General features: G+C 41.4%; 53 protein-coding genes, 1 tRNA gene and 1 pseudogene. 25 read left to right on the top strand and 30 right to left on the bottom strand.

Features of this window, described 5'->3' with window-relative positions:
* Positions 1-24 precede the first annotated feature (24 nt).
* Together V7K31_RS08585 and V7K31_RS08580 are read right to left on the bottom strand one after the other, a co-directional pair.
* On the bottom strand, positions 25-462 hold the full coding sequence (locus tag V7K31_RS08585; protein WP_335093788.1) for a hypothetical protein: 438 nt from the start codon (positions 460-462) through the stop codon (positions 25-27).
* A 181-nt stretch (positions 463-643) separates the two neighbouring features.
* Positions 644-985 carry a hypothetical protein gene (locus V7K31_RS08580; protein ID WP_335093787.1) on the bottom strand — a complete coding sequence of 114 codons (342 nt, stop codon included), beginning with the start codon at positions 983-985 and terminating at the stop codon, positions 644-646.
* Positions 986-1,222: 237 nt separating this feature from the next.
* Between V7K31_RS08580 and V7K31_RS08575 the strand changes: the two genes are divergently transcribed.
* Both V7K31_RS08575 and V7K31_RS08570 read left to right on the top strand, forming a co-directional pair.
* Positions 1,223-1,420 (top strand): BRO-N domain-containing protein, encoded by a 198-nt coding sequence (locus V7K31_RS08575; RefSeq protein ID WP_335093786.1) that lies wholly within the window; start codon positions 1,223-1,225, stop codon positions 1,418-1,420.
* 78 nt (positions 1,421-1,498) lie between these two features.
* A complete protein-coding gene (locus tag V7K31_RS08570; RefSeq protein WP_335093785.1) occupies positions 1,499-1,846 on the top strand; it encodes a hypothetical protein in 348 nt (115 codons plus the stop codon).
* Positions 1,847-2,248: 402 nt separating this feature from the next.
* Here V7K31_RS08570 and V7K31_RS08565 read toward each other — a convergent pair.
* The 4 genes from V7K31_RS08565 to V7K31_RS08550 all read right to left on the bottom strand — a co-directional run bounded on the left by V7K31_RS08565 (position 2,249) and on the right by V7K31_RS08550 (position 5,036).
* Positions 2,249-2,321 (bottom strand) — tRNA-Phe (locus tag V7K31_RS08565).
* A 74-nt stretch (positions 2,322-2,395) separates the two neighbouring features.
* Positions 2,396-3,265 (bottom strand): metal ABC transporter permease, encoded by an 870-nt coding sequence (locus V7K31_RS08560; protein WP_335093783.1) that lies wholly within the window; start codon positions 3,263-3,265, stop codon positions 2,396-2,398.
* An 11-nt stretch (positions 3,266-3,276) separates the two neighbouring features.
* Positions 3,277-4,053 (bottom strand): metal ABC transporter ATP-binding protein, encoded by a 777-nt coding sequence (locus V7K31_RS08555; protein WP_335093782.1) that lies wholly within the window; start codon positions 4,051-4,053, stop codon positions 3,277-3,279.
* Between the two features lie 50 nt (positions 4,054-4,103).
* Positions 4,104-5,036 carry a metal ABC transporter substrate-binding protein gene (locus V7K31_RS08550; protein ID WP_335093798.1) on the bottom strand — a complete coding sequence of 311 codons (933 nt, stop codon included), beginning with the start codon at positions 5,034-5,036 and terminating at the stop codon, positions 4,104-4,106.
* 397 nt (positions 5,037-5,433) lie between these two features.
* Between V7K31_RS08550 and V7K31_RS08545 the strand changes: the two genes are divergently transcribed.
* Complete coding sequence (locus tag V7K31_RS08545; RefSeq protein WP_335093780.1) at positions 5,434-7,059, top strand: iron uptake porin; 1,626 nt, start codon at positions 5,434-5,436, stop codon at positions 7,057-7,059.
* A gap of 151 nt (positions 7,060-7,210) precedes the next feature.
* On the opposite strand, the gene V7K31_RS08540 is transcribed toward V7K31_RS08545, so the two are convergent.
* The 4 genes from V7K31_RS08540 to V7K31_RS08525 all read right to left on the bottom strand — a co-directional run bounded on the left by V7K31_RS08540 (position 7,211) and on the right by V7K31_RS08525 (position 9,655).
* Positions 7,211-7,891 carry an Npun_F0296 family exosortase-dependent surface protein gene (locus V7K31_RS08540; protein WP_335093779.1) on the bottom strand — a complete coding sequence of 227 codons (681 nt, stop codon included), beginning with the start codon at positions 7,889-7,891 and terminating at the stop codon, positions 7,211-7,213.
* A gap of 335 nt (positions 7,892-8,226) precedes the next feature.
* Positions 8,227-9,303, bottom strand: coding sequence for a DUF6745 domain-containing protein (locus tag V7K31_RS08535; protein ID WP_335093778.1), 1,077 nt, complete (start codon positions 9,301-9,303; stop codon positions 8,227-8,229).
* Positions 9,269-9,484: a hypothetical protein gene (locus tag V7K31_RS08530; RefSeq protein ID WP_335093777.1), complete on the bottom strand. Its 216-nt coding sequence runs from the start codon at positions 9,482-9,484 to the stop codon at positions 9,269-9,271. Before V7K31_RS08530 ends, V7K31_RS08535 begins: the two co-directional genes overlap by 35 nt.
* A 24-nt stretch (positions 9,485-9,508) precedes the next feature.
* The gene (locus V7K31_RS08525; protein WP_335004876.1) at positions 9,509-9,655 is read right to left on the bottom strand and encodes a hypothetical protein; all 147 of its coding nucleotides are present in this window, start codon (positions 9,653-9,655) and stop codon (positions 9,509-9,511) included.
* A gap of 335 nt (positions 9,656-9,990) precedes the next feature.
* On the opposite strand from V7K31_RS08525, the gene topA reads away from it, so the two are divergent.
* The 9 genes from topA to V7K31_RS08480 all read left to right on the top strand — a co-directional run bounded on the left by topA (position 9,991) and on the right by V7K31_RS08480 (position 20,275).
* Positions 9,991-12,642 carry a type I DNA topoisomerase gene (topA, locus tag V7K31_RS08520; RefSeq protein WP_335093775.1) on the top strand — a complete coding sequence of 884 codons (2,652 nt, stop codon included), beginning with the start codon at positions 9,991-9,993 and terminating at the stop codon, positions 12,640-12,642.
* Positions 12,643-13,065: 423 nt separating this feature from the next.
* Entirely contained in the window at positions 13,066-13,206 is a 141-nt protein-coding gene (locus V7K31_RS08515) for a hypothetical protein (protein WP_300411872.1), read from the top strand.
* 21 nt (positions 13,207-13,227) lie between these two features.
* Positions 13,228-13,674, top strand: a complete 447-nt coding sequence (gene aroQ / locus V7K31_RS08510) for a type II 3-dehydroquinate dehydratase (RefSeq protein ID WP_335093797.1) — start codon at positions 13,228-13,230, stop codon at positions 13,672-13,674.
* A gap of 111 nt (positions 13,675-13,785) precedes the next feature.
* On the top strand, positions 13,786-14,730 hold the full coding sequence (locus tag V7K31_RS08505; RefSeq protein WP_335093774.1) for an ADP-ribosylglycohydrolase family protein: 945 nt from the start codon (positions 13,786-13,788) through the stop codon (positions 14,728-14,730).
* A gap of 121 nt (positions 14,731-14,851) precedes the next feature.
* The gene (locus tag V7K31_RS08500) at positions 14,852-17,581 is read left to right on the top strand and encodes an HD family phosphohydrolase (RefSeq protein WP_335093773.1); all 2,730 of its coding nucleotides are present in this window, start codon (positions 14,852-14,854) and stop codon (positions 17,579-17,581) included.
* Positions 17,582-17,665: 84 nt separating this feature from the next.
* A complete protein-coding gene (locus V7K31_RS08495; protein WP_335093772.1) occupies positions 17,666-17,884 on the top strand; it encodes a toxin-antitoxin system HicB family antitoxin in 219 nt (72 codons plus the stop codon).
* A gap of 31 nt (positions 17,885-17,915) precedes the next feature.
* Entirely contained in the window at positions 17,916-18,116 is a 201-nt protein-coding gene (locus tag V7K31_RS08490; protein WP_335093770.1) for a hypothetical protein, read from the top strand.
* A gap of 653 nt (positions 18,117-18,769) precedes the next feature.
* Positions 18,770-19,837 (top strand): lipase family protein, encoded by a 1,068-nt coding sequence (locus V7K31_RS08485; protein WP_335093768.1) that lies wholly within the window; start codon positions 18,770-18,772, stop codon positions 19,835-19,837.
* A 66-nt stretch (positions 19,838-19,903) separates the two neighbouring features.
* Entirely contained in the window at positions 19,904-20,275 is a 372-nt protein-coding gene (locus V7K31_RS08480) for a DUF1304 domain-containing protein (RefSeq protein WP_335093767.1), read from the top strand.
* A gap of 108 nt (positions 20,276-20,383) precedes the next feature.
* On the opposite strand, the gene V7K31_RS08475 is transcribed toward V7K31_RS08480, so the two are convergent.
* Both V7K31_RS08475 and V7K31_RS08470 read right to left on the bottom strand, forming a co-directional pair.
* The gene (locus V7K31_RS08475) at positions 20,384-20,833 is read right to left on the bottom strand and encodes a DUF2442 domain-containing protein (protein WP_335093766.1); all 450 of its coding nucleotides are present in this window, start codon (positions 20,831-20,833) and stop codon (positions 20,384-20,386) included.
* Positions 20,826-21,071 carry a DUF4160 domain-containing protein gene (locus tag V7K31_RS08470; RefSeq protein WP_335093764.1) on the bottom strand — a complete coding sequence of 82 codons (246 nt, stop codon included), beginning with the start codon at positions 21,069-21,071 and terminating at the stop codon, positions 20,826-20,828. Before V7K31_RS08470 ends, V7K31_RS08475 begins: the two co-directional genes overlap by 8 nt.
* Positions 21,072-21,129: 58 nt before the next feature.
* Between V7K31_RS08470 and V7K31_RS08465 the strand changes: the two genes are divergently transcribed.
* Positions 21,130-21,282 carry a hypothetical protein gene (locus V7K31_RS08465; protein ID WP_335093762.1) on the top strand — a complete coding sequence of 51 codons (153 nt, stop codon included), beginning with the start codon at positions 21,130-21,132 and terminating at the stop codon, positions 21,280-21,282.
* Here the strand turns inward: V7K31_RS08465 and V7K31_RS08460 are convergent.
* The gene (locus tag V7K31_RS08460) at positions 21,248-21,904 is read right to left on the bottom strand and encodes a TetR/AcrR family transcriptional regulator (protein ID WP_335093761.1); all 657 of its coding nucleotides are present in this window, start codon (positions 21,902-21,904) and stop codon (positions 21,248-21,250) included. The genes V7K31_RS08465 and V7K31_RS08460 overlap by 35 nt on opposite strands.
* Positions 21,905-22,237: 333 nt before the next feature.
* On the opposite strand from V7K31_RS08460, the gene V7K31_RS08455 reads away from it, so the two are divergent.
* Positions 22,238-23,191 (top strand): Rieske (2Fe-2S) protein, encoded by a 954-nt coding sequence (locus V7K31_RS08455; RefSeq protein ID WP_335093760.1) that lies wholly within the window; start codon positions 22,238-22,240, stop codon positions 23,189-23,191.
* Positions 23,192-23,267: 76 nt separating this feature from the next.
* Positions 23,268-24,632, top strand: coding sequence for a cytochrome P450 (locus tag V7K31_RS08450; protein WP_335093758.1), 1,365 nt, complete (start codon positions 23,268-23,270; stop codon positions 24,630-24,632).
* On the opposite strand, the gene V7K31_RS08445 is transcribed toward V7K31_RS08450, so the two are convergent.
* Complete coding sequence (locus tag V7K31_RS08445; protein ID WP_335093757.1) at positions 24,623-29,296, bottom strand: DEAD/DEAH box helicase; 4,674 nt, start codon at positions 29,294-29,296, stop codon at positions 24,623-24,625. The genes V7K31_RS08450 and V7K31_RS08445 overlap by 10 nt on opposite strands.
* A gap of 419 nt (positions 29,297-29,715) precedes the next feature.
* Between V7K31_RS08445 and V7K31_RS08440 the strand changes: the two genes are divergently transcribed.
* On the top strand, positions 29,716-30,291 hold the full coding sequence (locus V7K31_RS08440; RefSeq protein WP_335093756.1) for a Uma2 family endonuclease: 576 nt from the start codon (positions 29,716-29,718) through the stop codon (positions 30,289-30,291).
* Positions 30,292-30,364: 73 nt separating this feature from the next.
* Here the strand turns inward: V7K31_RS08440 and V7K31_RS08435 are convergent, their stop codons facing one another.
* From V7K31_RS08435 to V7K31_RS08425, 3 genes are all read right to left on the bottom strand, one after another.
* Positions 30,365-31,600 carry a DUF445 domain-containing protein gene (locus V7K31_RS08435; protein ID WP_335093755.1) on the bottom strand — a complete coding sequence of 412 codons (1,236 nt, stop codon included), beginning with the start codon at positions 31,598-31,600 and terminating at the stop codon, positions 30,365-30,367.
* Positions 31,601-31,725: 125 nt separating this feature from the next.
* On the bottom strand, positions 31,726-32,451 hold the full coding sequence (ubiE, locus tag V7K31_RS08430) for a bifunctional demethylmenaquinone methyltransferase/2-methoxy-6-polyprenyl-1,4-benzoquinol methylase UbiE (protein WP_335093754.1): 726 nt from the start codon (positions 32,449-32,451) through the stop codon (positions 31,726-31,728).
* A 96-nt stretch (positions 32,452-32,547) separates the two neighbouring features.
* Positions 32,548-33,492, bottom strand: coding sequence for a response regulator (locus V7K31_RS08425; protein ID WP_335093753.1), 945 nt, complete (start codon positions 33,490-33,492; stop codon positions 32,548-32,550).
* Positions 33,493-33,916: 424 nt separating this feature from the next.
* On the opposite strand from V7K31_RS08425, the gene V7K31_RS08420 reads away from it, so the two are divergent.
* The 4 genes from V7K31_RS08420 (at position 33,917) to V7K31_RS08405 (ending at position 40,347) form a co-directional block, all read left to right on the top strand.
* On the top strand, positions 33,917-35,005 hold the full coding sequence (locus V7K31_RS08420; protein WP_335093752.1) for a RuBisCO accumulation factor 1: 1,089 nt from the start codon (positions 33,917-33,919) through the stop codon (positions 35,003-35,005).
* A gap of 438 nt (positions 35,006-35,443) precedes the next feature.
* Entirely contained in the window at positions 35,444-36,481 is a 1,038-nt protein-coding gene (locus tag V7K31_RS08415; protein WP_335093751.1) for a calcium-binding protein, read from the top strand.
* A 618-nt stretch (positions 36,482-37,099) separates the two neighbouring features.
* Entirely contained in the window at positions 37,100-39,556 is a 2,457-nt protein-coding gene (locus tag V7K31_RS08410; protein ID WP_335093749.1) for an ATP-dependent helicase, read from the top strand.
* Positions 39,557-40,179: 623 nt separating this feature from the next.
* A complete protein-coding gene (locus tag V7K31_RS08405) occupies positions 40,180-40,347 on the top strand; it encodes a hypothetical protein (RefSeq protein ID WP_335093748.1) in 168 nt (55 codons plus the stop codon).
* Between the two features lie 143 nt (positions 40,348-40,490).
* On the opposite strand, the gene V7K31_RS08400 is transcribed toward V7K31_RS08405, so the two are convergent.
* Together V7K31_RS08400 and V7K31_RS08395 are read right to left on the bottom strand one after the other, a co-directional pair.
* Positions 40,491-41,159, bottom strand: a complete 669-nt coding sequence (locus V7K31_RS08400) for a DUF1345 domain-containing protein (RefSeq protein ID WP_335093746.1) — start codon at positions 41,157-41,159, stop codon at positions 40,491-40,493.
* 199 nt (positions 41,160-41,358) lie between these two features.
* On the bottom strand, positions 41,359-41,748 hold the full coding sequence (locus V7K31_RS08395; RefSeq protein ID WP_335093795.1) for a DUF1499 domain-containing protein: 390 nt from the start codon (positions 41,746-41,748) through the stop codon (positions 41,359-41,361).
* A gap of 60 nt (positions 41,749-41,808) precedes the next feature.
* On the opposite strand from V7K31_RS08395, the gene V7K31_RS08390 reads away from it, so the two are divergent.
* Together V7K31_RS08390 and V7K31_RS08385 are read left to right on the top strand one after the other, a co-directional pair.
* The gene (locus tag V7K31_RS08390; RefSeq protein WP_335093745.1) at positions 41,809-42,006 is read left to right on the top strand and encodes a hypothetical protein; all 198 of its coding nucleotides are present in this window, start codon (positions 41,809-41,811) and stop codon (positions 42,004-42,006) included.
* A gap of 13 nt (positions 42,007-42,019) precedes the next feature.
* A complete protein-coding gene (locus V7K31_RS08385; RefSeq protein WP_335093744.1) occupies positions 42,020-43,168 on the top strand; it encodes an alanine--glyoxylate aminotransferase family protein in 1,149 nt (382 codons plus the stop codon).
* 194 nt (positions 43,169-43,362) lie between these two features.
* On the opposite strand, the gene V7K31_RS08380 is transcribed toward V7K31_RS08385, so the two are convergent.
* Entirely contained in the window at positions 43,363-44,415 is a 1,053-nt protein-coding gene (locus V7K31_RS08380; protein ID WP_335093743.1) for a WD40 repeat domain-containing protein, read from the bottom strand.
* A 407-nt stretch (positions 44,416-44,822) separates the two neighbouring features.
* Between V7K31_RS08380 and V7K31_RS08375 the strand changes: the two genes are divergently transcribed.
* Positions 44,823-45,545: a class I SAM-dependent methyltransferase gene (locus tag V7K31_RS08375; RefSeq protein WP_335093742.1), complete on the top strand. Its 723-nt coding sequence runs from the start codon at positions 44,823-44,825 to the stop codon at positions 45,543-45,545.
* Positions 45,546-45,553: 8 nt separating this feature from the next.
* Here V7K31_RS08375 and V7K31_RS08370 read toward each other — a convergent pair whose 3' ends face one another.
* The 3 genes from V7K31_RS08370 to V7K31_RS08360 all read right to left on the bottom strand — a co-directional run bounded on the left by V7K31_RS08370 (position 45,554) and on the right by V7K31_RS08360 (position 47,999).
* Complete coding sequence (locus tag V7K31_RS08370; RefSeq protein WP_335093741.1) at positions 45,554-45,982, bottom strand: YidH family protein; 429 nt, start codon at positions 45,980-45,982, stop codon at positions 45,554-45,556.
* A gap of 564 nt (positions 45,983-46,546) precedes the next feature.
* Complete coding sequence (locus tag V7K31_RS08365) at positions 46,547-47,209, bottom strand: hypothetical protein (protein WP_335093740.1); 663 nt, start codon at positions 47,207-47,209, stop codon at positions 46,547-46,549.
* 79 nt (positions 47,210-47,288) lie between these two features.
* Positions 47,289-47,999: a cadmium resistance transporter gene (locus V7K31_RS08360; protein ID WP_335093739.1), complete on the bottom strand. Its 711-nt coding sequence runs from the start codon at positions 47,997-47,999 to the stop codon at positions 47,289-47,291.
* Positions 48,000-48,214: 215 nt separating this feature from the next.
* On the opposite strand from V7K31_RS08360, the gene V7K31_RS08355 reads away from it, so the two are divergent.
* A complete protein-coding gene (locus tag V7K31_RS08355; protein ID WP_335093738.1) occupies positions 48,215-49,156 on the top strand; it encodes a LysR substrate-binding domain-containing protein in 942 nt (313 codons plus the stop codon).
* 115 nt (positions 49,157-49,271) lie between these two features.
* Here the strand turns inward: V7K31_RS08355 and V7K31_RS08350 are convergent, their stop codons facing one another.
* The 5 genes from V7K31_RS08350 to V7K31_RS08330 form a co-directional block, all read right to left on the bottom strand.
* Positions 49,272-49,640, bottom strand: coding sequence for a pentapeptide repeat-containing protein (locus V7K31_RS08350; protein ID WP_335093737.1), 369 nt, complete (start codon positions 49,638-49,640; stop codon positions 49,272-49,274).
* Entirely contained in the window at positions 49,630-49,944 is a 315-nt protein-coding gene (locus tag V7K31_RS08345; RefSeq protein ID WP_335093736.1) for a hypothetical protein, read from the bottom strand. The genes V7K31_RS08350 and V7K31_RS08345 overlap by 11 nt, the downstream gene beginning before the upstream one ends.
* 109 nt (positions 49,945-50,053) lie before the next feature.
* Positions 50,054-50,593 carry a hypothetical protein gene (locus tag V7K31_RS08340; RefSeq protein WP_335093735.1) on the bottom strand — a complete coding sequence of 180 codons (540 nt, stop codon included), beginning with the start codon at positions 50,591-50,593 and terminating at the stop codon, positions 50,054-50,056.
* A gap of 221 nt (positions 50,594-50,814) precedes the next feature.
* Positions 50,815-51,411: a hypothetical protein gene (locus tag V7K31_RS08335; protein WP_334823791.1), complete on the bottom strand. Its 597-nt coding sequence runs from the start codon at positions 51,409-51,411 to the stop codon at positions 50,815-50,817.
* 203 nt (positions 51,412-51,614) lie between these two features.
* Positions 51,615-52,967, bottom strand: coding sequence for a helix-hairpin-helix domain-containing protein (locus V7K31_RS08330; RefSeq protein ID WP_335093734.1), 1,353 nt, complete (start codon positions 52,965-52,967; stop codon positions 51,615-51,617).
* Positions 52,968-53,533: 566 nt separating this feature from the next.
* Here V7K31_RS08330 and V7K31_RS08325 point away from each other — a divergent pair.
* Positions 53,534-54,499 (top strand): SGNH/GDSL hydrolase family protein, encoded by a 966-nt coding sequence (locus V7K31_RS08325; protein ID WP_335093732.1) that lies wholly within the window; start codon positions 53,534-53,536, stop codon positions 54,497-54,499.
* 51 nt (positions 54,500-54,550) lie between these two features.
* Here V7K31_RS08325 and V7K31_RS08320 read toward each other — a convergent pair.
* Together V7K31_RS08320 and V7K31_RS08315 are read right to left on the bottom strand one after the other, a co-directional pair.
* A pseudogene (locus tag V7K31_RS08320) lies at positions 54,551-54,940 on the bottom strand (response regulator).
* A gap of 57 nt (positions 54,941-54,997) precedes the next feature.
* Complete coding sequence (locus V7K31_RS08315) at positions 54,998-56,089, bottom strand: response regulator (protein WP_335093730.1); 1,092 nt, start codon at positions 56,087-56,089, stop codon at positions 54,998-55,000.
* Positions 56,090-57,671 lie beyond the last annotated feature (1,582 nt).

The following is a 57,671-nucleotide window of genomic DNA, read 5'->3' as shown; positions in this document are numbered from 1 at the left end:
TTGCAGTCACTAAGGGATATTTTGTTACTTAGCAGCGTCTTTTTTCGCCCTTGTTATGCGGTCGGCGATGTTTCCCTTCCTGTACTTACTGAACTGATGTTTTACCTTGGCTACCCTATTCATTGCATCTAAATTTGAGATGTGATTTAATCCGACATCAGCCGTACCATTTATTACATCCAACATACGCAACTCAGCAGCAGTCATACCACACAGAGCAATAGTAATAAGGTCGTGCGTTTGAGCCGGGTTAAACTTCCACTTTGCACAGGCAAGAGTAAAGGAAGTATGTGACTCTCTCAGATATTGGCGTGACTGTTCCCACGAATCCCTATTGACAACCGATTGTTTCTCATACTGTTGCTCACTCTTGGTTACTTGGAAAGCAGTGTCACAACGACGCTGTAACGCTTCCTGCATACACGCTGATACTAGCGCTTGTGCTTTAGTGTTACCCTTCACCACTTGCGACAGCCAAAAGTCCGACTATACCCTCTGTTGTGAAGTGTCATGCTGGAATGACATTCTAAATGACATCTGAAATGACATCTCAAATGTCACTTTACGGTAATAGGGTATATCAGCATGAAAACTACCTATAAAAGCACCACTAAAAGATGATACTAAAATATTAGGAAATATTTTAAATATAAGCTGCTACTATATTGGTTTTTTCGCCTATTCCTACTACAAAATTTAATTTATAAGTAGCTGTGTAGTACTGAAGGTTATTGGTAGTGTCTGTCATGATAATACTAGTAGTCGGTAATGGGTAAGCATTTAATTTTTGATCAGCTTTAACGTTGAGGTTATTATCATTAGCTGAGATTTGCGCCACACAAGCGGCTTGTAAAAAAATAGCCAAAAATTCAGTCACACTAATACCTATTGGCAAGACAGACATAGAAGCAATATATTCAGCGACTTTAGAATTGTTGCATTTTGCATGAATCTGAGCAAACGTTAGGTCAGGTGTACTGCCCATATTTTTCTCTATTATGATTTACCGTACATAACTTGCCCAATAAGTATAGTTAGCAAGTCACGCAGTAATATTTCGTTAAGTGACTCACCACGTGATTAAACTGCTGTTCCAGAACACACTATATATAAATGCACAACAATGGCTGACTTACCTTTCAGTTAATACCTTTGATGATGACGAAAAGTGTGTATGTACTATATATAGGACTCATATTTGATTTCTGAAAAGATACGTAGGGTGCGTTACGACGTTCCGTCTAACACACCCTACGAACACTTAGATTTTTTCAAAAATCAAATAGTAATCCTATATACCAATGGTGGAAAACAGGAAGTAGCAACTGTAAATGAATCAGCGATGTATTCACTTGTTCTCACCAGTCGTAAACCACAAGCCAAGCGCTTTAAGAAGTGGTTGACATCTGAGGTCAAGTAATGAAATATTACGTAGTGATGCGATTACGGTATTTAGTGGGAAGGTTCTAGTTGTCTGTTTATCGCAAAAGAAAGCAATATGGGTGCAATGCCAGATTTGACGCTTAAGCAAATAAGTGCAAGATGTACAAACAAGGAAATTGCTAAGTACATTTCTTCTATGCCAGTACTACCAGAGGGTGTTAGTGTTTGCAAGCTTTTGGCAGTCTTGCTGTATTCTGCTAGAAAAGCGCAATTCAGGCTTAACTCTGAACTCAAAAAAGAAGGAGATGATAGACAACTAGAAACCTATAGTTTGGCTGAAAGGAAACACAAATTATTCGATAAAGATGGAAACTTTGCCTATCAGGTTACTGTTTACAAATTAAAGGTAGCTGTAAGCGAGGATAAAGAGAAGATATTGCCAGTCTATACAGTAAGCACTTAATATCGTTGCTCATGATTACCAAGCGTCATTTATTGACGCTATACCCTATTGCTGGAAAGTGTCACCTTGAAGTGACACTTTCCACACAAGGGGTACTCTATTGTGATTGATAAGCCAGACGTACACCCTACCATCTAAATTGGGGTGTTTTTCTTATGGTTATATAAATGATGAGTAAAACCTATGAGTAATATGACTATCTAGCACAAATTACTTATCATGCACTAACTGACACAAAACTGGTACAAATATCCAGACCAGGCATCATTATCTACAGCAAGGACACTGTAACCGTAACACTGAAGATTAGTCTACCCAACATAACTAGTATAGCGTTGTATTTGTGTGTCAGTTTCTGTGTCAGTGAACCACTGTGTCAGAAGCTAATTTTGCTGTAAAGTATGCCAGGAACCGGACTTGAACCGGTGACACGAGGATTTTCAGTCCTCTGCTCTACCAACTGAGCTATCCCGGCTGGGGCTTTTGTGACCCACGATTAATCAATGTAGCAAACATTAAAGAATATAGCAAGTCTTTGGAGAAAAATAGTTATGCAGCTTTCAAACTCAACTTAAACCAGATGAAAACGGCTACAAAGAGTAGAAACTGGACAAGAACAATACTTGGGCCAGAAGCAAAGTTGAAAATACCTGACACCATGATGCCAGCAATGCTGCTGATGGAACCAACTATCACCGACATGACTAGAAAGCGGCTAAAGTGGTGACTCATCAGTTTGGCGGTGGAGGCGGGAATAACTAAAAAGGCGTTCACCAGTAAAACGCCGACAGCTTTAATTGCTACAGCAACGGCGAGTGAAAGCAAGACCACAAACACATAGCGGTACAATTGGACGCGAATACCTTGAACTTGGGCGACATCGGGGTTAAGGGTCAATAAAATTTGCTGCCGCAGGGTTGATAGTAAAAATATGCTACCTCCTACAAGTACTAGCAGCGTCAAAATCAAATCTGTGGTATCGATCGCTAGAATATCCCCAAACAGCACCGCCATCAAGTTGCCACGATATCCTTTAATTAGGCTCGTGAGAATCACACCGATCGCTAATGCCCCAGATAGCACTATGCTAAGTACACTATCGCTAGCTAAGTCGGTTTTGTCGATAAAGTAGAGAACAATAACCCCAAAAACCAAGGTAAAAGGTAACAGCATCCAAGTAGGATTTATTTGTAGCAGCACACCTAACGCCACGCCTACTAATGCTGCATGACCAACCGCATGGCTGAAAAAAGATAACTGGCGCAAGGTGACAAAACTTCCCAACATACCGCCAAGTATTCCCATTAACACAGCACCTACGATCGCACGCTGCATAAAGGGGAATTGTAACAAGCTTACCAAGTCATTGCTATTAGCGATCGCAAGCCTTGCCATCTGACAATCATTAAATAAATTCATACTTATGGGCATTAATGTTGGTGCTGGTAGCGACTGAAACCTGGTCCGTAAGTTGCTAACAGATTTTGCGGTGAAAGGGCAAATTCGGGCTTACCAGTACAAACAATGCTTTGATTCAGGCAAAGCACGCGATCGCAATGGCGATTTACCATATCAATATCATGAGAAACTTGCAATACTGTCCAACGCTCTTCCCGCTTTAATTCATTTAGCAAAGCATAAAAATCTGCTGTACCTTGCACATCAACACCAGCAAAGGCTTCATCTAGTACCAACAGTTTTCGAGGCATTACCAAACAATAAGCTAATAAAACCCGCTTCAGTTGACCACCACTAAGAGTACCAATAGCTTGATGCTGTAAATGATAAGCATCAGTTCGCCGTAAAGCTTCTGTTACTGCTGCCGATTTTTCCCGGTCTTGTCTCCATATCTGGGAGAAAAATGAATCCTTTCTTTTCCCTTCATTAGTCCATCCTAGCCCCACCAATTCGCTAACAGAAATAGGAAAGCTGCGGTCAAAGATGAAGTTTTGCGGCATATAGCCCAACAGGTGACGTAAACGCCCCAGCCTTGCAATTGGGCGACCCAATATTTCAATCGTCCCAGCACTTCGAGGTATCAAATCTAAAACCGCTTTTACCAGGGTACTTTTACCAGCGCCATTGGGGCCAACGATGGCTGTATCTGTTCCTGGCAACAATTCAAAGGAAACGTCTTTAACAGCTAGATAGCTGCCTTGATAGACAGTTAATGCTTCTACTTTCAAAATAGCAATGTCATTTTTCATTGGTTATTGGTCATTATTCATTTGCAAAGGACAAAGGACAACTGACAAACCTATTTACACGCCGTTTCCAGAGTTTGCAAGTTAGCTTTCATCGCCTGAAAATAATGTTGCGGATCTGTTTCGCCTGTTTCCAGAGAATCCAGAGGACGTAAAGTTAATTTCAAATCTTTGGAGAGACTAACCAGCAGTTTATTATCTACTCCTGGTTCACTAAATAAAGCTTTAACTTTGTACTTTTTCACTGCATTAACTGCATTTTGCACATCGGTTGGTGAAAGTTGATCTTCGGGAATTTGCACCACAGCAACTTGCTTTAGGTTATAGCGTTTAGCTAAATATGGAAACGCATCATGAAATGTAATAAAGGTGCAACTAGGAGTTTTTTGTAAAGTCTGCTGAAATTCGCTGTTTAAACTTTCTAATTCTTTAATATAAGCCGCAGCATTTGCTTCATAAGTAGCTTTATTTGCCGGGTCAGCAGCGATTAATCCATCCCGAATATTTGTTACCTGCTGTTTTGCCAAAACTGGATCTAACCAAACGTGAGGATTACCTTGGGCGTTTTCGTGGTCTTCTTGCTCTTTCGCTGTTTTTACAACAGGCGAAATTTCATTTAAGGGTTTAATACCTTTACTGGCATCAATTTCAGCTAATTTGGTATTTTGGGCATTTTTAACAGTATTTTCCAGAAATTTCTCCAAACCTAAACCATTTTTTACTAACACATTCGCAGTTGCGATCGCTTTAACATTTTCTGGTGTCGCTTGATATTCATGTACCTCCGTACCAGGTGGCACTAGAATTTCTACATCTGCCACATTTCCAGCTACAGCCTTAGTAAACAAATATATCGGTAAAAATGTCGTCACTACTTTAGTTTTTCCCGACTGCAACCGTGGGGTGGATGTAGTAGGCTGTGCTTGTGGCGACTGTTCAGAAGTTGCTCCCTGATTCGGACTCGATTGACTACAGCCAGTAGCCATTGACAAAAATAACAGAGCAATTATGGGCAAGATGCCGCTTCTTTGTCTGCCTGTTCTAAGTCCTCTGCAATTCACAATCACCGTGTTTTCTCCTCAAAACGGATGCAAGTCTGTCTCTGTCACAATTCCTATTCTGCATTTTATACTATAATAATTCTCATTCTCATTCAATACACATAATATCATTCTGAGTTTCTTGTGTAATGAGTAACAACAAAACTTTTTCAGATGGTACAGCCCTCTGCAATTTAGTTTTCCCTAAATAATTAGGATTTATTGACTCTTTTTCTTAAAAAGGGTTCTAACTTCTGATAAAATTACTGACAAATATTCCTATAAAACACACGTTGAAAAAACGTGGTTTGGGTGTGAATTGGAGATCAGTGTGAGGAAAAAAATGCAAAAATTCTGTAAATATCTGCTAGTTAGTCCAGCAGTCTGCGGTGTAATGCTATTTGTGAATACTGCTGCATTTGCAGGTGAAACATCCAGCACGTCTGAAATCAATCAACCGCAAGTTTTAGCTAATCCAGACACAAGAGGTACGAACATAAGGCCAGATCAGACAATAGGGCAAGTTACCTCCGTGTCTCAATTTTCCGACGTACAACCAACTGACTGGGCATTCCAAGCATTGCAGTCCTTGGTTGAGCGCTATGGCTGTATTGCAGGATACCCAAATAGCACTTATCGCGGTAATCGGGCATTAACGCGATATGAGTTTGCTGCTGGTTTGAATGCTTGTCTTGATCGCGTTAACGAACTTATTGCTACAGCCACTGGCGATTTAGTTAAAAAAGAAGATTTAGCCACATTACAAAAGCTGCAAGAAGACTTTTCAGCCGAACTGGCGACACTCCGAGGTCGTGTAGATTCAGTAGAAACACATACTGCTGAATTGGAGGCACATCAGTTTTCAACCACAACCAAACTGAATGGGGAAGTGGTAATTGCGATCGCAAGTGTCGTAAGTGGAAATACAGTCAATGGTCAAAAAGTCAACCAAAATACTGTCCTTGCAGACCGAGTGCGTCTGAACCTCGACACCAGTTTCACAGGTCAAGATTTACTCAGAACACGACTTCAGGCAACAAACCTAGACCCCTTCTCTCAGACTGCTACCTTTACACCAGAAGGTGACTTCCGATTTGCTGGTGGTAACAACAATAATGGAGTTGTGGTAGACGCGCTGTTGTATCAGTTTCCTCTCGGTAAGAAAACAGGTGTCACCCTGGAAGCAAATGCAGGTGCAATTGATGATTTCACTAACACAGTCAACCCGTACCTAGATGGGGACGGTGGTAGCGGTGCCTTTTCCCAATTTGGGAGTCGCAACCCAATTTATTATCTAGTCAATGGTACTGGTATAGGAATAAAACACGAGTTCGGTGATAACCTCGAACTAAGCTTGGGGTATTTAGCCAATGATGCTGCTAATCCTCAACCAGGCTCTGGACTGTTCAACGGTGCTTATGGTGCTATCGCGCAGTTAACTGTTAAGCCTAGTAACCAAATTACCCTTGGTTTGACCTACATTAACGCCTACAAAAATACTTTTTTTGCCAATGGTAGTGGTGGTAGCAATAACGCTAATGACAACATATTGCAGAATGCTTCTAGCAACTCCTACGGTATAGAAGCATCCTTTCAACCTAGCTCAAAATTCGTGATTGGCGGTTGGGCTGGCTTGACTAAAGCTCGCGTCCTTTCAGTTACTCCTGGTGATGCTGAAATCTGGAACTATGCCGTCACACTGGCTTTCCCGGATCTTGGTAAAAAAGGTAACATTGCAGGCATTGTTGTGGGTATGGAACCTAAAGTTACCAGTGTGAGCAGTTCTCTTAGCAATGCAGGTATCAACAAAGATCCAGACACTTCATATCACATTGAAGGTTTCTATCAATATCAACTGAGTGACAATATCAGCATTACCCCAGGAGTTATCTGGCTAACAGCGCCAGATCATAACAATCAAAACGATGATATCGTAATTGGTACAGTGAGAACCACATTCACTTTCTAATTTTTAAAATCTTACCTGAAGACGTAAATTTATTCTTTGTGTCTTCGGTTTTTTGAATGATTTCAAAATAAAACCCAGCATTTTTTGCTGGGTTTTATATCTTAAAATGAGAATGATATTGTTAGTTTTAAAACGGTGTGAATAGATTATTTTAAGCTAACTTTGATTTCCGTTTCACAAATAAACCAGCACTCATAACACCGAACGCTAGCAAGCCCAATGTTGCAGTAGGTTCAGGGACACTAGCTAGTCTGTAGCTATGGTTATCACTTTCAAATGCAATATCGCTAGAACTTAGAACTACCTTGTTAAAAGTCTGTCCCTGATCTGCGAAGAAATTAACGAAAACATTGTCTTGAGGACTAGTCTGACTACCGCTAGCAGTAGTTCCAGGAACTTGGGCGCCAGTAAAAGTATTCAACAGAGTACTGCCGTTAAAAAATGCGATCGAATTATACTTGTCAACTGAACCCCAGTACAAGCCAAAGTAATCAAGTGCTTGAATAAAACTAATCGTCACAGAACCAGTATTGCCTGGAACGTTGGAGCTTACTGGAGAAATAGTTAAATAAGGGGTCGGGTCACCAAGCGGTTGAGCATATTGATTAGGTACGGTTCCTGTAACTACCGTGGGAGTACCAGAAGGAGAAGAGTATTGAGCAACTGCACTGGTCGGTGCGACGCCCTTATTAAAATCAACTGTAACGGCTCCAGGCTCAGTAGAGGATATCCCACTACTTGTACTCAGGCTAACAGCGCCAGCCGGGTTAGCACTCATGAAAACAACTGCTGTTCCAACTAAGGCTAATGATAGTTTTTGCAGAGTAGACATTGATTTATTTCCTTAAACATTTGATACCCATTCCTTGGCATATCATCCGAGTATTTGTGTAGTAGGGAAGAATCATTTTTATCAAAACAATTTATTGAGCCAATAAATCTGAAGATGGCAAAAAGTTATTTACAATAGTGGATATCAACACAATTGCGGACTAAAATATCTACATACATATACTTATACGAGCATGATAAGTGTATAATTATTTATTTTTATTATGTAGAAGTTTAGAGTTGGCTCCTGTGGAATCAATTTTACTGATGTATGGTAAAATACATCATTTATGCTTATATTTACTATTTTTTTAGCTTTATTGTCCAACTCAAAACTCAGGTTTGCACACCAAATTTTTCTGGATCAATTCCCCAATTTACCCAGCAAATTGCCTCACGCGCTGATTTCATCTCAGGTGGAACTCGCAAGGCGTGAATAAAGCTTGTACTAGGGCAAGTCATTTTTAATAAATAAATCGGCTCGATATCCACATTGTTATCAATTTTTAATAGTGTATATTCTTGCCAAGTATCTAATTCAATAGCTTGTAGTTCTTGGCAAATTCGGGCGTAAGCAATACCCTGAATTAACACTCGGCGTAGTTCGGCGTTTTCCTCTGTCAAAAGCCATTGAGATTGCCATTGCTGCGGGTGGATTTTACCGTATTTTTCAGGCAAGGTTACACCGTGGTAGGAGTAGAGGCTAAATCCATCGGTAAATTCAATGGCGGGTTCGCCTTCAGCGTGGAGAATATTTTGATTATCGAAGCGTAGGTGAAGGGGGCGATCGCAGATAATACAAAATTTTTCAAATGGAGAAATCCAACCACAAAACCTTGATAAAGACTGTAAAGTTTCCCATCTTTTTTTGCTGTAAGAATAATTTAATACAGAAACGTAAAAATCCACACGACAACAACGATTCGCCAAATTTTGCAAATTTAGCCAGAGACGATCTCCTAAATATATATTGAATTTAGGCTGATTATGGACTTTATCTTCTAATACATATTCTTGGAGAGCGAAACTTGGTTCAACAATAGTTAATTCTCTAAGAATGTGCGTATTTGTTTGATATGAAAATTCTCTATCTTTATTAATTAAGCTTGCCGTAAAATAGCCGCAAAGCTTATCATTTAAACTTAGGAATTCTAGATTATTAAAATTTAAATTAGGTAGCTTTTGATAAATAATTTTTAAACCAGCATAAGGACTTTCACAAAAAATAATTTCTGGCTGTTGTTTACCGATACCTGTATATGTAGCTTTAAGAACTTCCGCCGCTTTCTCTCTATCAATTCGCTCAGTTGAAAGCGCAATTTTACGCCACTTATCCCGATAAACTGGAATCAAAGCCTCTTGCTCAGGCGTTAACTTTTCAATCAGCGACATAACGCCAACCTTCAGGTTCATATTCCCTCTGAATTTTGACCATCCAATCACCTTGGGGAATAGAAATAGCTTTATGCTCCTCATGAGCTAGCAATGCCGTCTCTGAAAACACACGTAAATAAAGTGTGCTATCCTTCTCGTATAATTCTGCCTTTCTCTCAGTAACGCGATGTTTATGCCCCGTAAGTTCGCCCTCTGCCAAAGTTAAGTGAGGTATTTTTTGTCCTTAAATTTGCTGCACAGGTAGTAAGATTACATCACCTTGACGAATCGGTTGCATAGTTTTGCTTTCCTGACATGGGTACAAACCCCACTTCGCTTTTGCTCTCAAGTTTGGTTTAATTTTGGCACAAGCTTTATGAAAGTTGGGCATTGGGCAGAATGAAAAATTTTACCTCTTTCCCTTCTGCTGCCTAATTGACAAAAGATATCGTTGTATTACACTTGCGGAGTATTTTGAAAACTTTACTCGCCAATTATGCGTTAGATAAGTTAAAGATTGAAATAGCTGGAAATTCACACCCAGCGTTTCCCTACCCTATCCTTTAGGAAGGACTGCACCCTAAGTTAAGCGGATTTTCGCCCTAACGGGCAGTTTGTGTGAGGATTAAATTACCGCCCTAAGCGTGACCTTTTATCTTGACAATTTGCAAAAATTAACTCAATTTGACTGTTTAGCTTAGTAGCTATTCTTTTTTTGAAATTTCCATGTCAACTCTCGTCATCGTCGAATCTCCAACCAAAGCTCGTACCATTCGCAACTACTTGCCATCAGGCTATCGGGTGGAGGCGTCTATGGGTCATGTGCGTGACCTACCTCAGTCGGCTAGTGAAATTCCTGCTGCCGTCAAGGGGGAAACATGGGCGCAGCTAGGGGTGAATGTGGACGCCGACTTTGAACCGGTATATGTTGTCCCGAAAGACAAAAAGAAAATTGTCACTCAGCTCAAAGAAGCCCTCAAAGACGTAGATGAACTGATTCTGGCAACGGACGAAGACCGGGAAGGTGAAAGCATTAGTTGGCATTTATACCAATTGCTGAAGCCAAAAGTTCCGACTAAGCGGATGGTGTTTCACGAAATTACCGAAGACGCGATCAAAAAAGCGTTGAAAAACTGCCGCAATATTGATGAGCAGTTGGTTCGCGCCCAAGAAACGCGGCGGATTTTAGATCGATTGGTGGGCTATACCCTGTCTCCTCTGCTATGGAAAAAAATCGCCTGGGGATTATCTGCTGGGCGAGTGCAATCTGTAGCGGTGCGGCTTTTAGTTACTAGGGAACGCCAACGCCGCGCTTTCCATGAGGGTACTTACTGGGATTTGAAAGCCAGTTTATCAAAGGAAAAAACCCCCTTTGGTGCCCAGTTGGTAACTTTGGCAGGAGCGAAAATAGCTAACGGCAGCGATTTTGACGCAGCAACCGGACAAATTACCGCAGGCCGCAATGTCTTGTTACTCAACGAAGACCAAGCGATCGCCCTCAAGGAACGCCTGACTGGAAAAACTTGGAGTGTTAGCGATATCGAGGAACGCCCTGTGACGCGCAAACCCTCGCCACCGTTCACCACCTCGACGTTGCAACAAGAATCTAACCGAAAACTGCGCCTCTCAGCCCGTGACACGATGCGGGTTGCCCAGAATTTGTACGAGCAGGGGTATATTACCTATATGCGGACAGATTCGGTGCATTTGTCAGATCAGGCGATCGCAGCTGCTCGTAGTTGTGTAGAAAAGCTCTACGGTAAACAATACCTCAGTCCTCAACCTCGGCAATACACTACCAAATCCAAAGGCGCACAAGAGGCACACGAAGCAATTCGTCCAGCAGGTAGCAGCTTCCGTACCCCTCAAGAAACTGCTTTGGGCGGTCGAGAACTTGCCGTTTACGATTTGATTTGGAAGCGTACTGTCGCTTGTCAAATGGCTGATTCTCGCCAAACTCAAATTAGCGTGCAATTGCAAGTAGAGGACGCTGGATTTCGTTCTTCTGGCAAGCGGATTGAATTTCCCGGATACTTACGTGCCTACGTTGAAGGCTCAGACGACCCGGAAGCAGCACTGGAAGACCAGGAAGTAATTTTGCCGAATTTGAAAGTGGGAGATCATCCGAATTGTACAGAACTGGAAGCAGTTGGACACGAAACCCAACCCCCAGCTAGATATACCGAAGCAACTTTGGTGAAAACCTTAGAAAGTGAAGGTATCGGTCGTCCCAGTACCTACGCCAGCATCATTGGCACGATCATTGACAAGGGTTACGCCCAATTGGTGACTAACGCTCTGATTCCCACCTTCACCGCTTTCGCCGTCACCGACTTGCTGGAAAAACATTTCCCAGACATTGTTGATCCCAGCTTTACCTCGAAGATGGAGCAAACCCTTGATGACATTGCCACAGGTGAAGTGAAATGGCTACCCTACTTGCAGCAATTCTATCTCGGAGAAAAAGGGCTGGAAACCCTGGTCAGAGAACAGGAAAGTCAAATTGATGCCACCAAAGCTAGGACTGTACAACTGGAGAATCTAGATGCCAAAGTCCGCATTGGGAAATATGGCCCCTATATTGAAGTGGAAAATGGGGAGGGGGTGATCACCGCCTCAATTCCCAAAGACCTGACACCAGCAGACCTCGACCCCAAGCAGGTAGAAGTATTGCTGCGACAAAAAATCACAGGCCCTGACCAAGTAGGTCGGCATCCCGAAACTGGCGAACCGATTTATGTGAAAATTGGCGCTTATGGTCCCTATGTTCAATTGGGTGACAAAACCGACGAAAACCCCAAGCCAAAACAAGCCTCCCTACTCAAAGGTGTCACCCCGGAAACCGTTACCCTGGAAATGGCTGTTGGTCTGTTGGCATTACCCCGGACATTGGGAGTTCATCCAGTCACTGGTGGCAAAATCCAAGCAAGTTTGGGGCGCTTTGGCCCTTATGTTGTTCATGACCAGGGTAAGGAGGGGAAAGACTACCGCTCCCTGAAAGTTGCTGATAATGTATTGACAATTAGCCTAGAGCGTGCATTGGAATTGTTGTCCGAGCCAAAAAAGGGACGCAGTTCCACTAACAGCAAGTCCAAGGCAGCCTTACGCGAATTGGGTCCACATCCAGAGGACGGGGAAACAATCAACATCTACGATGGTCCTTATGGACCTTACATTAAGCATGCCAAGACTAATGTGAGTATCCCAGAAGGTGAATCGGTAGAAGATATAACGCTGGCTGCGGCGCTGAACTTGTTGGCAGCTAAGGCATCGACAGCGAAATCGACTCGCAAAACGAGTAAATCAACGAGTTCCAAATCGAAGTCAACTGCTAAGTCATCAACGACTGCTGCGAAAAAAAAGGCCACGGAAGGTTAATTGCAAGTCAAACAATTTTGGATTTTAGATTTTAGATTTATTTCGCCTACCCTTCTCTACGAGACGCTCTGCGTAGCTTGCTTCCCTGTAGGGTTACGGCAGAGCTATGGGCATCGCAAGGGGCGGGGCATAAACCCCAAAATTCTTTTAATCCAAAATCTAAAATTAGTAGTCAAGAGTCCAAAGTCCGACCCTTTACTCTTGACCCTTGATCTCCATCCTTGATAGGATGAAGTTCGGTAGGTTGCAAGTGTGATACTCTAAAAAGTAAGGGAGAACACAACGCCAAATTTTAGAAGTGACTTATGTCCCAAATAAGGGATTGTATTTCAGTCAGGTTGGAAGCCAGAGGTGCGGAAATATGCCATTTTCTGCGTACCTGTTAATCAAAAATTGAGGTAGTATCTCAGGAGCCGTCAGTTCATGGACTATATAGAAAAGGTGCTGGAAAAGCTTAAGGAGTTAGCACGTAGACTAATTGAGAGCTTGTTAGGGCCAGAGGTTGAGCCAGAACCGGAACTGATTCCGATTCCTGTAAACGATCGCTCGCGCCGTCGCCACTAGCCCAAAGTGCTGAACTCGACGTTGCAACCCTTAAACATTCTGGCACTGCACGGGCCAAACTTAAATTTGCTAGGACAGCGAGAACCAGGAATTTATGGTTCGTTGACACTAGCTGAAATTAACCGCCTGTTAGAAGAAGAAGGATTCAAGCTACAGGCGAAAGTTTTTTGTGTGCAGTCAAACCATGAAGGAATTTTGGTGGATACTATTCATGGCGCATTAGGACAACATCAGGGAATTTTGATTAATGCCGGGGCATATACTCACACAAGTGTGGCATTGCGAGATGCGATCGCTGCCGTTAACTTGCCCACAGTAGAAGTACATCTGAGTAATATTTACCGTCGGGAAGATTTTCGCCATCATTCGTATATCGCCCCAGTCGCGATCGGGCAGATAAGTGGTTTTGGTGTGCAAAGTTACTTGTTGGGCTTACAAGCACTAGTGAATCATTTAAGAAGCATATAAGCATGAAAAACGAATTGATTTTAGAGTTTAGATTTTGGATTAAATTCTTAAATCCAAAATCCAAGTTGCGCTGGAAGCGCACCAAAGGTGCGATCCAAAATCCAAAATTATATGCGTTACTCTCCTATAAGTCGGTTTAGAGGTACTTTGCTGGGAGCATTTCTGGGGGAAAATTTAGCCTCTGGTGGTGAAATACAATTTCAGAGTTACCTAGATTTGGGCAGAATGGCGGTTCTGGGTACCCAGAGTTTGATTGCGTTGGGTAGATTAGATTTAGATGATTGGATCGGGCGTCAGCAACAAGAATCTCTTCATTTAGCAACAACTGATGATATATCAATAAAAATAATTATTGCCACACTCCCAGTAGCACTTTTTTTTCACGAAAATCCAATTAAGCTCCGACAAAACTTGCTGCATGTGCTAAAAATCTGGGAGGATGACCCAGTAGTACGGGATGGAACGCTAGCAGTGGGATATGCGATATCTCTTGCCCTCACTGAAAAACTCGACCCCTCAACCCTCATCCCGCAAATAATTTCTTTTATCGGAGAAACACCGACATCAATACCAAAAAATTTATTAAGAGTCCAGAATTTATTAGAGCAAGGGGCTGGATTGTCAAGGGCGCAAGCTGAGTTTGCTAGGGAAGAAAAACTCAGTAACATTATTCCTATGGCATTCTACTGCTTTTTGAGTACCTTGGAAGACTTTCGCCTTGCAGTTTTGCGGGCTACTGACAATGGCAATTTTAAAGTGCAAGATGCTACGCCTCTAAGCTCACAGGCTACAGGTGCAATTACTGGTGCTTTATCAGGAGCATATAACGGTAAAGGTGGAATTCCCGTAAATTGGCAAGTCTTGCTTTTGCAGAGAAATTTTCCAGCATGGGGACTAACTAGTTTTTCCCAAATGTTAAAATTGGCTGATGCATTTGTGGCGGTATGGTCAGGAGTGTATGATCTTACCTTAAATCCAAGCGAGTTAACAGAGGAGGGATCTGAGGTGGCTTTGCTTTCAGTTTATGCAGCTCCTCGGGTTATTCGGTCGCGTTAACAATTCGTAATTACGAATTATGAATTAGCCCCCGCCACCGTAGTTGCAACAGCCGCAGAGCAAACTTCCCTGATGATTGTCTTTTTTGAGCTATCAAAGTCGGCAATTGCAGGCAAAGATAATGAAAATGCAGCAATTTTTGCAGTTCTTCACCCAGCAATTGACTAACTGGCGGCGACAGTACAAAGGACTACGCCGTAAGGGAAAGTTAATGAGAAGTCCCAAAAGTATAAGCCATAGAAGGGAACTTCTAAGGACTATGCTGAAGAATGTACTTCTGTTTTTATCAAAAACCAATGATAAAAGCGTAGGCGTAGCCCGCCGTAGGCATCGCCGAAAACAAGAAAGAGCGCTCCAGTCAAAAGCAAAATCGGTCAAAACTAAGAATAGTATTTATGTAGTCTGTTTAGACTGGGTGCATGAACAGCGTTCTTCGGTAATTTTGGCGATCGCTATAGTGTCCCTCACTGGTATTATTGGGCATAAATTATACAACCAGACTCAACTCCAAGTAGGAAATCTCGCACTCCAGACAATTAGAGCGCCTTACACAGCTAGCATCGAAGATCAGAAAAGAACACAAGCCGAGCGCAAAGCCGTCAGTAATAGCTCCTTACAAATGTTGATGGTTGATGCGCGGATGAACGAACAAATTAACAAAAATTTGCAAGAACTTCTGGATGATGGCAACAAAATTCGCTCTATTGCTGGAGCTTTTCCTTTTTTTGATCCTGTAATTTTGTCCATCTCTACTCAACGTTACCTCCGCTCTTGTCCTGACTCGGAATGGCAAGCATTGCTATTGGCTATAGAAAATAGTAAAAATCAGCAGAAGAAAGGAACAGGACGAACCACCGCGTCATCCCGTCCATCATCTATAGCTGCACCTAATCAGGAACGCAAAGAGCGCACAACACCAACGCCACAGAAGACACAGCCAGTTGATTTTTCTCAAAACACCGACTTTACTCAAGCAGTAGCAGAACTAGAATCTTACCGCGTTACAACTTCTGAAAAAAACTTGTCCTTAGTGATTGCCAAAATTTTTCAAACACGCCAAAGATACACCCAAGCCACTGCCAAACTTTTACAGTTAGAGACTGTTAACCCAAAAGCAGTATACGAGGAGTCTGTCCTCTTGAATTTGTTAGATGTGGATTGGGAAAAAACACAAATGGGAATCCATCAGACTACAGAGCGGATTCTCACCCAAGGCATCCCACAAGGACTGCCAAAAAATATCTTACAAGATGCGGTGAGTTTACAATTACAGACATTTGTACCAGAAGACGCTGAAACTTTGGCAAGCAAACTGTTGTTAGCTGTGCTGAAGCCGAATCTGCAAAAAGATGAAGAACAAACGAGACAAAACGCTCAAAAGGATGCTGCTGGGGTGCCAACCGTGATGGTGAAGGTAGGGTATGGTGAGGTGATTGTCAAAAAAGGAGAGGGGATTACTGCATGGAACTTTGAGGTGCTGGAGCATTATCACCTGATTCGCCGAGAGGTGAAATGGCTGGAGTTGCTGAAGTTAAGCGGCATTATTGCGATCGCCATTGGCATTTTTGTCTGGGTAGAACGGCATATCGATTACGAATTGCGAGAACGCGATCGCCTATTGGTATTATTGCTGACTTTGAGTGTGCCCGGAGTGATCACGATCGGATTGCCTTATACAACCTGGAGTGCCCTTAGTTTATTGTTGGGAAGCTTCTACGGCCCGACTTTGGGGTTGACAGTTGTCGGACTGCTGTTGCCGATATTAGGCATTAGCTTGGATATGAGCAAGGCTGCGCTTTTAGCTGGTGTCGGGGGAGGAATATTAGGTAGTTACATCGCACAACGATTGCGATCGCGTGAAGAATTGGCATTATTAGGTATTGCGATCGCCTTAACTCAGGGCGGCATTTACCTAGTTGTTAAAATCTTAATTGGTCAAGCATTTGGTTCAACCTGGTATATCGTTTTCCGAGAAGCCGCGTTATTTGCTTTATCAGGTTTAGGCTGGAGTGTTGTAGCCTTGGGCTTGAGTCCTTATCTAGAAAAAGTTTTTGATTTAGTCACTCCAATTCGCCTAGCAGAACTGGCGAACCCTAACCGCCCTTTATTAAAACGACTCGCTACTGAAACTCCTGGAACTTTTCAACATACGTTACTTGTGGCTACCCTTGCCGAAACTGCTGCCAAAGAACTAGGATGCAATGTTGAACTAGTCAGGGCTGGCACACTATATCACGATATTGGCAAAATGCACGACCCCCTTGGCTTTATTGAAAATCAAATGGGGGGGCCGAATAAACATGATACTGAGATTAAAGACCCTTGGAAGAGTGCAGAAATTATTAAAAAGCACGTAACTGAAGGGTTGGTGATGGCACGTAAACACCTTTTGCCCACGGCGATTCAAGATTTTATTCCAGAGCATCAGGGAACGATGCTGATTGCCTATTTCCATCACCAAGCCCAGCAAATGGCTCAAGAAGATCCAAGTTTAACGGTAGACGACGCAGATTTTCGCTACGATGGTCCAATTCCCCAATCACGGGAAACCGGAATTGTGATGTTAGCAGATTCTTGCGAAGCGGCGCTGCGATCGCTGCAAGCATCGACTTCAGCAAAGCATTTGGGAGAAAAGCGATCGCTTAAAGATGTCTCGACTGAACAAGCTTTAACAATGCTGAATAATATTCTGCGTGCCAAATGGCAAGACAATCAACTCGTAGATTCAGGACTAACACGAGAAGAAATGTCACAAATTGCCCAGATATTTGTCGATGTTTGGCAGCAATTTCATCACAAACGGATTGCTTATCCGAAATTGAAGGCTAGTGGTGCTGCGCGGAATTCGTAATTTAAAGATTTCCAAAATGCTGAATTGTTATTTCCTAACTTATCAATTTTCAAACCCGAAGAAATTATTAGGAGTTAAACAAAAATGGCTACTTTAACTATTCGTTTTCCAGATGACAAGTATAACAGATTAAAAGAACTTGCTCAAGCTAAAGGCATAAGTCTAAATAAGCTGATTGAAGAACTTTCCACCATAGCTCTAGCAGAATTTGATACCAGTACTAGATTTGAAGCAATGGCCGCAACTGGGAACGCAGAAGAAGGCTTAAGAATACTGGCTAAACTTGATGCTCTGACAGAATAGGAATAAGACAGCTTGTAGCGTATATATGGAAATGGTAACAAGTTGGGAGCGAGAAGGCATAAAAACTGAACGGCGGGCTGGTATTACTAAGCTTCTTCAGTTACAGTTTGGAGAAATAGATGCTCAATTGGAGGCAATTATTCCCCAATTGATCCAGTTATCTACTGATGAATATATGGATTTGATTTACCAAGCCACCCGTGAGGAGTTATTATCGCGGTTTAAAGGATAATTGAAAATAAAAATTGTTACAAGTTAGGAGCGAGAAGATGCTCAAAAAGCTTTGTCACAAGTAGCATGGATTGACGTTTGAATACCTGGATACCTTTGTCTATTTTCTCTTATTTCCCGACAAGCTCGTATTTAATAAGCAAAATAGGATATTGCTTACTCAAAACTTCATATTTAATAAGCAAAATGGCGTTCGACTTTCTCAAAATGCCTTGGTACTTTCTCATTTTGGTGTTTTCCGCAAGCAAAATGGCATTTGACTTACTCAATTCGCTTGTTTGCTTGTTTACTTAAGTAATTCACGCATTCATTTTGGTGTATTGTTGAGCCGTTAGCTTGCGATGCATACAACGGTCTACGCCTACGCATACCTGTTGAGCATTTTGTTAACAGGTTTTTTTGAAGTGCGTAGTTTACCGCCGCAGGCATCGCAGTTTCTCCTAGATATGTGATAAATGAGTGTCCAACTCAACCAATATTAAGGATTTAGCTAGAGCAGATTAAGAAAAATTAATGTTATCCAGGATTTTTCGGGATCTCTACCAAAAGTCTAGTATATATACGGTTATCCTAAGTACAATCCCTGAATTATATATTATATAAAAGATTTATTGTCTATTTTGTGACCGTAGAGTAATCCATAGGGTGGGACTGATGACTTCTTTACCAGATGCTAACAAACCAATGGAAAGAGCAGACATAGCCTTTTTTGACTCTAATTACAAAGAATTTGACTCTTTAATAGCTCAAGAATTAGCAGGTTTACTCCAAAAAGCGTATAAGCAGTTTTTTGACAGAAATCAGCTAGAACTTGGTGGAGATTACCACTTAGAAAGTGAGCTAAAGGAAAATGGTCTTCCTTTCGGCTTCGTTGCATCTAAAAAAAATAGCAATGATGTAGTTGTCGTTTTCCGTGGCACACAAACTTTTGCTGAGTGGTTTAAGGATGTAAATATTCCGCTTGTTTCTTATAGTGACGGAAAAAATACAGAAGGAAGCATATTGAGAGTAGTTGGAGAAAAAATACAGCTAATTCAGTCCCCAGTTGAGATTCCGAAAGTTGGCGATTTTGGTCGTGTCACTGTAGGTTTTAGACAAATCTATATCAGTCTACGAGATGCAATGATTAATGCGCTTAAAGACTGCAATCCGAACTCTCGGATTTTTGTAACAGGGCACAGCCTTGGTGGTGCATTAGCAACTTTAGCGATTCCAGATATTGTTAAAAACACTAACTTTGAGCCTGAAAAAGTTATCTTGTACACTTTTGCCAGTCCTCGATGTGGCGACAGGAAATTTGCCACTAACTTTAAAGCTAGTCGCGTCAGACACTGGAGGATTGCTAACACTGAAGATTTCGTAACTATGATTCCATTCCCAACGGGAAATATCTTCAAGGCAACAGCAGAACTACCAAAAGATCAAGAAGAGAAGGCAATTGGGAGTGGAGAAGTGACCACAAAAGAAGAGAGAATAATTGAGAATGGAGTAGTGATTAGAACAGAAGAGAAACCAAGAAATCCAAACCCACTTTTTGGTTTCTTTGAGGCAATGTATAACAGAAGCGGAGAAATATGGAATGGTCAAAAAAGAAGGATGCCAGACTACGTACATACTGGTACACCAGTTTGTTTTACTATCCATGCAGCTGCTCTAGAGCAGCACCACAATTTAGAAGAGATTTATATGCGTGGAATCTTGAGATTCACAGAATCAGAATAATTACAGTCGATTGCATTGTAAGATTCTAGCTATTAGAAAAAAATCTAGAGATAGAGGTGTTTTAGAGTGCAAATTGTTGCCACTCTTGCTGTTGCATTTGTTGCATTTGTACATATTGTTATCTCAGTGGTGGAAATGTTTTTGTGGAAAAATCCCCTTGTTCATGAGAGACTTGGTTTTACAATCGATGTTGCAAATCAAGTGGCTCCAATTGTCAAAAATGCAGGGTTATATAACGGCTTCATTGCTGCTGGTTTAATTTGGGGAGCATTCACTAAAAGCGATTTCCTATCAATTCGGGTCTTCTTTCTGGTGTGTGTTGTGATTGCAGGTATCTTTGGTGCGTTAACTCTAAAACGAACAACTCTTGTACTTCAGACACTTCCTGCATCCATTGCGCTCATTTTTGTCTTTATAGCCGCGAATTCTATTCGCTAAGGCTAGATATATTTTTATAAAAGTGAGATGCTCCCTCAAGGCTTCTTTAATCTTGGCTGACTCTATACCCCAGCTTTAGATGCGATCGCTTTATGGTGAGTTAATACGTCAAACTTCATCAGTAGCGAGTAAAATTTCTTTTCCGGGGCGACCGCCCTTTGTCCCATTCAGTCGAGATGCCTCAGATTTTGCAAAAGAAGTGGAACTTCCACCCTTTCTGGCAAGTTCAGCCATCCATTTTTTAGTTCCAAATATTCCATTCATCAAAGCAGGAATACTCAAATCTACATCTAGAGTTTTCCAGTGTAATCCTTCACCAGAAGGTGTTACCTCTACTTCAGCTAAGTCCTTGACCGAAGCACCCGCTAGTCCTTGTCCTAACTCTGAAGGGAACCCAAACATACATTTGTTGGACAAGAAAACTATAATCATTCCTAAATAAGCGTCATAAAAAGCACGAGTAGCTCGTGGTTCAGATGTGGCGAGCGCATCTGACTTTGCTCTCGCATTGGCTAGCTTTTCTTTTAATTCTTCTGTAGCCGCAATTTTTTTAACCATGATATTCTCGCCACTTTTTTAGTAGTTCCAATTGGTGATCCACGACTAACTGTAAAGCTTTCACCGCATCTTTATCACTCATTCCTGGGGATACCCAAATCCACTCTGGAGGTAGGTTTTCATCTCCTATGTTGATTTTTGCCTCTCCGCCCCCTTTAAAAATATGGACATGAGCAGGAATATGATCGTTAAGGTAGATACGAACTTTAAAACCGCCTTTTCTTAAGATTGTTGGCATTTGATATCTTAATTTCTAAAATATAACCTAAGCGCTTGGGTTTATCAAAGAAATAAGCATGAGTGACGTACAATCCAAAATTAGACTTGAATCACAACAAACTACCCAACTGAGACAAGAAGCACTGACTGCCTTTGCTGCTACAAACCGCGATCGCATTTCCCGATATTCAATCCCTAATCCCCAGTACGTCGCACACCAGCCAAAATAAAATTAACTGCTGCTTGAGTATGCTGCTCAATCATTTCTGGACTCAGCAGTTGCAAATCGGGTCTAGTATGTTTGATGTTTTCGTAAGCGTTGAAGTATAAATTACAAACCCCAATAATATGCAGGGTGGTGAGAAATGGATCGAGTTGACGGAAATAACCTTCCGCCATCCCCCGCTCTAAAATCTTGATGAGATAGCTAAAATTTTCTTGCCAATTTGCCTGTTTGAAATACTTTCCCTGATTTTGGTTTGCTTCTTGAAACCAAAGCATGCCCCGGTGCGGGTGAGCAGCTTCGTAAGCGATCGCTTCCTTGATAAGCAACTTCAAAGCTTCCCGTGGTGGGAACTGATCCAGATTTAGCTGCCCTAACCCTTCGTGCATCTCCACCGCCGGACGTTGCAGAACAGCTTGATATAGTCCTTCCTTGCTCTGAAAATAGTAGTAAATCATCGCTGTGTTGACACCTGCACCTCTAGCGATCGCCTCTGTCCGCGCTCCACTGAGTCCATTTCTAGAAAACTCCGCTTCCGCCGCATCGAGAATCTGCTTTTTCGTCGCCTCTGCATCGCGCACCTGACGCGGCTTTTTAGATGAAAATTTTGACTGCGTTGAACGACTCACGTTGCTCCATGATCATAACGAAAATATATTAACTAAAAAATTGGTTAGTAGTTGACATAGAAGATGAAATTTATTACATTTATACTAACTAAAAAATTAGTTAATCGCATAATTCAGCAATGCAGTAATCAAAGTTAGCCGAGCAAATGTCCGGTAGTATTAGTTCGTCCATTGCAGACAAGACTTTAATTATCCCAATTGACATTCAAAAGAGCAATGTAGGACAGGCGACACCAGCTTATCTACAACTTTTAAATTTCAAGATTTCGTGACATTTTGCTAACACATCTAGCGAACTTAAAACAAATAACTTCTCAATATTTCGGAGGAAAAATGGAACCAATTTTACCAGGTGCGCCTTGGTTAATCGCGCACAAATCTACATTAGGATTGAATCAACCCAATAAAATAACTTTAAACGGACAGGATTATGTCATTTGGCAAAACCAAAAAGGCGAAGTATTTGCCCTTGATAACATCTGCCCACACATGCAAGCACCCTTATCAGATGGTTGGATTTGTCAAGAGAGAGATACTATTACTTGCCCTTTTCATGCACTAGAATTTGATGGACAAGGCAGACTACAGGAAGGAGAAAAAAAGGACACTCAGCCAATTACCAAACCATTAGAGCTAATTATTAGCAATGATTGTATCTGGACGTATGCTGGATTTGAACCAAGATTACCCATCCCAGATTTGCATCAGAGAATTGTCGATGAATACCAATTCATCGGAGTAACTGGAAACAAAAGTATTCAGGGTGAATTTTTGAGTAACCTGATGGTGAGCTATGACTATAACCACCAAAATGGGACTCATAAAGAACTATTTAAAATTACATATTGCCATGTCAGTTCTTTTGAAGAAAAAGGATATTATGCCACAGTCAAACAAGATTTGAGGAGAGATGATAATACACTAGGGGAAATTCTCAAAAACCCCGTTTTAGGCATTTTACCCAAAAATCTCAGTAACACACTCGAATACGCTTTTCCTTCAACTACAGCTTTTTTTGCTAAAACACCGATTGGTGATATTGCTCAAATTCATATTCTCTACCCTGAAACAGAAAAAATCACCAAGACGTTTATTTTGATATATGCCAAAGTAGTCAATCCTTTAATGAAATTTATGTTTAAAAATTCAGTTTTACAAGTAGCATCGACTGTTATTGAACAGGATACAGGTGCAGTTGAAAGTTTGTATCCTCGGCAAAAATCAAAAATTAGATTGCCAAATGAAGAGATTATGTTCTACGCAGAAAAACTGTACCGCGATTGGTAATTTGGATTTACAAAGCCTAATTGCGCTTTACAATTAAGTAGATACTGTAGCTAATTCCTGTTAGAGGTACTCAAATATGCGGCAGCTAAAATCCGCCGAAGAAATGCCTGGTAGCTATGGCTTACCCATCTTGGGGGAGACTTTAGAAATATTTCGGGGTTCAGAGTTGTATTTGTGGCGACGATTCCAGCAACATGGTTCAGTTTTTAAGACAAGCGTCATGGGACGTAAACGTGCTTATTTAATTGGCCCTGATGCTAATCGGCTGGTGCTGGTGGAACAAGCGGAAAATATGTCGTCGCGGATAGGGTGGTATTTTCTAGAACCAACATTTGGCAACAATATTTTATCACAAGATGGGGAAGAACACCGCCTAACTCGCCGCTTAATGTATCCAGCATTTCACGGAAAAGCGATCGCGACATACTTCGACACGATTCAAAATATTGTGCAAGATTTCCTCAAAGATTGGGGAGAGCGGCGAACGATTCCCTTAAATTCTAGTTTCCGCCAACTTACCTTGATGGTTGCAACTCGGCTCTTTTTGGGAAGTCAAAACAAGAGCGAAGTTGAGCAAACCAGTCAGTGGTTTACACAACTGATAGATAGCAGTCTGGCAATATTCAAATGGAATGTCCCTTTTACTTTATATGGTCGTGGTCAAAATGCTAGGGGTAAGTTAGTAGCTTTCTTGAATCAAGCGATCGCCCAGCGTATCGAGCAGGGTAACTTAGAAGAATCAAAAGATGTTTTGGGATTGCTGCTAGCGGCTGTTGATGAAGACGGTAACAAGTTGAGCGAAACACAGATAATCAACGAAACATTACTACTGCTGTTTGCTGGACATGAGACGACAGCCTCCTTGCTGAGTTGGGTAATATTTGAATTAGGTAATCACCCAGAGTGGCGAGAGCGACTGCGTGAAGAACAATTAGCAGTTGTGGGAAATAATCCCCTTAGCCTGTCCCATCTCAAACAACTTCCACAGTTAACCAACGTGCTAAAAGAAGCAGAAAGGCTGTATCCCCCAGTGTATGCCTATAATCGTGGCGTCCTCAAGGATATTGAGTATGCAGGCTATCGCATCCCAGCAGGTTGGTATGTGACTATTTCGCCGATGCTGACTCACCGCTTACCAGAACTGTACACTGATCCCGATCGCTTCGACCCCGATCGCTTTGCACCACCTCGTGAAGAAAATAAGAAACATCCCTTAGCACTAGTAGGTTTTGGTTATGGTTCGCACAGTTGTTTAGGCATGGAATTTGCCCAGATGGAAATGAAAATTGTGCTTTCCACACTGCTTCGGCATTACGACTGGACAGTAAAACCAGATTATTCTGCGATCGCTCCAGTTCGTCAGCCTTCTAAAGTTAAAGATACTCTACAAGCATATATTAAGCCTTTGGTGACAAAGCATCCCTTGCAGAGTCAAACATAAATCTTTGATGAAACAAATCGATTTTCCGCATCTAGCATGAAGTCGTAGGTATTTAGAAAATCAGACTGCCACTTTTCAGGCTTTTGACAAATTGCAAGCGGAAATCCTGCTAAATCAAACCATTGAATATCGTCCCCAATTTCTACTGGTACTACTCTCCAATTTTTACTTGGAGCCTTACTGAAATCTCTCAGCAGATTGACGTTAATTTGATTAGGAGGTTTGAGTGTTGGTAAATGTCGTTCAACACTAGAAAATGATTGCTCTACCCAATTTTTGATATTGATTGCATTAAGATGTTCATTGGCTTCTGTTTCTCTTTCGCTAATATACTGATAGTAAGTTTGCGCTAATTCTTCAGCTTGTTTACGAGTTGTTACATCTTCTACTTTAGCAAGCAAATATGCAGCTATAGGATCTAAAGTTCCCCATACGATAAGTTCTTTCATCCAGAAAACAATCCAAGGTAGCCCAGTTTGTGACCAGTTTTCGAGGGATGATTCAACTAACTCGCCACCAAAAGCTTCATCTATTGCTAGTGCAATAACACTTCCTAAGCCCCAGTTGAATCTATATCCAAAATTTTGACTAATATATGAATGCCAATTTGAAATTTGAGTCGGTTTCGGTTTTTTAATTGCTTTAGTAGGGTCAAGCCACCAGCGTAATATTTCATTCCAAGTAACCTTTCCTGATGGATCTATCAGTTTGAACTTCGATAAACTGGTTAAAATACTAACTGTATTTTGAATATAATTAAAGCGTTCTTCTACTGTCCAAATAGCATAATCTCCACCCACTGCTAATTGTTCTTTAAGTCTAGGATAGAGAGTTAAAAGCTGATTTCCATCACGTGGTGGTAAACTAGTGCGATACAAGCACCGACGCTGTGATAAATCTTTATAAATTTCTGTTTTCAGTGCCACACCTCGGCTGATAAATAAATTTTCTAATCTTTCTTGTTCACGGCTGGCGTAATGAGCAAAGCTTCGTTGCCAAATTTTTTGCAGTTGCTCCTCCAATTCATTAGGGCTTAAATCTTCAGCTGCTAGCTGTTCAATTTCAACAATTGCAGACAGTAAAATACTATCCAGGGAATCTAAAGTTTCAATAGCTGATAATTGTGCATCAGAAAGATTATTGCCACAGTCAATCGGTGCAGTTTTTTCCAGCCAGGTTAAAAAATTATCCTGTCTATTAGAACTAGAAATTAGCTGCCATTGTTCTTCCAAACGTAGCAGTAATTCTGCTAGAGGACTTAGAGGATTTGCATTTGGGTTAATTGCCTGTGTTTGATTCTCTAATTCTCCTATCAAAGATAAGTATCTTTTACGTGCTTCTTTGTCGCTCCAATCTGTTGATGGATTACTAAGTAATACTAAACTACGTCCTTCTGTGCCAAATCCAGGTCTTCCAGAACGGCCAACTAAATTACCAAATTCACGAATATTTAGTTCTCCTTTACCACGTCTTAAACTTGGAATTAATACTGTTTCAAAAGGAAGATTAACCCCTTCAGAAAGAGTTGATGTTGCTAAAACTAAATGTACGATTTTTTCATCTATTACATCGATAAGTAATCTAGCCATCAAACCTGGCATTTTTCCGTGATGTACTATAATTCCTTTCTTTAGCAACTTATACTCGCGGGATTCAGTACCGAAATAATCTTCACAGGAACGTAAACACTTTTGCCAAATATTATAATTTTTTGATCCTAAAAATAAAATACCAGCTAGACAGTCTGTATCAAGCAGAATAGTCCAAAACTTGATTGGTACATTATTAAACTGCAAAACACTAGGATCTTTAAAAAATGAAGGCTTTTCTACTTTTGACCATGTTGAATTCAATAATTTGAGGAAGTCTTCAGCATAACCACCAATCTGTTGTGTGACTGAAATAAGAACAGCACGTCTTTGTCCTTTTTCATCTGGTGCAGCTAAATGCATAGCTGCCCAAAAAAGATAAGGGCGTAGCCGTTTTTCTGGACCTTCTTTTTCCCATTTAGGTGCAGGGTGATATGCCTCAAAAGGACGTGGAATAAAAGGTGTATCAGCTTTACCACCTTCCTCAAATTCCAATCTTCTGCCATCAAGTAAGTCATAGCGTATTTCAAATCTTCTTCCTGGTAAGCATTCAAGCCGCCCTATTAATTGGCGTGTACTTCTGTAATACGTCTTTGCTGGGCTAGCGTTGGTTTGATTTTCTATCCAGTTTGCTAATGCTACTTCTGTTTCTGAAGCAACAGCGGATAGCGCAATAATTCGGCTGTGATTTTGTTCTATATAGGTAAACAGTCTTGCACCTAAAGATTCCAAGCGTAAGGATCTATTTTCAGCTTTCTGCAAAGAATTTTTATTACCATCAAATTGAACTGCATGGGCTTCATCAAGTACAATAAGCGATACTCTACGGATAAATAGAGATCCTAAAAATTTGATCAAAGCTTCTGCTTTTTCATAAGTGCAAATTAAAACTGTTGGCTTTTCTGATGTCAGCCATACATCTGTTGGTCCCCAGTCAGTACCTCCATATAAACCTGTAATTATTACATTGTTATTAGTAGAACGCTTTAAAACACGAGATAAATTTGATTCAACTTCTGTGGCAAGCGCTCTGCTTGGCACTAAGTACATTACTAAAGGAGCCGAGCTACTAAAATTGTTATAATTTTTTGTTTCCAAGAACAAGCTTTGCAGAATTGCAATTTCAGCTATTGTTGTTTTTCCTGAACCTGTAGGGGTACAGAGCGCAAATGATTCTATTGTTGCTAGTCGTTCAATTCCACAAATTTGAGAACGCCATGCTAAAGCTTTACGGTTTTGATAACTTTGGCGTAAATAACGCTCCAAGAAAGTTTTACCACTTTGGGTAATCATCTGAGAAAGTGCTTCTAGATGATGTCGTAGAGAAGTTTCTATATATACAGAGGCAACTTCAGCACATAACTTACCTAAAAGCCAAGAATAAGTGTTATGTCCATGAAGAAGCACCTTAGCAATAGCAGAAAGTTTTTCAATAGCTTTTTCTAATCTTGGTTCATTTCCCCAGCGCATTTTTGCACATAAAATTCCTAAAGAACTAGCAGTTTCTTTAACAATCAACTTGTTAAATCTATCAGCATCTGTATCAGTATTATCCCAAAGAAGACTTGTTTCACTTTGCAAATTTGATGATGTTGCTGTTGCCCAATATTCTGTCAACCGTTGCAATAAACTGGGAAAATCAGCTTTTAGCAAAGAACGTAGAATTTCTGACTCTACTCCCTCACTTGTATCTTCATTGAGTAAACCCGCAGCCCTAGCAGGATAACCAGCAAGTTCATACACAGCTGCTGCAAGTAAACGAATTGGTAAAATATCCGGGTTTAGTTGGGGATGAGATAGCCATTCAAATAACTCAGCAGCCCGTAGCATTCCATTAAGCCAGTTAGTATCTCCAGCTTCTCGCTGGATAAATGCAGCCTCAATAAGGCGCATAGCATCATTTAATCGTTCACCTGCTTCATCTTCTCGCCACCCAGTTAATCCCTTTCCTCCTGCGCGAAGTCTGGTATGTTGGCTATAAAGTTTTGCAATTGCTGGTGTTAGTCTGCTACCTGCCAGACTATTTTGTAGTTCTGCCGCTAAAGCAATGACTTCGTTACTTGGTTGAGTCATCTCATTTTGCAGAACTTCCCCCTCTACTATGACATCAGAGGTTGCAAAAGCAAACTCTGAATCATCTGGTTGTTGAACTGTCTGGGTAGAAATATGTACTGAAGGTGTTGCACTTGCTGGCTGACTATAGACAGTTATAACAAGATTTTCAACTTCATGAAGATGAATTTCAACTGCTTCAAGTCTTCTTCCTGCTGTATATTGTTCGTGTGGTTTGTCGGGAGATATCCACGTTGGATTTATGACAGGATGTTTACCACAAATATAACTAATTAAATCACAGCGTTCATAATTTTTATCAACTGATCCTAGCCACAAAACTCTTAGAGAGTTAACCCATTCAGATGAAAAAGGATCATCGTAATCCCCCAAAACCTCAATTATTTGTGGAATATCAACAGGCTTTATATGTGGCTCACTTGCCTTTTCATGTGCTTCAGCTATCATTTTTGTGTAATGATTAGTTGTGCATTTAGCTTCACAAACTAGAGAAGCAATAATTACTCCTTCGCTGTTACGTAGAAAAGCAAGACAATCATCACCTGTACGTCCAGGTCGCTTTTTTGCAATCTCGTTAGTTTGACTTAGAAATTCTAAATGCTGAAATTCAACTAGATGAAATCGAAAAAGAAAAGCAGGAACTTCCCAATCATCCTGCCCAAAAGGAGCAAAATTTTCAGCAATGATTCCTGAAAATATCTCTCCAAAATAACCCTGACGGGATATAATATTAAGACGCTCAGGATAGCCATAGCTTGGATCGCTTTCTGAAAAATCTCCAAATGGAGCGAGAGAATTTCCTGCTAATTTACGAAGACGATATCGAGCATCTTCATGGGCTTTTTGAACGATTAATATTAATTCATTGAGAATGATATCTCGTTGGCTTTTATCTTCTCTGAGCAGACGATGTGTGTACCGCTTATCTTCAGATTCACTAACTGAGTTAGATAACCACTTTGATATTCCGTTAAACCTAGTGATTTTTTGTCTTTCTTTCATTTAATATACTCTCTAATATTAGTCAGATTTACAATATAAGCCTTGAAATAAGAGAATTATAAACTATATGTAAAATTTAATACTAAAAGAGTAATAGCATAGTAAAATGATGCCATAAGCATTCAATGAGAGCTATAACGCTTTCTCTGTTTACTTTTGGGCGAGGGCAGGTTCTGAAATTTAGACTAAATGCGCTAAGTCAACAGAACAATAAAAAGGTGTGATTGAATACAGCTTGCTGCTAGTAAAAGCTGAGAGAAAAAACCTCAACCCTCATCTGCTGTTATCAGACAGATAACAGCGAAACAAATTTCTACATGATTGGAAATAGCTCTCTAGTTAGCATGGTAATTATTAGCTGGTCAACCTACGATGTCAACCCAGTGCTACGCTACAGTTAGCAAGATTGAGAGGCAACTATGACTGCCCTGATTCTGAACCTTAGCCCCACCATTGAACTAACAGATGAGCAGTTCTTCCAACTGTGTCAAAATAATCGAGATTTGCGACTTGAGCGCACGGCAGAGGGAGAATTAATTATCATGCCACCAACTGGATGGGAAACCGGAAATCGCAATAGTAGACTGACACAGCGCTTAGGTAATTGGGCTGACGCTGATGGCACAGGTTTGGCTTTTGACTCCTCAACGGGTTTCAAACTCCCCAATGGTGCAAATCGCTCTCCTGATGCATCTTGGGTGAGCCGGGAGCGATTAGAAGCCCTGAATCCAGACCCTAGTAAATTCCTACCGATCGCTCCCGATTTTGCGGTAGAATTGCGCTCTGCTTCAGATAGCTTAAAGACTGTGCAGCAAAAAATGCAGGAGTACATTGACAACGGTGTGCGTTTAGGCTGGCTGATTGACCCCCAGAACCAACAGGTGGAAATTTACCGCCCAGGACAGGATGTTGAGGTTTTGCAATCGCCTACTAGCTTATCAGGTGAAGATATATTGCCTGGGTTTGTGCTGGATTTAGCACAGATTTTGAGTTAAGCGATCGCTCAATTTCAGAATCTAGGCAACTTCAAAGTATAATTTGATAAAAATTTACAGGAAAAACAAAAAATTAATATTGACTTAATATTAAAAACACTGTCTGCAATAACCCGATAACCAAACCCAAAACACCACCTAAAGTCACAATCGCTTGCAATTCATTTTTGACAATTCCCTCAATTGCAGCTTCTAAATCAGCCGGTGAGGTTGATTTTACACGATCAACTATCACTTCATCTATCGACAAAATCGGAATCACCTGCGCCACAATTACTTCTAAATCTTTTTCCAAATACTTATCTAAAATTAGAGCCAACTCTTGACTCATCACTTCTAAAGAAGTACTGACAACAGGTGAAGTACTAAGACGATTCAGCAGCACTCCAGCAATATTTTCCCAATCAACAGAATCAGTTAATCCTTGTAAAAAATCGCTGCCACTGTTTTGCAGGTAATGGCGGACACTTTCGCGGGTAGTCTTTCGTAGTTGCCGCACCGTACCCATTGGCAAGTTTTGTAATGATAAATTTTGCAGTAATTTCCGAATGCGATCGCGCATTTTCAAATCTTGAGTCAATTCCTGCAAGCGACTATTGGTAGCCTCCTTTTCATCCAAGCAAAAAGTTCGTAACCGCGTCAGAGTATTACGTAAGCCAAATAAATTCGCTACTACCCAATAAGTACCACTGCTTTTTTCGCGGAAGCCTTCATCAATAATTTGAATTGTGCGATCGGTCAAAAAATCGACTATCGCTTGGCGTAGTACATCCGGCGGTAGAACTACTTGCAACAACCAATCAGCAAGCCGCGTGGCTTGTTCTTCACTCAGTTGAAATTCCAGCAATATCTGGTCAAAAATTTGATTGATTTGCGCTTCCAAAAAGTCTTCACGTCGTGCTAAAACCTTGAGTAATCGTGGCAAGGATTCCCCTAGTAAATCCCGTAAAATTACCGCCACAATTTTGGCGCTTTTTTGGTTTTTATCCGTTTTGATTTGTTCAATTGCCAGCCGTAACAACCAGAGAATTGCTGCTTGCACGCGTTCTGTTTGCAACAACCGCCGCGCCAGATTTTGCAATTCTTCTGGCGTCAGCAGTGACTTCATGATTGTATCGGAAATGTTCTTAGCTAGACGTTCCTGGTTGCGGGGAATCAATCCAGGAGTGAAGGGTACTCTTCGCCCAGCAATGTAAATTGCTCGGTAAGGACGGAACAACATTTTTATCGCTATATCATTTGTGAAATAGCCAATAATTCCACCCAGTACCGGGGGAGACACATAAAGCCAAAGGTGAGACCAGTCCACAGGGAAGAATTAAAAAAGTTAGGAGTTTATATCTGAGAGTGAGAGACGCGATTAATCGCGTCTGTTAGGAGTTAGGAATGATAAATTTTAAATGAGAATTTATCACTACTCATAATTCATAACTTTTAACTAATAACTCCTAACTTACTTACCACTAGCACTCCCATCATACCGTTCGCAATGGGGTAATGTGTGGCAACAGCAAAACCAACTTGATGAGCTAACTCTATTTGCTCTTTCCCGATGGGAAAACGGTCTAAGCTGGGACTGATGTAAGCATATTCTTCTTTTAAGCCTAAATAATTGGCGACTGGCACCACAAAACCGTCCAGATACCACTGCTGAAAGGTACGTAGCTGAAAATTACTCGGTCGATGAAAGTCTAAAATTGCGGCTTTAGCACCCGGCTTCAAAACACGGTATAACTCTTGGAGACTGCGGGGAATATCTTTAACATTTCTTAAACCATAGCCCATTGTTGCGGCATCAAATTGGTTATCGTCAAAGGGTAAATTTAGCACATCGGCTTCTACCCAGGCGATGCCTAGGTTGGGCAAAGCCAACGCCGGTTGGGGGTACTGCCAATGTGAGCGTAATGAAGCAATTTTTAGCAGGTTTGGGGAAAAATCTACTCCATACACCTGTCCTGTTGCTCCTACACGCCGTGCCAAACGTAAAGCTAAATCACCACTACCACAACACAAATCGAGTGCAGTATCGCCCGATTTAGCTGCACTCCATTTAACTGCCATTTCCTTCCATATTCGATGCTGTCCCAAACTCAACCAGTCGTTTAACTGGTCATAAACTGGAGCAATACGGTTAAAAATGGACTGAATTTCGTTAGTCATTTGTCAATAAGTCATTGGGCATTGGGCATGGGGCATTGGGCATTAGTCATCGGTTTTTGACAAAGGACAAATGACTAATGACAATTACACAATACTCTAATGGGAGCGACTACTAGTAAGAGCGATCGCTACCAGTTGCGCTAATAAATTAATTAGCACTAATTCATCTTCTCGCAAAGTGCAGGGTTGTTTCCACTGTAACGACAATACGCCCAAAAGTTCATTGCGGTAGCTAATTGGGATAACTAAATGTGCTTCCACACCCGTATTTTGGTAGTGAATAGCATCAACTAGTTTAGTGTCTTTAAGTACATTTAAGGAAACTTGCATTTGCCCGGTGGCGATCGCTTCCCTTGTTAGTGGGTCAAGAGATAGCCAATTCTCTATTGTACCTGTATCGCTGTAAGTTCCTTGAGTCGCAATCAGAGTGTTTCCATCTGTAAGTTGTAGGATACAGCCTTCTGCTCCAAAAGTCTGACTCACAGCCCTAGCAATTGGAGCCAGAGTTTCCTCTAAGCTAGAAGCTGCTTGAGTTACCTGTACCAAAACACTCAGCAGCGCCATTTGAGCATGAGCACGGCGTAATTCTTCTGTGCGTTGCTTGAGCAAGTCGTAGGTTTCTGCTGCTCTTTGCACCACTGCCTTCAGTTCCCCTGGGTCCCAAGGCTTGGTGATATATTTGTAGACTTGCCCCGCATTAATCGCCTCTACCAAGTCTTCAATATCAGTAAATCCGGTGAGAATTATTCTTACCGTATCGGGGAACTGAGGTACAGTCTTGCTGAGAAATTCAGTTCCTTTCATTTCTGGCATCCGTTGATCGGAGATAATCACCGCTACCTCCCCTTCTGCTGCCAAAACTTCTAGGGCGTTCACCCCACTATCAGCTTTCAGAACATTAAAGTCGCGTCGAAAGGTGCGATAAAGCAGATCGAGATTATCTGGCTCATCGTCAACTACTAGGATTTTCAGCTTTTTTGGTCGTTCAAGAGTCATTACTTGATGTTGGAGTTTATCAATTTCGAGATTGGGCTTATCCATAAGATATTTCCTTTAAATATTCACTATCTTGTTATATTCCATACCAAGCTTAGTTGAGAATAGCGGAATTTTATCAAGTGTTTATACGGACTTATTCGCATTTCTAAATACGCTAATTATGAGTGCTACAGAAGATATTTGCCTGTCCAAATATCTGAATTAGAAAAAAATGCCCTAGAAAAACTAACTAAATCAGCTTAACTATGACAGTTTTGATCGTGGATCAGGTACGCTAACAAACCTCCTTTGAATGCAACGCGCAGTCAGGGCGCACATCTGTGCTAACCTACGATCTCAAAATTAAAGTTGAGATAAGTCTTTACAGATGAACTCAAGGCAGTAGGTCTGGGTAGTTAATAGATTAGAATAAGACTTGCTCATGAGGTGTTAATCAACCTCTCAAGTTGAAGCCTGCACTCCGATTATGACTGATCTACCACCCAACGCTCAGAATCCCGAAGAAAATGCTACCAACGATGAGGCACAAGAATTACTGCGAAAGCTGAGGCAAAAACAAGGCAACTGGGTGGAATGGGGAATGGCGATCGCCTCGTTGCTAAAAACCGGTTACAATCCCCAAGAAATTTTTGAGGCGACTGGATTTGAGCCAATTCAACAAAATCAGGTGGTTGTTGGTTCTCAAGTTTACAATTCTTTGGAAAAATTTGGAGCTTCGCCAGCAACGCGATCGCACTATGCCATACGCGGCAGTGATATTTTATATGAACTGCGTTTGCTCACCCAAGAAGAACGCGCCAGCGCCGCCGAACTGATTTTCGTCCAGAAAGTCGATGCCGATGAGGCGCGGGAAGTAGCCAAAGCAATTAAAGAGTTCTCCTATTTCCGCCTTTTACCAGAAGGGTTTTCTGCCCATCCTGGGGATGCAGTTGCTTACCAAGTTTGGAAACGGGCACGCCAAAATACAGATTTGCAACAGCGATCGCGTCTGATCGCCAAAGGTTTACGCTTTGCTCATACACCAGAAGCAAGGACAAAAATCGAACAGCTATTGACTGATTTTACTACCATTCCCCAGCGTCCGGCTCCAATTTTACCTTTTTACCGCCTGGAATCTGAAGAACAATTACCCCGAATTGTTCCCGTAGTCGGTGAGTTGCCATTGTCGCGGCAAGACTTGCAAGCTGTGCCCATAGTGACAGAAATTGAACCATTTCGCATGGTCAAATTTTCTGGAGAGCAAACTTGGGTATCGTTACCAGGTTGGCAAGTGCTGTTGGCGGCAGAAGATCCAGTGGTAATTATCGCCAATAGCGATCGCTTCCCGATCCAAAACCAAAGTCGAATAGAACCCGTAGTAGTAGTCATAGATCGTGCCCAACGAGAATGGGATATCTCCAACTACTTTGTTGTTGAAAATGGTGGTGAATTAGATTTTCAGTGGTTTGAAACTGAGCCGGAAATTCCTCTACTAGGACAAATTATTATCATTGTGCGTCCGAAGAAAATCCTGGATGAAGAATTAACTAAGGATTCATGGCAGATTGACGAGTAAATTTTAATAGAATGCACCAGATCAAGAATCTCAAGAGATGTAAGTAGAACGGCGTTAATAATTAAAGGTTTGTAATCAGGGCTTCAGCTCGAATTTGATAGCTAAAGCCCTGACTACGAGCCAACTTCTATTTTTTAAGATTACTTAATATAGTTTGATTTATTCTCGCCTACTTAACTTATCAGGAGAGGAAAATGCTTAAGAAATTAAGCATTTTTTTTGTGATTTTAGCTTTTGCGGTATCTTCATATTTTATAGCCAGAATTATTGAGCCAAAAACAAGTTCCTGTTTTTTCGATTTAGTTTCCTAACGAAATATAATTCTGCAAAGCAGTACTAGCCTGTAATTTTCCCTTGTTCTAGGAGTTCCTTAAAAGGGGCAATACTTAAATCGGCTTTGTACCTATAATCATTACTGACAAATTCAGGAGAGATAAAATGGCAATTATTTTCGGCAAGGATAGCGTGCAGTCTTCTGTCACCTACACACTGGGTGCCAATGTGAAGAACTTGAAGCTGCTCGGAACTAACCCTATTAACGGGACGGGTAACAATCTTAACAACTTCGTCTTTGGTAATAGTGCTAACAACACTCTGAATGGGAGAGCAGGCAATGACACACTAGACGGTAATTTTGGTAATGATATCCTCAATGGTCAGGACGGCAATGATAGTCTACAGGGCGGGCCTGGCAATGACATACTCAATGGGGGACTTGGAAACGATATCCTCATCGGTGTTTATCCTGGTAGTCTGCTTCCACCTGGATTAGGGGAGATTGATACTTTGACTGGCGGGGCTGGGGCAGATACATTTGTCCTGGGGGACGCTGTAAATGTTTTCTACGACGATAACAACAGTACGAATCCTGGTTTTGGGGACTTCGCTACTATTACTGACTTCGACTCTAGCCAAGATCGAATTCAACTCAAAGGAACTCCACAGGACTACCGCTTACAAGCTGTTGGAGGTAACACACGAATATTTTCAGAGCAATCGGGACAGACAGATGAGCTCATCGGTATTGTGCAGGGGAAAAACAATCTCCAACTTCGTAGTGATGATTTCCTTTTCTATGAGCGGGAAGAAGCTGGACAAAGTACAAACAACACACTGGGTAATGCTGAAGGGTTAGGTTCCCTATCATCAGGCTCAAAAGTTAATATCTCAGGCGAGTTAGCAACCCCTCAAGCGGGGGGCAATCCCGATGTTGACTTTTTTACATTTTATTTACCAAATTCAGGAACCGTCACTATCAATACAGTGGGATCGGGAAAAACAAATATCGGACTGTTTAAGGATTATGGGACTTTAATCACCAGTCAAAAATCCTCATCAATCACCGGGTTACTGGGTGCAGGTACTTACTCCATTTCAGTGAGTAAAGATTCTTTCTTGCCTCAAAATAATGGAACTTTCTTTGGTACCAACTCTGAACCTGATTTGTCCTATACGCTAGGAGTTAGTTTTAAATAAGAACGTATTACAGCTATTTTCAGGTAAATAGACCACGCAGTAAGGGCACAGCATTGCTCATACGTCTCAACTTAACGTAAAAGCTATATCCCGCAAAGAACTGAAGTTCCTTGCTAATAGCAAAAGTAATCTAAAGATTACTAAATATCCGCAAAAATCTAAAGTCTACTGAAGTAGACTTTAGCTATTAGCCAAGAAATTTATTTCAAGGCGGGTGACGAAGCTTACAGTTAAGCTATTTCTAGCTGAAGTTGACACCAATGAGCAATGCTAAAGCCCCTACGACAGATGTGGTTCAAATACTTGAATTCTGCTGTAACTTAAACATCAGAAGGCAGATTCAAGGACACTTTTGCCGCTGATTAGGGGGACACGGCAAGGTGTCCCCCTCAAAACAAATTAGCCAAGCGTTATTTGTTCTATTCAAGGGTTTCTCTTCAGGTTGCCTCTGTTATTTCAAAGGAATCAATCTGTAGGACTGAATGTTATTTACCACTTCACATTTTTACAGACTACTATCAGCAATCTAGTAATTTGGGATTAATAATCACCGAAGATTATTCATATGTGCGGTTTGGGAATTACATTCAATATCTATTTAAAATATAAAAGTTTGATATGTCCGACTCTAATTTTACTGCTGCTGCTGTGCCTCAAGAATCACTCCACTCAGAATTTTCTGGGCGATCGCCTATTCTTCCTTTACGGGAGAAGATTCTCGCAATCCGCAACAGTCTACGCCCTGGACAACAACAAATGGCTGACTGGCAATCTGGTCCTTTGGCTATTTCTGCCGTTCCTGGTGCAGGTAAATCTACTGGAATGGCGGCGGCGGCGGCGATCGCGATCGCCCGTCAATATGAACGTTCATCTCACCGCCGTCACTTGATAGTTGTGACTTTTACTCGCTCGGCTGCTGCCAATATTAAAGCGAAGATTCGCAAATTCTTACGAGATGATTTATCTCTACCTCAGATGGGCTTTTTTGTCTATACGCTACATGGTTTAGCGTTAAATATTGCCAGCCGCCATTCTGATTTGTCAGGTTTGCAATTAGAAAATGTCACATTAATTACACCAACCCAAAGTCACCGCTTGATCAGAACATCTGTAGAGCAATGGATTGCAAATAATTCCGGAATATATTTGCGGTTATTAGAAGGTCATCAATTTGATGGAGAAGAGACAGAGAGGTTGCGTCGCCAATCGGTGCTGCGAACAGAAGTATTACCGGAATTGGCTAATACGGTAATTCATGAAGCAAAAAGTTCTGGGATATCACCAGAAAAGTTGCGGGAGTGGAGTAAACAAACAAGAGAAGAATATGCAATTTTGAGCGTAGCGGCGGGATTGTATGAGCAATATCAAAACTTAATGCGATCGCGTGACTTCATTGACTACGACGATATGATTTTAGCCGCACTGCGCGTTTTAGAAAACGACAGCGCCCGTCGCATTGAACAAAACCAAGTTTTCGCCGTCTTTGAAGACGAAGCCCAAGATTCTAGCCCCCTACAGACGCAGTTGTTAGAAATTTTGGCGAGTGATGGGGGAGCAAGGGGAGATCACAGAGATGAGGGAGATAAGGGAGATAATTCTTGTACAGACGCGATTAATCGCGTCTCTCCTCACTCCTCACTTAATCTAGTCCGAGTTGGCGACCCCAACCAAGCGATTAACTCCACATTTACCCCAGCTGATCCGATTTATTTTCGGCAATTTTGCGAAGAGTGCGATCGCATTAAACAATTGGCAACGATGGATCAAGCTGGTCGCAGTACTAGAATTATCATTGAAGCGGCTAACTTTGCCCTCAAATGGATCAATACTCAGTCGTTAGCAGCAGCCAACAACAAACAACAGACTCCTATCAATCGACAAGTACCATTTCGCTTACAGACAATTCGCCCTGTTGAAGTTGGTGATCCACAAACTAACGCCAACCCCGCACCAGTCGGACGAGGATTGGAACTTTATACACCGCGTGACATTCATCACACCGTTGAATTGTTATCTCAAAGGGTGATTGAATTATTTGGCGAAGACCCAACAGAAAATAGTGCCGCGATTTTAGTCCGAGAAAATCGCCAAGGACGATGGTTAGCAGAGGCTCTGACACCTGTGTGCAAAGAGCATAATATTACACTTTACGATGTGGGAGAACGCGATCGCCGTTCCCATGTCCCCCAAGAAATTTTAGCATTACTGCAATTTTGCGATCGCCCCCACTCTCCCGATTACCTCAAAGCCGCATTAGAAGTATTAGTACAGCGCCAATTAATTCCTACCCAAGACCTCAACGCCCTTGCTAGTCTCCCAGAAGAATTTTTATATCCTGGTCCCCTAGCAGCACCCCAGCCAGAAACAGTCCAAAAAGCTGCTCGCTTGTGTCGTAGCTTACTCCGCGCTCGCTTGGAATTGCCCCTGTACCAGCTAATTTCCTTTCTCGCTTTGACCTTAAATTATGAACAGGCAGAATTGGCAACTGCTGACAAACTCGCAGAACGGGTAAACCAGCAGATAGCTGGCAATAGTTCGATGGGGGAAATGCTGTCAGCTTTAAGTGAAATCGTCAGTTCCGAACGGTTTGAACCAGTGGAAACCGACGATTCGGAAGCACGTTACACACGTCCCGGCCAACTGACCATTATTACCATGCACAAAGCCAAAGGGCTGGATTGGGACTATGTGTTTCTTCCCTTTCTCCACGAAAACTTAATTCCTGGCAGATTTTGGGTTCCTCCCCAAAGCCAGTTCTTAGGGGATTTTACCTTATCAGAGGTAGCCCGCGCCCAAATTCGTGCTGCTCTCCACGGAGAATCTACCATACCAGATGTTACGCAAGCATGGGAACAAGCAAAGCATTTGAAAATATCTGAGGAGTACCGTTTACTCTACGTTGCGATGACACGAGCAAAGCGTCTGGTGTGGATGTCAGCAGCGCAGAAAGCCCCCTTTACTTGGAGTAAACCGGATAATTTACAAGAACAAGCGCCTTGTCCGGTTTTTCCAGCATTAAAGCGTCAGTTTCCTGAATGTGTAGTGAATTTAGCAGTAATGACTAAACAAGCGTGAGCAAAACTCTTAATAAATTAAATAGAATCCCCAGTTACTATAGCAATCCTATCTGAGTTGTGAAAATTACTGTTTTAACGAACCGCAGAGGCGCAGAGAGCGCAGAGAGAGGAATCTACAAAAATTTTCACAAATGATTTAGGACTGCTATAGAACATCGATTCAGTAATCAAAAACCTAACCCCCCCTTCCCTACAAGGGAAGCTACGGTGTACACACAAGTCGAATGTAGAGGGTAACTTTCGTCATTTATCTCGTATCTCGTTAAGAGTCTCCGACTGGGAATGCCTGATTAGAGGCTCTGCCTCCAGTCAGAATATTGAATCAGATACTCAATGAATGCGTTAAGAGTCTCCGACTCTTAACGAGTAAAGCCTCATCAAGCTAGGTTTTTAGGACTTGTGTGTACACCCTAGACAAGGGAAGGGGGAGCTAAAACTTCGTGCCGCTACGCGAACGTAGGAGAGGTTCTTCCAGGATTACTGATTTGATGTTCTAGCGATCAGATTGTCCCAGAATATTTGTATGAAATAAGCTATTTAATTTAAAGTTAAATTTGCCGTTTTAAAATTGATGTTATAGATTGATTGGTGTTCAGGTTTTAATCAGAAATTTATTTACGAATGGAAACCCAACAGTTCAGTTCAACGACACAAGAAAATAGACCCACCAAGACAAAAAAACAGTCTTTTCCTGGGATGAATATTGGTACTCCTAAAGTACCATTCCGTAAATGCAAGAAAACAGCACAACAGCATGAGTTACTCAGTGACTGGGAACACGCGAGTTAATTTAGTGACATACTCCTATTCTCGCGTTTAAATTCGCAAGTCTCAAACATGCATTAAATTTTGGATTTTGAATCTTCTTTTCCATTATCCAAAATTTAAATATCGTAAACTCGGTCAATACTTTTGGCTGAGTCAAGCAATTTTTAAATCAGCGATGCAACGATATTAATAGTCATAGCTAAAATGGTGGTATTGAAAAAGAAGGATAATATGCTATGTAACAGAGTCAAGCGCCTCATATCGCGTGATGTCGTCTCCACATCTGAAACTTGACTAGTCATGCCAACTACAAAAGAATAATATAAAAATTCCCAATAGTCTGGACAGTCGTTATGAGGAAAATCTAAACCTCTGGTGATTTCTTGACTATTATTACGATTAATGTATTTGTAATAGCTGTGTGCATATTGCACTGCAAACATCGTATGCACTAGTAACCAGGAACCGACAATGGTCATAATTGAAAGTATGACATGTAGGTTAAGCAGAAGTTTGGACACCCCTTTTTTATCAGTTAGTAAAAACACAATGGCTAAAACACTAGCACAAGCCGCAGCGATCACCAGCATGAATATAGCGAAATGTCCTTCATATTCATTCTCAGCATAACGGCGAATTTTTTCTGGGGTAGCCTTGATCATCTTCCACCACGTTACGGCTAAGAAAAAGTCAACACCGGAGTTCCAAGCGCAGAGAATGCGAGTGGGTAAGTGCAGCCAAAGCGGAAGGATTACTGAAACTAATACAGCGAGTCCGACAGCAAAGATTAGTCGGGGTCGAGGGTCAAAGTTTTTAAATAAATTAAGTCTCACAAATGTTGCGATCGCAGATGTTATCCAGTCCAGTTTAACTAATTTGTAATTCGTAATTGAATTACGTTAGCGAGCCTTATTATAACCTTTCCTAATAAGACAGATTTATCTCCCCTCTCCTTAATAAGGAGAGGGGTTAGGGGTGAGGTTTTGATCTGATCTACTTCATGTACTTGGGAACCGTTATATCAAGTACGAATTACTTTAACTTAGCTCTAATCGTCTCTATTCGTTGACGATTGACACCCAAATCGCTTTCACCTAAGCGTGAGGCTGAACGCACTTGGATAATATTAGCATTCCGGTCTAGATAGAATTCTACATCATCCACAAATCCCAGTAAAGCACTTTTAAATTCTGCATATAAATAATCTTTACTTTCGGTAATGATTTTGGTTCTTGGTAAGGACTGAATAATCTTTTTAAGATTAGCGATCGCTTCTTGTGGGGTAGATGTAAAAGTCAGTGGTAGAATTTTGTGGCTTGCATCTGCACTCTGACTAGAAACGCAGTTAGGGGAATTAGGACAGGATGCTAATTTCCCCTTGTTAACACCTAAATTATTTGGTGGTTTACCAGCAAAAACCATCATTATCTCTCCGGGTAAGTGAATAAGTACACTGTCAAACTTTATTTAAATTAGTGTAATATGTTGCGGCGTAGACGCAAAGCGGTGAGGGGGTCGCAGTCTTGGCGCTTGGCGTCGATTGCGAACCCCCGAACCCAAAGGGCTTGTGGTCAGACATCGCATCTTCTGGCAAATGACGGATTCACTAAAACATCGGTGATGCGTTCGCCTCTGGCGTTGGCGAAGCCATCGCTCTATGATCCGGTAAGTATTGTCTAAGCGAACACAGATTATGACGCAAACAATTTCCATCAACGACTCTGGGCGCTTGCAACTCACACCGCTAGAAATGCCATCCCGTTTACTGTTAGGGCCTGGTCCCTCCAATGCCCATCCCACAGTTCTCCAGGCGATGAATACCCCACCGGTTGGGCATCTTGACCCAGCTTTTCTCACACTCATGGATGAAATTCAGTCGTTGCTACGCTACGTATGGCAAACAGAAAACCCACTCACCATTGCAGTCAGTGGTACGGGAACAGCCGCAATGGAAGCAACTATCGCCAATGCCGTTGAACCCGGTGATGTGGTTTTAATTGGTGTAGCTGGTTACTTTGGTAATCGCCTTGTGGATATGGCTGGACGTTATGGCGCAGATGTGCGAACCATTACCAAACCTTGGGGACAAGTTTTCAACCTCGATGAACTTCAAACAGCCTTAAAAACTCATCGTCCAACTATTTTAGCTCTTGTTCATGCCGAAACCTCCACCGGCGCACGTCAACCGTTGGAAGGGGTCGCTGATTTGTGTCGTGAATTTGGCACTTTCTTACTAGTGGATTCAGTCACAAGTTTGGGTGGCGTCCCCTTGTTTTTGGATGCTTGGGGAGTTGACTTAGCTTATAGTTGTAGCCAAAAAGGGTTGGGTTGCCCACCTGGTGCTTCGCCTTTTACAATGAGTGCGCGGGCAGTTGAGAAATTGCAGCAACGCCAAACGAAGGTTGCAAACTGGTATTTGGATATGTTGTTGCTGGGCAAGTATTGGGGTGCTGAACGCACCTATCACCACACAGCACCGATTAATTTATACTATGCATTGCGGGAAGCATTGCGTTTGCTTGCAGAAGAGGGGTTAGCAAACTCCTGGCAGCGACATCAAAAAAATGTCGAATATCTCTGGGAAGGGTTGGAAAATTTAGGATTGAGTATGCACGTTGAGCAAGAGTATAGACTGCCAACGCTTACCACTGTCTGCATTCCCACAGGGGTAGATGGTAAAGCGATCGCTCGGCAGTTACTCAATGAACATAATATTGAAATTGGCGGTGGTCTTGGCGAACTCGCAGGTCTTGTTTGGCGCGTAGGATTGATGGGCTTTAATAGTCGTAAGGAAAGCGTTGACCAACTTTTAGCAGCACTAAGGCAAGTTTTGCCTAAGTAGTTTTGGCCTAATTAGGTGCGTTAACGGGACTTAAACATTTTTGAGGTAGAAATAAGCCTCAAACCCATGCAGAGTCAGAGGAATACATCTTATGCTCAAAAATAGCCCAAACCCAGATATATTAAGAAACTAAGCAAAACGATGTCAAAGTCTTTCTGTATATAGATTTGAGGCTATTTTTGAGTGTTTTTTGCCTAAGTCCCACTAGCATGATCAACCCTGTCGCTCGGCGCAGCAAATCTCCACACTGTGATTCCGTCCTGAGTTCCAGTAATCAGGGTCTTGCCATCCCTACTAAACACCATTGCCCCCGACCAGTTGCTGTCCTTCGCCAGAGTTGCCTCTATATTCCCCGTTGTCAGATTCCAAATTCGATATGGTTTGTATCCTCCACCGGCAATTAAAGACTGCCCATCGGGACTAAAGGCGATGGTGATCTGAGGAAAATAGAAGCCCTCAAAATCCTGCAACAATTCTCCCGTTGCCAGGTTCCATAACTTCACCTGCTTGGCACTGCCACTGGCCAGCAACTTGCCGTTGCGACTAATAGCTAAAGTGGAGACTGTACCATAATGTGCGTTCAAGGTGATGCCTTTTTGTCCAGTTGCCAGATCCCACAGGGTGATGCGATCGCCCGAATCGCTACTAATCAAAGTCTGGCCATTCGGAGTCAGCGCTAATACTATCAAGGCATCCGGTGTTTCTGCCAACGTGTTCCTTAATTGTCCAGTTGCCAAATTCCACACCTTAATGGTCTTGTCGTAACTGGCACTCACAACCGTTTGCTGATCGGGCGTGATCACGACCGCATTCACAGCCTCAGAATGCCCTTTCAGGGTGAATTTGAGTTTTCCCGTGGCTAGATTCCAGACCTTAATAGTTTTGTCAAAACTCCCACTCACTAACGTTTTACCATCGGTGCCCAGGGCAAGGTCATAGATATTGTTGGTATTTCCTTGGAGGGTTAATTGCGGTTGCTGATTGGGCAGATGCCAGACGGTAATAGTTTTGCTGCCGCTACTGACCAAGGTATGACCATCAGCACCGAGGGCAATCGCTGACGCTTCCCCGGTCAATGTCTGCACTACTGTCAAATCGCAATAGGGGGAATGCGGTTGCGACAACTTGCAGATATTCGTGGCTCGGTAACTGCCCCAGACAAATGCCCCAATCTGTGCCATAAAAATCAGAATCGCCACACCACGCAGCAGCCATATCTGTTTTTTGCTCAACCAGTTGTCTAACATCAGTACTGTTCTCCTGAAGTAAGTGTAAGTAAGTTATAAGAATTAACGTGAGTTCCAAATAAGGGAAAGGCAGTCGGATACGTTGACATTGCTAACATTCGCTTAACCGAATGACACCATGCTCAGTCTAGAAGAGTTATTTTACGATGTCGATGACTTTTGCAAGTTCCTAAAAGGCTAGTACAGTACGGCGGAATCACCTAATCTTTACGTCTCTCAAAGAGAAAGGTGATACTATTTGATGCTTTTGGATGTTGACTACACCTACGAAGTCGGACAAACTCCCGCAGGAGATTAGATTGGAGTGCATAGACACGTTCGCGGAGCGTCTCGTAGAGAAGTGGCTTGTCAACAGACATCGCAAAGCGAATTTGACTACAATCCTTAGAAAGAGCAACAGAAATATAATGTCCAAAAAGTCCGATTCGCAGTTCCAAAATCTCTTTACTTCAGCCAAATCAAGCAACTGGGACGAAAGATTAGCCCAAATAGCCTATCGCTTTAACCGAGAATATCAAGGTGAAACCTTTGAACTCCCAACCGAAGTCCAGGCGATGCCAATATTCCGGGAGTGGATTGCTGGTAGTTTCTCAGGGAGAATTGCTTCCCCTTTTTGGGAAATCGCTCAACCTCAAAAAAACCAACACTGTATAGATATTGGCTGTGGTATCAGCTTTTTAATTTATCCTTGGCGGGATTGGCAAGCATTTTTTCATGGGCAAGAAATCAGTAATATGGCACGCGATACCCTCAATTCCCGTGGACCACAGTTGAATTCTAAGCTGTTCAAAGGTGTTGAATTGGGAGCAGCCCATCAGTTAAACTACTCATCAGAGCAATTTGATCTAGCGATCGCCACCGGATTCAGCTGCTATTTTCCACTCGAATATTGGGATGCTGTAATCGCAGAAGTCAAGCGGGTATTAAAACCAGGTGGACATTTTGTGTTTGACATCCTCAATCCAGAAAAGCCTTTAGCGGAAGATTGGGCAGTTCTGGAAACCTATTTGGGGGCTGAGGTGTTTTTAGAGCCTGTAGCTGAGTGGCAAAAAACGATTAAGGCGGCTGGTGGTAAAGTAGTAGGACAGAAATCAGGGGAATTATTTGAGTTGTATAAGGTACGGTTTTGAAAATACTATTACTCAGGTATAAGTGGACTTGATGGATCTAAAGAAGTTGTAAAAACAAAATAGATTACCCCAGTTCCGAGAATCATCACAGCGAGACTGAACAGCAACACCCATCGGTCTGTCGGTTCATAAGTATCTTCTTCGATATCACGACGGACTGCGAAATAGTGTACCGTTGAGAGCCACACCGTGATTAAACCCACCAGCGAGAAGACTAAACCTAATTTCCAACCGTTCCCAGGATGGGGTATCAAAGGTACTTGGAAAGCACGCAAACGCACGATGACGACACCAAAACCCAAAAGAGCGATCCCTGTCCGCATCCAAGCGAGGTAGGTACGCTCATTTGCCAAGTGATCTCTAACTCTGGACGGGTTGAGTCGTCCTGGCTTTTTTTTATCTTTATCTTCTTCTGTAGGTTTCAATTTTAACTGCATCAATAACACCCTTATCCCCAAAGCGGCTCTTATCAAAAAAATGCGAAGGTGGTAGGAAATCTCTTTCCAGATGACTTGCACCCAGCACAATAGTTGCGCTACTGAAATATGCCTGTTGTGATTGTACATTTTTTTTCAAAATTTATTTTAATGCAGATATAGAAATAAAACAAGCCTGACTGAGTAATATCATGTCCACATAATTAGTTGTGATTCCCACAGTCATTGGACCCCACACGCCAGATACTCCACTTGGGGAGACCCCTCTGAGCGCTGGCTCCTCTTAATCCCCTAAGAGCTCTTCAGGAGGGGAGACAAAGCATAGCTTTGGCTCTTTGGGGTTCTTAGGGTTTAATAAGTAATCAAGCGGACATGATATAATTGCTAATTCGTAATTAATGGTACAGAGCAACTGTAAGTAATAAGGGGTCATAAAAAAACAGCCAAGATTTAGAGAGATTTTTCACCAGTGCAAGTCAGGTTTTTTCTCTAATTTTGGCTGTTACCCTGTTGAAATTGAGAAGAAATAATCATTGAAAAATAGACTAACTATGCAGTTCTATTTCAAGCCTGATTACTAGGCGCATTAGGAACTCGTGTCTCTATGACAGCCTGCGATATATCTGGGATAAACCAGTTAGCCTCTTTGCCCGCGATCGCTTTTACAGTCGGAACATTCAATTCAATCGCAGCAGTAGCTGGATTTGTCTTAATCACCAACTGAGTTCCATCAAGGATCTTCAGAGCCACCGGCCCTCTCAATTCTTCACCTTGACCATTCGGACTAGAAGTGAAATTTGCTACCTTGACATCATTCGCTAGATAGATTCCATCACAATCCCAGTTCTTTTTAGTGGACTGACCATTAGCAAGAAAATACAAATTATTCTCGTATACGGCATCTTCATTGTCTTCACTATTTGGTCTTTTGCCATATACTGCTACGGTATTACCTGTTTGGTTGTCGCATTGACCCCAGTTGATTCCTGTCTCTAAAGCATATTTTTGCAGTGTTAATTCCTCAGTTCTCTTTTGAATTTCTTCTGGTGTAAGACCTTCAACTTGAGTTTGGGCATCTTTTGTCTGAGACAGTTCCTTAAGAGCTTTAGTGACTTCGATATAATCAGGGTTTTTGCTAAATTTTGGTCTATCAGCAAATGAAGGTTGAGCAAAGGCAAGATTAACAAAAATCATTAACAGAATTAGCAGAGATTTCCAGAGTTTCATGTTTTGATTCCTGTTGATGGGTAAGATATTTTGTAGTTTTGAATTCATTTTGACGAGAAAATGCATGATGCACATCTTTCTAGATACTTAGTTTTTCTTGTTCTTCACTCGACGGTTGAGTATTGGAACCTAAAATCAATGAGAATATATAACTAGAAACTACAGATAAAAGAGTCCAAGTAACATTTTCTGTGACAATAAATACACCCAAACCAATCAAGATACAAGGCACAAAAGTGTTGCCATTTTCAGTTAAGAAGTTGCCGATCGCAGGCAAGTAGGTTAACTTATAAGCGGCATAACACCACACACCCACTAGTGTAAAAAATACACTCAGTATCACCAGCAGACTATCTAATTCCGAGTTGGCAAACAGAGGCACGTAGACGCTGATATTATCACTACCATTGGCAAAGGCGATCGCAGCTACGTTACAAGTTTGCGGAGAGAGAAAACTGCTAACTATAGAAGGACAAGACGGCTCGGTTTCTTCTTCGGCTGACTCTGGTGAATCCTCTTCGCGTTTTAGTAAACTACTTACACCAATAATTATTGGCATTAAACCAAGTAGTCTAATCCAGTCCTGCGGGATGATTAGTCCACCGAAGAAACCGGGAAGGCTAGCAATGATCAATGCAGCAAAACCGAGATACTGACCAGCCAGGATGTGACGACTGCGGAACGTTTTACTTATTTGCGAAAAAAGCAACGTCAGAACCACAATATCATCGATGTTGGTGGCAGTGAATGCGGTAATCCCTGTGGTAATTGCAGTTACGAAATCGCTCATTTTTGGAAGTCCTTATTTTCATGCTTGGGGATTGGGCGTTGGGCGTTGGTTATTTCCGCCTGCTTCCCCTGCTCTCTACTTGTCCGTTTGAGTCCGTGCCGAAGCCTTGATTTATACTTTAGTCAAACTAACCGATAGAATCAAATGCTTTTGTTTGTCAAAATGATAAATGAAAGTGATTAAAATTTTGACACCAAGTTGTAGGGATACCATAAATGGCAGGAATGACGCTAGAGCAGCTAAAAATCTTTATAGCTGTGGCGCAGCACTTACACTTTACTCGCGCAGCAGAGGAGCTTTATATTACACAACCTGCCGTCAGTGCAGCAATCCACAACTTAGAGCAAGAATATGGAGTGAAACTATTTCATCGGATTGGTCGCCATATCGAGATTGCTGAGGCGGGTAAATTACTGCAAGTGGAAGCGCGGAAAATTCTCGATCAAGTTTCCTTGACTGAAAGGGGATTGCGAGAATTGAACAATCTGCAACGGGGTGAATTGAAATTAGGGTCGAGTCTGACAATTGGTAACTACTGGCTACCAAGCAAGATTAGTGAGTTTAAGAGCCGATATCCCGGTATCCAGATTGACTGTAGCCTTGCTAATACAGAAGAGATTTGTGTCGGAACGGCGACAGGACAGTTTGATTTAGGTTTGGTGGAAGGAGATGTGAAGCCAGCGCTCCAGAATACTCTAGAATACGAAATAGTGGGGAGCGATCGCTTACAAATTGTGGTAGGTCAAAAACACCCTTGGTTTGAGTGGGGAGAAATTGACTTAAGCCAATTGACTCAAACCCTTTGGGTGATGCGAGAACCAGGTTCTGGAACCCAGCAAAGGTTTGAGGAAGCCCTCCAAAATTGGGGAATCAATCTCAGTGAACTGAATGTAATTTTAGTATTCAATAGTGGAGAGATGACAAAAGCAGCGATCGAAGATGGTGTCGGTGCAATTGGAATTTCTGAGTTGATGGTAAAAAAAGAAATCCAACTAGGAACTCTGCGGACAATTCGAGTTATTGATAACAGAGAAGGCAAAGGTGCGATCGCAGAAATAGTTCGACCTTTTTTCAAACTCAAGCATCGTCAGCGTTTTCAAACTGCTCTCTCCAAAGTCTTTGAACAAATGTTGATATCGTCTATGTTAAATAAGTAAGTCGGCGAGAAAAATTCAGTGTATATGGAAAAATATGAATTGGAGTCAGAAGACAGAATTCAGAATACCCCACGCCTGAGTCAGGGGTAACAAATTCCCCGGTCTCCAATCCTCTTTATACCTTCCGCATATTTTTACTGATGGGGTCAAAACCTCTAGAAAACCGTGTACTTTCATCGTAGTAAGCGCCAGTCAGATTCGCTCCATACAACTTAGCATGGTTGAGTTTAGCTCCCCGGAGATTTGCTTCATTCAGTTTGACACCGCTCAAATTAGCTCTGGTAAAGTTTACTTTGGATAAGTTAGCTCTACTCAAATCTGCTCCCCAGAGTTTAGCTTTAGCTAGGTTAGCTCCACTCAAGTCAGATCCCCATAAATTAATTCCAGGCAAATAGGCTCCAATCAGCTTGTACCTACTCAAGTTGAGAGCTGGAAAATATCTTTCCCCGGCGGCAAAACGCCGTTTTAATTCCTCAGCATTCATGCGTCGCGTTGACCTTCCTTAGCAATACAGAAGTTATTTGTTCCCATTCCTGGCTTAGTTCTCCTAGAAACTCTGGCTGACCACTACGTTGATACCAGAAATGGGCATTCTTCATATCGCCTTCTTTGCGGTGCAGGTAAGCATGAACCCAGGCACTATCGGCATCGCTGGCATTTCCAAGTATTTCATGAGCTTTACTCCAATCACCTTTCTTCTCATACCACATTGCTTGCAGCCCTTTTGGCAGTGCCTCAGGACATGGGCGCTGCTTTTCGATTAATCGGATGAATTCTTCTGTATTCACGATCGCCACCCAACAAGAATCAAACTTCTATCTCTAAGATACTCTTCAGCTTAAGGTTAAGGTGAGCAGGGAGAAATAAACAATGTCCAATGCCCAATCCCTTTTACATCTACTTAACTCGATTAACTGGAATAAGTTCAAACTCGAAAGTACTGATCAAACGGTCATCAATATAGACCTCTATTCTATGCTTACCAACCGGATCGCCAGGAGCGATCGTCCAAAAATTCTCAATCACACCCTTTGGAGCCGGCTGTGTGCGCCGTGTCACAGATGTAGTGCCGTCTGCTGATATTGAGAAGTCTTCACCGTTATCTGTACCCCAGGTTTCTGGAGGTTTTGGTAAATGCAAGACTTCGCGCCATTTAACTTCATCTTGGTAGTCTTTGAGTTTAATTCGCCATCCGTAGGCGTTTCCTTCCTGAAGTGGCACTCTTGTTGTCTGGAAAATGGTAACGTTACCTTTGGAGTCAACTCTCCTCAGCCCGAACTCGGTGTTAATAACAGTAATCTGTTTTGTATTCCTTGGCACAGGAGATAATATAGCATTTTCTACCAAAACAGAAGTAGCGTTGATTGGCTCAGAACCTATCACCCCAAATATTAGCCAAGAAGAAGCTAGCACAGCAGTAGTAGCCCAAATTCTCATTAGTATGGTTTTCCTGTCAGACTTTTGGTACTTATTCAAGTAATCTGACATGTTTTCCGGTCAACATTACCTATGATTGGACAAAGACGAAATTGCTTTTAGGAATCTGGTGGATTTGGAATCGGACTTGCGACACCGAACAGCCCAACCCAAGCATCGCTCAACAAATTCTACAAAGTTACGGAGAGCAAATCACCGTCAAAAGTATACTTGGTCAAAACTCAACCTTTCAAATTAACCTTCCCCTCAAACTTTAAGCCATCTTGATGAGATGAAACTTTTTCACTACTGTGATAACTTCTTCGCCATTTTTCGAGATAATCTATAGATATTGATTTAGATGTGACGTTCACACCATTTCCTCGCCAAGCAACTTCTGAATCTGTTGTGAAAACCCCACATTCTAATTGATCTAGCCTCATATTCCAATATTCACTAAATCGGCCTTTTAAAGTAATAACTTGCTCAAATACCTTATTTCTGTGTTTATTTCTTCTTTTTCTTTCTGTAGCTCCTGTTGCTTCTGTATCAATAAACTTAGTTTCAATTAAAAACAGACTACCTTTAAAGGTCAGGAAGACAAAATCACACTTCCCTAAATCTGTATAATCTGAAATTGGGGATTTTTCAAATAACAGCAATTCAGCGCATGAGGGAAACAATTCTTTAATATTCAGAAATAAATAAGCTTGCAATAGAAGTTCCTTATCATAAGGAAACAAGATCACTCCTTCAAAAAATTTCTGAATGTCCTCCTGAGTTTGGGGTTGAATTCTTTTACAGTATGAAACAAATTTATGTAGCTCGTTTACGATCATCAAGTTCCTAACTCCTTCCCCCGGTCGCAGCCTTAAGGGTATTAGCATAAAAAGATACCACTACCTTAAGGAAAATATCATCCGCACAAGTAACTAAAAAAACGATCCCAATCCTGAATAGTTAAGGTAATTTACTGTTGACACTTGAGCAAAAATAATTTTTCACCTGATTTTCAGTATTGGTAGATTTTTCACTCCTGAACTCACTTACCAGTCAACGATTTTATATGAGCAGTAAAACTGGCGTTTTGCAAAGCTTGAACAGTTATTCTAGAATCTTGTACGCAAAATTGCCAACCCAAGCGAACAAGTTTACGAGAATTTTCAGTTTGGATAATTCCAATCACTGGCATTTTTGCCTTTTCTTTATCTCCTGACTGTTCTTGCAAAATTGTTTTCAAGCGATGTAGTTCTTCGATATTACTTGCTTGTTGGGGATTTAACTCCACCATCACCATTTGTACTGTTTCTACTGGTTCTGCATCTTCAAGGATAAATTGAGTTTGCTCATCGCGTCGATCTACCTTTCCCCAAATAATCAATCTAGTATCAACTTGGAGTAGGGAACTAATGCGTTCATAGGTTTTGGGAAAGACTACAGCTTCTGTTTGTGTAGTGAGGTCTTCTATTTGCAAAATTGCCATTTGATCGCCTTTTTTCGTAACCACTTTTTTCACGTTATTCAACATGACAACTGCACAAAGCCTTATTTCTTCCTTTTGTTCTCCCAGTTGCGAAAGGTTAATTGGCGTCAAAAGTGGTGCTATTTGCCGTAAGGATTTCAGTGGATGATCTGATACATAAAAGCCTAATAATTCTTTCTCCTTCTGCAACTTTTCCTGTGGGGTAAAATCCATCACAGGTTGAGATTTGGGAGCAGTTTCAAAGGGATTATTTGCTCTTTTATTCTGAGTCGAAGAAAATCCGTCGCCTAATAAATCCAAGAGATTTCCTTGACCACTAGCTTTGTCTTTAGCGCGAGATTGTGCCCAATCATACACTAATTCTAAGTCGTTAATTAACTGTTGGCGGTTGGGTTGAATTTTGTCAAAGGCTCCACAGTAAATCAGCGATTCTAGAGTCCGGCGGTTAACAGCACGCAAATCGACGCGGGAGCAAAAATCAGGAAGGGATTTAAACTCTCCTGTCTCATTTCTCGCTTCCAAAATACAGACGATCGCATTCTGTCCCACGTTACGCACCGCCGAAAATCCAAACAGAATCTTTCCCGCTATCGGCGTAAAATCAACACCAGAACGATTAATATCTGGCGGATCTATAGAAATACCCATGTTTGTACAGTTAGTAATATATCTCTGTACCTTATCGGTATCGCCACTGTTAGCCGTTAACAGTGCCGCCATATATTCCAATGGATAATTAGCTTTTAAATATGCCGTTTGATAAGTTACATAACCATATGCAGTCGAATGGGATTTATTGAAACAATTGGAAGTTATTAAGCCATTTTTAATGGCAAAATTATGGTCACGCTCAACTCCAATGTCATAGACATTTTGTTTGCCTAAATACTTACGTATGGCTATTTTTATCATTTTAACCTAACCCCCGGAAAAAAAAATTGCAAAATTAATTAATTGATAAAATGATGACAATTGTAGTTGTATTAATACCTATAATACAAAATTATATCACTAGAAAACACTGCTACACTCTTACACAAAAGTAGCCTAAATATATCAAAACCTTGGCCAACTCTTAAATAGACAGTTAATAGCTATATAATTGCTGCCTTTAAAGTTTATTAAACATATTGCAATACATAGTTGATCCGCTTAGTCAGATGACTAGGGAGTGGGGAAGAAGCAGGGGAACTCTTAGAGGATGTTTGTCAAGTCTAAAAGTATACTAAGAAAACTCGCTTCCATTCCTCTCCCCGAAAGGTCAAGAAGCTTTGAAACTCCCATATTACCTTCTCTACAAGGGAATGTGGGGGTTAAGTTTGGGTGCTTTTGCTGTTAGTAATAATACTTTTAAAACATCCTCTTAGCTGGGGAGAAAAGTTTTCCCTTCTGCACCCCCACCCCTGTGCCTCTTTCCAATGCCGAATGCGTCAGTTACTATCGTTGAAAGGCAACTCGGTATCAGAGGGTGTGGGTAGGTGAAAGTGGCGCTGATCGTAATTTTGGCAGTGGTTATGGGATTGTTTGTGGTAGTCGAGATTGGACTGCGATCGCTCTTTGGCTTTGGTAATCCCCTGATTTACATTGGCGATGAGCAGATTGGTTATTTATTGGCTCCTAACCAGTATACGCGTCGTTTTGGTAATCGCATTGAAATTAATCAGTATTCGATGCGAAGTAGTCCGATAAATAAGACACCTGCACCTTCTGGGCTGCGAGTTTTACTGTTAGGTGATTCTATTGCAAATGGTGGCTGGTGGACAGATCAGACTAATACAATATCAAGCCTGATGATGCATTCTCTGGCATCATCCACTAATAGTAATTATCAGGAAGTAGAAGTATTGAATGCTTCAGCTAACTCTTGGGGTCCAAGGAACGAGTTAGCTTATTTACAGAAGTTTAGCAATTTCAACGCCCAAGCGGTAATCTTATTAATTAATACCGATGATTTGTTTGCTACTCCTCCCACTTCTTTACCGGTAGGACGCGATCGCAACTATCCCGATAGTAAACCTCCCCTAGCATTAGTGGAAGTTTGGCAACGTTATATCGTCAAGGAAAAGCCAATTCCCGAAATGAAAGCAGTGCATAATGAAGCAGGCGATCGCGTTGGAATTAATCTGGAGGCGATCGGCAAAATTCAAGCCCTGACTCGCCAAACTAACAGTCAATTTCTATTAGTAATGACTCCCTTACTGCGAGAAATTGGTGAACCAGGTTGCCGCGATTACGAAATTAAAGCTCGCCAGCGATTAAACGATTTTACCAAAGCACAGCAAATTAATTATATAGACTTTTTACCGATATTCAATTCAACTACCAAGCCGCAAGCTTTGTATCACGATCACATTCACCTCAAGTTGCAAGGTAATAAATTTGTTAGTGAAGTTATGGAGCGATCGCTTTTAGAAATACTAGGGGAGGCGTCACTTGCTCACTAATAACATGGGCTACTATACCTAACTGAACAATATTGCGTTATGTCCCATAAACTAATTTGTCGGTTTATGCGCCAATGATTGAATGACATTCAGTAGCTGCTCAGGCGTATATGGCTTAATTATATAGGTATCAGCAGCTTGCTTCTTTGCCCACAAGCGGTGAATTGCCTGATTTTTGCTACTACAAATTAGAATCGGCACTTTTTGACTAGCCGGATTTGTTTTGATGAAGCGACACAATTCAAATGTACTCATTCCTGGCATTACTACATCAGTAAAAATCGCATCTGGCTTTTCTTCTAAGATTATTTATAGAGCTTTTTTAGCACTAGTCGCCTTAATAATATTGTAACCCCTATCGCTGAGATAATGACTAATTAATTTCAATTCACTCAGGCAATCTTCTATAACTAGAATGGTAGCGATCCAGGTAATACTCAACCTTAAATCTCCTAAAAAATATGTTGGTTAAGTGGAGTTATTTTTTATATTAGGAAATTAAACAATATGTTCAAAGATGACCTTTAGTAAATCTCCTTCTGTAAAAGGCTTAGTTAAATAGCCTGATGAACCAACCATCTTAGCTTTAGCTCTATCTATAAATCCTACTTTTCCTGACACCATAATCACAGGTGTATTTTTAAAATGTGAGTGTTTACGCAGCAAAGTGCAGAGTTCATATCCGTCTAAATTAGGCATCGAAATATCCAACAAAATTATGTCGGGTTTTGTGCGAACAATTTGCATTAAAGCTTTTAAAGAATCGGTGACTCCGACAACAGAAAAGGTTTGCTCATCTAAATAACTTTTAATAACATTCAATACCGCAGGACTGTCATCAATACAAAAGATTGTGTAGAGTTTTTTGTCAATAGGCGGTTGGATGATTCGCTGACCCCTATTAATCGGGTAGGCTGCTGGTTTATAGCCGTTTGTTCTAGGTAACTGTGGTGTAGTTTTGGCTTGAGGTTGTAGTTGATTTATTTTGAACAATTGTGAGGGGTGCGATTGAGAAGTTGGCGATGTCTGATGATAAGCCGCTTCTCTACGAGAGTCTTCCCCAACGCTTCGGGGCGTTTGACATCGTTCAACTAATAAGCGGAGATTTAGATAACAAAACTTTGGCATGTCATCCAGAAAGCTGTCAGGAATAAATTCATAACTCCCTTCTTCTAAGTTCATAAATGACTCCAGAACTTCTAGCGCTAATTGCTCTATCAGTATCGCCGCTTGAGAGAAACTGATATATTTCTGATTGACTAACCAGCAAATAGCCAGATAATCTGGATTCGGTATTGCTTGATTTTCAATACCAGTTTCAAATATCGCCCGCAACTGTTCGTCGATTCCGCGAGGGAGAGTAGAAATTTGCTGACTCAAGCGTTGCAAATTCCTATAAAGCGGCTCAAACATTTTCTCTGAGTAACAGGCATAAATGAGTTTACCCTCGTCCATATATATTGACCAAGAGCCTGAGGTGCTAAACACCTGTAAACAACCAGTAACCGACTTACCAGTGATTTTTTTTAATAGAGATAAAGGCTGGAGCTTTTGGAAAAATCTGTATCTACTAATCGGAAGTGTCTTCATTGCGATGGCTCTGGAATAAAATTAACATTTGTTTGCAGGCAAAATTAGTGAATTACCTTTTCGGAATTCACCGCGATTTTGTTGGAAGCACTGTCAGATAAATATAGCGGTCACATTTGAGTTAGTACAGAGATTCCACACCCCCCAACTCTTAATTCACCAATCTCTGTTAAGCTATAATCCACGAGTTACAACTAAAGCAATTCATGCTATTTTTAAATAGCAAAATTGCCCGACTAGTTGCCAGGATATAGTATTTCAAAAATTAGATTGGTTTTCTGTATCTTTCGCTAATCTAGCCAATCTAACAGTAACTCAAGTGTCACGCACAGACCATTGGCTCTCGCCCATCAGTCACAAAAGCATCATTCTTATCCGTATTTTGCAGCCTAGAATTGCAAATACTTTAGTTCTCTTGCAAAAGTTTTTGTACCCCTAATATTAAAGTCTGGAGTGACCAAAATCTACTGTAACGTAGACGAAAATGGCTCTATATCATGGCTTTTAGGCATTAAGTCCGCGCTGACAAACTATGTTTTTGTAGCCGTGACGAAAGTCGTCGGGTACTTTTCTTAGAAGTTTATTCTTGAGGGAAACTTCATCAAAAGAAAAAGTATTATTAAAAACTAAGCATTCCAAAAGTTCAATGTCTTACTTAAGTTTGTGATTGTAGAGCAACTCTTAGTCTTGGGATTGGGCAGCATTATCACTTGCACAACAAGAATGGTAAACCTCCGACCAAGGGATGAGTTAGCTGATAATTGCCGCCATGATGGTATGTGGTGAGATGCACAGGCGAGCAGATCAGCAGAAGGGAATCTCTTCATAAGTACTAGAAACGGGTTCTAATGTTGTATAGGGCTAAATAGTCACCATGTACAGTTTGGAGCGACAAATTCAAGAATTTCGCTATAAATTCTTGATTGGTAGTACATCCCTGCAAAATAGCTATTTTCAGCTAGATGGTAGATAACAAGCAAAGTACTCACTAAAATTCAGGTTACTATAATTTTCAAAAAAAGTTAGCAGAAATATATAAACTTCATGATAAATCAGTAAAGCAAATATGAAAACTAATTAATAGCATCTTCCAGACAATTGTCATAAATATTTATTTTTTAGGATGCCCGGAAATGCTGAAAATGTACAGTTAAAGATAATTTTGGATGCTTATTTAATTACACTTATAAATGAGTGAATCATTTTATGGTAGCAATTTGCCCGAAAAATCTCAAGTTTTAAAAATCACAAATATAAATACAAAATTGTACCTGACTTTTCACGGTATCTGGAAAACCTCTCTTTAAATTTCTCCTTTTAGGCTACGGTGTACACACAAGTCGAAAGAAGCTCGATTGACCAGTTCTCGTTCCCATGCAGAGCATAGGAATGTCTGATTAGGGGCTGCTGCCTCCAGTCAAAATTGAGTCGGAGCCTGAATGAATGCATTCCCAGGCTCCGCCTGGGAACGAGTCAAGCCTCATCAAGCTAGGTTTTTCGACAACTGCAAAAAACAAGTCCCAGGTAAAAAGGGATATCCCAAGTTTAAAAAGCATCAGACTCGCGCCTCGGTAGAGTATAA

The sequence above is a fragment of the Nostoc sp. genome, assembly GCF_036917675.1.
Lineage (GTDB): Bacteria > Cyanobacteriota > Cyanobacteriia > Cyanobacteriales > Nostocaceae > Nostoc.
This window is presented reverse-complemented; position numbering and strand designations above follow the sequence as displayed.

Excerpts from the sequence above, each read along its gene's own strand:
- V7K31_RS08410 (WP_335093749.1), top strand. The coding sequence starts at position 37,100 with ATGTCCGACTCTAATTTTACTGCTGCTGCTGTGCCTCAAGAATCACTC.
- V7K31_RS08505 (WP_335093774.1), top strand. The coding sequence starts at position 13,786 with ATGCGTTACTCTCCTATAAGTCGGTTTAGAGGTACTTTGCTGGGAGCA.
- V7K31_RS08560 (WP_335093783.1), bottom strand. The coding sequence starts at position 3,265 with ATGAATTTATTTAATGATTGTCAGATGGCAAGGCTTGCGATCGCTAAT.
- V7K31_RS08365 (WP_335093740.1), bottom strand. The coding sequence starts at position 47,209 with ATGAAACTCTGGAAATCTCTGCTAATTCTGTTAATGATTTTTGTTAAT.
- V7K31_RS08315 (WP_335093730.1), bottom strand. The coding sequence starts at position 56,089 with ATGAAGACACTTCCGATTAGTAGATACAGATTTTTCCAAAAGCTCCAG.
- V7K31_RS08475 (WP_335093766.1), bottom strand. The coding sequence starts at position 20,833 with ATGGTTAAAAAAATTGCGGCTACAGAAGAATTAAAAGAAAAGCTAGCC.
- V7K31_RS08330 (WP_335093734.1), bottom strand. The coding sequence starts at position 52,967 with ATGATAAAAATAGCCATACGTAAGTATTTAGGCAAACAAAATGTCTAT.
- V7K31_RS08390 (WP_335093745.1), top strand. The coding sequence starts at position 41,809 with ATGTTGCGGCGTAGACGCAAAGCGGTGAGGGGGTCGCAGTCTTGGCGC.
- V7K31_RS08420 (WP_335093752.1), top strand. The coding sequence starts at position 33,917 with ATGACTGATCTACCACCCAACGCTCAGAATCCCGAAGAAAATGCTACC.
- ubiE (WP_335093754.1), bottom strand. The coding sequence starts at position 32,451 with ATGACTAACGAAATTCAGTCCATTTTTAACCGTATTGCTCCAGTTTAT.
- V7K31_RS08405 (WP_335093748.1), top strand. The coding sequence starts at position 40,180 with ATGGAAACCCAACAGTTCAGTTCAACGACACAAGAAAATAGACCCACC.
- V7K31_RS08335 (WP_334823791.1), bottom strand. The coding sequence starts at position 51,411 with ATGATCGTAAACGAGCTACATAAATTTGTTTCATACTGTAAAAGAATT.
- V7K31_RS08580 (WP_335093787.1), bottom strand. The coding sequence starts at position 985 with ATGGGCAGTACACCTGACCTAACGTTTGCTCAGATTCATGCAAAATGC.
- V7K31_RS08340 (WP_335093735.1), bottom strand. The coding sequence starts at position 50,593 with ATGAGAATTTGGGCTACTACTGCTGTGCTAGCTTCTTCTTGGCTAATA.
- V7K31_RS08535 (WP_335093778.1), bottom strand. The coding sequence starts at position 9,303 with ATGAACCTGAAGGTTGGCGTTATGTCGCTGATTGAAAAGTTAACGCCT.
- V7K31_RS08360 (WP_335093739.1), bottom strand. The coding sequence starts at position 47,999 with ATGAGCGATTTCGTAACTGCAATTACCACAGGGATTACCGCATTCACT.
- V7K31_RS08380 (WP_335093743.1), bottom strand. The coding sequence starts at position 44,415 with ATGTTAGACAACTGGTTGAGCAAAAAACAGATATGGCTGCTGCGTGGT.
- V7K31_RS08445 (WP_335093757.1), bottom strand. The coding sequence starts at position 29,296 with ATGAAAGAAAGACAAAAAATCACTAGGTTTAACGGAATATCAAAGTGG.
- V7K31_RS08375 (WP_335093742.1), top strand. The coding sequence starts at position 44,823 with ATGTCCAAAAAGTCCGATTCGCAGTTCCAAAATCTCTTTACTTCAGCC.
- V7K31_RS08425 (WP_335093753.1), bottom strand. The coding sequence starts at position 33,492 with ATGGATAAGCCCAATCTCGAAATTGATAAACTCCAACATCAAGTAATG.
- V7K31_RS08555 (WP_335093782.1), bottom strand. The coding sequence starts at position 4,053 with ATGAAAAATGACATTGCTATTTTGAAAGTAGAAGCATTAACTGTCTAT.
- topA (WP_335093775.1), top strand. The coding sequence starts at position 9,991 with ATGTCAACTCTCGTCATCGTCGAATCTCCAACCAAAGCTCGTACCATT.
- V7K31_RS08495 (WP_335093772.1), top strand. The coding sequence starts at position 17,666 with ATGGCTACTTTAACTATTCGTTTTCCAGATGACAAGTATAACAGATTA.
- V7K31_RS08570 (WP_335093785.1), top strand. The coding sequence starts at position 1,499 with ATGGGTGCAATGCCAGATTTGACGCTTAAGCAAATAAGTGCAAGATGT.
- V7K31_RS08485 (WP_335093768.1), top strand. The coding sequence starts at position 18,770 with ATGACTTCTTTACCAGATGCTAACAAACCAATGGAAAGAGCAGACATA.
- V7K31_RS08440 (WP_335093756.1), top strand. The coding sequence starts at position 29,716 with ATGACTGCCCTGATTCTGAACCTTAGCCCCACCATTGAACTAACAGAT.
- V7K31_RS08370 (WP_335093741.1), bottom strand. The coding sequence starts at position 45,982 with ATGCAGTTAAAATTGAAACCTACAGAAGAAGATAAAGATAAAAAAAAG.
- V7K31_RS08455 (WP_335093760.1), top strand. The coding sequence starts at position 22,238 with ATGGAACCAATTTTACCAGGTGCGCCTTGGTTAATCGCGCACAAATCT.
- V7K31_RS08415 (WP_335093751.1), top strand. The coding sequence starts at position 35,444 with ATGGCAATTATTTTCGGCAAGGATAGCGTGCAGTCTTCTGTCACCTAC.
- V7K31_RS08470 (WP_335093764.1), bottom strand. The coding sequence starts at position 21,071 with ATGCCAACAATCTTAAGAAAAGGCGGTTTTAAAGTTCGTATCTACCTT.
- V7K31_RS08545 (WP_335093780.1), top strand. The coding sequence starts at position 5,434 with ATGCAAAAATTCTGTAAATATCTGCTAGTTAGTCCAGCAGTCTGCGGT.
- V7K31_RS08395 (WP_335093795.1), bottom strand. The coding sequence starts at position 41,748 with ATGGTTTTTGCTGGTAAACCACCAAATAATTTAGGTGTTAACAAGGGG.
- V7K31_RS08515 (WP_300411872.1), top strand. The coding sequence starts at position 13,066 with ATGGACTATATAGAAAAGGTGCTGGAAAAGCTTAAGGAGTTAGCACGT.
- V7K31_RS08500 (WP_335093773.1), top strand. The coding sequence starts at position 14,852 with ATGAAAATGCAGCAATTTTTGCAGTTCTTCACCCAGCAATTGACTAAC.
- V7K31_RS08385 (WP_335093744.1), top strand. The coding sequence starts at position 42,020 with ATGACGCAAACAATTTCCATCAACGACTCTGGGCGCTTGCAACTCACA.
- V7K31_RS08525 (WP_335004876.1), bottom strand. The coding sequence starts at position 9,655 with ATGCCCAACTTTCATAAAGCTTGTGCCAAAATTAAACCAAACTTGAGA.
- V7K31_RS08355 (WP_335093738.1), top strand. The coding sequence starts at position 48,215 with ATGGCAGGAATGACGCTAGAGCAGCTAAAAATCTTTATAGCTGTGGCG.
- V7K31_RS08465 (WP_335093762.1), top strand. The coding sequence starts at position 21,130 with ATGAGTGACGTACAATCCAAAATTAGACTTGAATCACAACAAACTACC.
- V7K31_RS08450 (WP_335093758.1), top strand. The coding sequence starts at position 23,268 with ATGCGGCAGCTAAAATCCGCCGAAGAAATGCCTGGTAGCTATGGCTTA.
- V7K31_RS08490 (WP_335093770.1), top strand. The coding sequence starts at position 17,916 with ATGGTAACAAGTTGGGAGCGAGAAGGCATAAAAACTGAACGGCGGGCT.
- V7K31_RS08540 (WP_335093779.1), bottom strand. The coding sequence starts at position 7,891 with ATGTCTACTCTGCAAAAACTATCATTAGCCTTAGTTGGAACAGCAGTT.
- V7K31_RS08350 (WP_335093737.1), bottom strand. The coding sequence starts at position 49,640 with ATGAATGCTGAGGAATTAAAACGGCGTTTTGCCGCCGGGGAAAGATAT.
- V7K31_RS08550 (WP_335093798.1), bottom strand. The coding sequence starts at position 5,036 with ATGGCTACTGGCTGTAGTCAATCGAGTCCGAATCAGGGAGCAACTTCT.